This is a genomic window from Arthrobacter sp. JSM 101049, assembly GCF_041679245.1.
Classification (GTDB): Bacteria; Actinomycetota; Actinomycetes; order Actinomycetales; family Micrococcaceae; genus Arthrobacter_H.
In genome coordinates this window covers 55,790-112,481 of sequence record NZ_JBGFFC010000003.1, presented here as the reverse complement: position 1 = coordinate 112,481, position 56,692 = coordinate 55,790, and the positions used below count along the sequence as shown (strand labels likewise).

At 68.9% G+C, this 56,692-nt stretch carries 51 protein-coding genes (2 of these 51 cut by a window edge); 36 read left to right on the top strand and 15 right to left on the bottom strand.

Translation table 11 applies throughout. The features are described 5' to 3' along the window. Nucleotides 1-15: the 5' portion of a RidA family protein gene (locus AB8M85_RS09960; protein WP_372698658.1), read on the bottom strand. The gene continues 402 nt to the left of window position 1, outside the view; only the first 15 of its 417 coding nucleotides appear in the window; its start codon is at nt 13-15; its stop codon lies beyond the left edge, outside the window. Between the two features lie 131 nt (nt 16-146). Between AB8M85_RS09960 and AB8M85_RS09955 the strand changes: the two genes are divergently transcribed. From AB8M85_RS09955 to AB8M85_RS09930, 6 genes are all read left to right on the top strand, one after another. Continuing rightward, nucleotides 147-1,010, top strand: coding sequence for a fumarylacetoacetate hydrolase family protein (locus AB8M85_RS09955; RefSeq protein WP_372698657.1), 864 nt, complete (start codon nt 147-149; stop codon nt 1,008-1,010). A gap of 25 nt (nt 1,011-1,035) precedes the next feature. Next, complete coding sequence (locus tag AB8M85_RS09950; protein ID WP_372698656.1) at nt 1,036-1,515, top strand: cupin domain-containing protein; 480 nt, start codon at nt 1,036-1,038, stop codon at nt 1,513-1,515. A gap of 2 nt (nt 1,516-1,517) precedes the next feature. Continuing rightward, nucleotides 1,518-2,435, top strand: coding sequence for an acyl-CoA thioesterase (locus AB8M85_RS09945; RefSeq protein WP_372698655.1), 918 nt, complete (start codon nt 1,518-1,520; stop codon nt 2,433-2,435). A gap of 40 nt (nt 2,436-2,475) precedes the next feature. After that, entirely contained in the window at nt 2,476-4,134 is a 1,659-nt protein-coding gene (locus tag AB8M85_RS09940; protein WP_372698654.1) for an AMP-binding protein, read from the top strand. A gap of 13 nt (nt 4,135-4,147) precedes the next feature. Then, entirely contained in the window at nt 4,148-6,526 is a 2,379-nt protein-coding gene (locus AB8M85_RS09935; RefSeq protein WP_372698653.1) for a bifunctional salicylyl-CoA 5-hydroxylase/oxidoreductase, read from the top strand. Nucleotides 6,527-6,660: 134 nt separating this feature from the next. Next, nucleotides 6,661-7,494 (top strand): PaaX family transcriptional regulator C-terminal domain-containing protein, encoded by an 834-nt coding sequence (locus AB8M85_RS09930; RefSeq protein ID WP_372698652.1) that lies wholly within the window; start codon nt 6,661-6,663, stop codon nt 7,492-7,494. Here the strand turns inward: AB8M85_RS09930 and AB8M85_RS09925 are convergent. Beyond that, nucleotides 7,461-8,204: an alpha/beta hydrolase family protein gene (locus AB8M85_RS09925; protein WP_372698651.1), complete on the bottom strand. Its 744-nt coding sequence runs from the start codon at nt 8,202-8,204 to the stop codon at nt 7,461-7,463. The genes AB8M85_RS09930 and AB8M85_RS09925 overlap by 34 nt on opposite strands. A 10-nt stretch (nt 8,205-8,214) precedes the next feature. Beyond that, on the bottom strand, nt 8,215-8,697 hold the full coding sequence (locus AB8M85_RS09920) for a cupin domain-containing protein (protein ID WP_372698650.1): 483 nt from the start codon (nt 8,695-8,697) through the stop codon (nt 8,215-8,217). Between the two features lie 210 nt (nt 8,698-8,907). Between AB8M85_RS09920 and AB8M85_RS09915 the strand changes: the two genes are divergently transcribed. The 8 genes from AB8M85_RS09915 to AB8M85_RS09880 all read left to right on the top strand — a co-directional run bounded on the left by AB8M85_RS09915 (nt 8,908) and on the right by AB8M85_RS09880 (nt 17,614). After that, the gene (locus tag AB8M85_RS09915) at nt 8,908-9,966 is read left to right on the top strand and encodes an MBL fold metallo-hydrolase (protein ID WP_372698649.1); all 1,059 of its coding nucleotides are present in this window, start codon (nt 8,908-8,910) and stop codon (nt 9,964-9,966) included. Then, a complete protein-coding gene (locus AB8M85_RS09910; RefSeq protein WP_372698648.1) occupies nt 9,963-11,501 on the top strand; it encodes an MFS transporter in 1,539 nt (512 codons plus the stop codon). The genes AB8M85_RS09915 and AB8M85_RS09910 overlap by 4 nt, the downstream gene beginning before the upstream one ends. Before the next feature lie 249 nt (nt 11,502-11,750). Further along, nucleotides 11,751-11,912 (top strand): hypothetical protein, encoded by a 162-nt coding sequence (locus AB8M85_RS09905; protein WP_372698647.1) that lies wholly within the window; start codon nt 11,751-11,753, stop codon nt 11,910-11,912. An 18-nt stretch (nt 11,913-11,930) separates the two neighbouring features. Next, nucleotides 11,931-12,572, top strand: a complete 642-nt coding sequence (locus AB8M85_RS09900; protein ID WP_372698646.1) for a LysE family translocator — start codon at nt 11,931-11,933, stop codon at nt 12,570-12,572. Nucleotides 12,573-13,131: 559 nt separating this feature from the next. Next, a complete protein-coding gene (locus AB8M85_RS09895) occupies nt 13,132-14,157 on the top strand; it encodes a S1C family serine protease (RefSeq protein ID WP_372698645.1) in 1,026 nt (341 codons plus the stop codon). A 31-nt stretch (nt 14,158-14,188) separates the two neighbouring features. Beyond that, on the top strand, nt 14,189-14,554 hold the full coding sequence (locus AB8M85_RS09890) for a TfoX/Sxy family protein (RefSeq protein ID WP_372699079.1): 366 nt from the start codon (nt 14,189-14,191) through the stop codon (nt 14,552-14,554). 115 nt (nt 14,555-14,669) lie between these two features. Then, entirely contained in the window at nt 14,670-15,821 is a 1,152-nt protein-coding gene (locus AB8M85_RS09885; protein ID WP_372698644.1) for a hypothetical protein, read from the top strand. A 140-nt stretch (nt 15,822-15,961) separates the two neighbouring features. After that, a complete protein-coding gene (locus tag AB8M85_RS09880; protein ID WP_372698643.1) occupies nt 15,962-17,614 on the top strand; it encodes a Na+/H+ antiporter in 1,653 nt (550 codons plus the stop codon). On the opposite strand, the gene AB8M85_RS09875 is transcribed toward AB8M85_RS09880, so the two are convergent. After that, nucleotides 17,611-18,861, bottom strand: a complete 1,251-nt coding sequence (locus AB8M85_RS09875; protein ID WP_372698642.1) for a CynX/NimT family MFS transporter — start codon at nt 18,859-18,861, stop codon at nt 17,611-17,613. The two genes, AB8M85_RS09880 and AB8M85_RS09875, sit on opposite strands and share 4 nt — an antisense overlap. After that, nucleotides 18,858-20,096: a multidrug effflux MFS transporter gene (locus AB8M85_RS09870; RefSeq protein ID WP_372698641.1), complete on the bottom strand. Its 1,239-nt coding sequence runs from the start codon at nt 20,094-20,096 to the stop codon at nt 18,858-18,860. Before AB8M85_RS09870 ends, AB8M85_RS09875 begins: the two co-directional genes overlap by 4 nt. 216 nt (nt 20,097-20,312) lie before the next feature. On the opposite strand from AB8M85_RS09870, the gene AB8M85_RS09865 reads away from it, so the two are divergent. The 8 genes from AB8M85_RS09865 to AB8M85_RS09830 all read left to right on the top strand — a co-directional run bounded on the left by AB8M85_RS09865 (nt 20,313) and on the right by AB8M85_RS09830 (nt 28,549). Next, nucleotides 20,313-21,449, top strand: coding sequence for a Rieske 2Fe-2S domain-containing protein (locus AB8M85_RS09865; RefSeq protein ID WP_372698640.1), 1,137 nt, complete (start codon nt 20,313-20,315; stop codon nt 21,447-21,449). A 17-nt stretch (nt 21,450-21,466) separates the two neighbouring features. After that, nucleotides 21,467-22,492, top strand: a complete 1,026-nt coding sequence (locus AB8M85_RS09860) for a 2Fe-2S iron-sulfur cluster-binding protein (RefSeq protein WP_372698639.1) — start codon at nt 21,467-21,469, stop codon at nt 22,490-22,492. Between the two features lie 27 nt (nt 22,493-22,519). Beyond that, on the top strand, nt 22,520-23,905 hold the full coding sequence (locus tag AB8M85_RS09855) for an MFS transporter (protein WP_372698638.1): 1,386 nt from the start codon (nt 22,520-22,522) through the stop codon (nt 23,903-23,905). A 107-nt stretch (nt 23,906-24,012) separates the two neighbouring features. Beyond that, entirely contained in the window at nt 24,013-24,495 is a 483-nt protein-coding gene (locus AB8M85_RS09850) for a pyridoxamine 5'-phosphate oxidase family protein (protein WP_372698637.1), read from the top strand. A gap of 238 nt (nt 24,496-24,733) precedes the next feature. Then, on the top strand, nt 24,734-25,249 hold the full coding sequence (locus AB8M85_RS09845) for a MarR family winged helix-turn-helix transcriptional regulator (RefSeq protein WP_372698636.1): 516 nt from the start codon (nt 24,734-24,736) through the stop codon (nt 25,247-25,249). Then, nucleotides 25,246-26,031, top strand: coding sequence for an SDR family oxidoreductase (locus tag AB8M85_RS09840; RefSeq protein WP_372698635.1), 786 nt, complete (start codon nt 25,246-25,248; stop codon nt 26,029-26,031). The genes AB8M85_RS09845 and AB8M85_RS09840 overlap by 4 nt, the downstream gene beginning before the upstream one ends. Nucleotides 26,032-26,114: 83 nt before the next feature. Further along, on the top strand, nt 26,115-26,657 hold the full coding sequence (locus tag AB8M85_RS09835) for a GNAT family N-acetyltransferase (RefSeq protein WP_372698634.1): 543 nt from the start codon (nt 26,115-26,117) through the stop codon (nt 26,655-26,657). A gap of 518 nt (nt 26,658-27,175) precedes the next feature. Continuing rightward, entirely contained in the window at nt 27,176-28,549 is a 1,374-nt protein-coding gene (locus tag AB8M85_RS09830) for an FAD-binding oxidoreductase (RefSeq protein WP_372698633.1), read from the top strand. A gap of 3 nt (nt 28,550-28,552) precedes the next feature. On the opposite strand, the gene AB8M85_RS09825 is transcribed toward AB8M85_RS09830, so the two are convergent. Then, nucleotides 28,553-29,302 carry an SDR family oxidoreductase gene (locus AB8M85_RS09825; RefSeq protein WP_372698632.1) on the bottom strand — a complete coding sequence of 250 codons (750 nt, stop codon included), beginning with the start codon at nt 29,300-29,302 and terminating at the stop codon, nt 28,553-28,555. A gap of 154 nt (nt 29,303-29,456) precedes the next feature. Between AB8M85_RS09825 and AB8M85_RS09820 the strand changes: the two genes are divergently transcribed. Next, complete coding sequence (locus AB8M85_RS09820; protein ID WP_372698631.1) at nt 29,457-29,795, top strand: YnfA family protein; 339 nt, start codon at nt 29,457-29,459, stop codon at nt 29,793-29,795. Nucleotides 29,796-29,813: 18 nt separating this feature from the next. On the opposite strand, the gene AB8M85_RS09815 is transcribed toward AB8M85_RS09820, so the two are convergent. Then, complete coding sequence (locus AB8M85_RS09815) at nt 29,814-31,052, bottom strand: acyl-CoA dehydrogenase family protein (RefSeq protein ID WP_372698630.1); 1,239 nt, start codon at nt 31,050-31,052, stop codon at nt 29,814-29,816. Nucleotides 31,053-31,340: 288 nt separating this feature from the next. Here AB8M85_RS09815 and AB8M85_RS09810 point away from each other — a divergent pair, with 288 nt between their 5' ends. From AB8M85_RS09810 to AB8M85_RS09780, 7 genes are all read left to right on the top strand, one after another. Then, nucleotides 31,341-32,633, top strand: a complete 1,293-nt coding sequence (locus tag AB8M85_RS09810; protein WP_372698629.1) for an acyl-CoA dehydrogenase family protein — start codon at nt 31,341-31,343, stop codon at nt 32,631-32,633. Nucleotides 32,634-32,658: 25 nt separating this feature from the next. Then, complete coding sequence (locus AB8M85_RS09805) at nt 32,659-33,033, top strand: VOC family protein (RefSeq protein ID WP_372698628.1); 375 nt, start codon at nt 32,659-32,661, stop codon at nt 33,031-33,033. A gap of 225 nt (nt 33,034-33,258) precedes the next feature. After that, a complete protein-coding gene (locus AB8M85_RS09800; protein WP_372698627.1) occupies nt 33,259-37,134 on the top strand; it encodes a nitrate reductase subunit alpha in 3,876 nt (1,291 codons plus the stop codon). After that, the gene (gene narH, locus AB8M85_RS09795) at nt 37,134-38,843 is read left to right on the top strand and encodes a nitrate reductase subunit beta (RefSeq protein WP_372698626.1); all 1,710 of its coding nucleotides are present in this window, start codon (nt 37,134-37,136) and stop codon (nt 38,841-38,843) included. The genes AB8M85_RS09800 and narH overlap by 1 nt, the downstream gene beginning before the upstream one ends. Next, complete coding sequence (gene narJ / locus AB8M85_RS09790; RefSeq protein WP_372698625.1) at nt 38,840-39,595, top strand: nitrate reductase molybdenum cofactor assembly chaperone; 756 nt, start codon at nt 38,840-38,842, stop codon at nt 39,593-39,595. The genes narH and narJ overlap by 4 nt, the downstream gene beginning before the upstream one ends. Nucleotide 39,596: 1 nt before the next feature. Beyond that, the gene (gene narI / locus AB8M85_RS09785) at nt 39,597-40,367 is read left to right on the top strand and encodes a respiratory nitrate reductase subunit gamma (RefSeq protein WP_372698624.1); all 771 of its coding nucleotides are present in this window, start codon (nt 39,597-39,599) and stop codon (nt 40,365-40,367) included. Nucleotides 40,368-40,510: 143 nt separating this feature from the next. Further along, on the top strand, nt 40,511-42,049 hold the full coding sequence (locus AB8M85_RS09780; protein WP_372698623.1) for a long-chain fatty acid--CoA ligase: 1,539 nt from the start codon (nt 40,511-40,513) through the stop codon (nt 42,047-42,049). 16 nt (nt 42,050-42,065) lie between these two features. On the opposite strand, the gene AB8M85_RS09775 is transcribed toward AB8M85_RS09780, so the two are convergent. From AB8M85_RS09775 to AB8M85_RS09765, 3 genes are read right to left on the bottom strand one after another with little or no spacing between them, the layout of a single operon-like run. Continuing rightward, complete coding sequence (locus tag AB8M85_RS09775) at nt 42,066-42,851, bottom strand: carbon-nitrogen hydrolase family protein (protein WP_372698622.1); 786 nt, start codon at nt 42,849-42,851, stop codon at nt 42,066-42,068. Between the two features lie 7 nt (nt 42,852-42,858). Continuing rightward, nucleotides 42,859-43,977 carry an APC family permease gene (locus AB8M85_RS09770; protein WP_372698621.1) on the bottom strand — a complete coding sequence of 373 codons (1,119 nt, stop codon included), beginning with the start codon at nt 43,975-43,977 and terminating at the stop codon, nt 42,859-42,861. Further along, the gene (locus AB8M85_RS09765; RefSeq protein ID WP_372698620.1) at nt 43,974-44,861 is read right to left on the bottom strand and encodes a carbon-nitrogen hydrolase family protein; all 888 of its coding nucleotides are present in this window, start codon (nt 44,859-44,861) and stop codon (nt 43,974-43,976) included. The genes AB8M85_RS09770 and AB8M85_RS09765 overlap by 4 nt, the downstream gene beginning before the upstream one ends. A 91-nt stretch (nt 44,862-44,952) precedes the next feature. On the opposite strand from AB8M85_RS09765, the gene AB8M85_RS09760 reads away from it, so the two are divergent. Continuing rightward, nucleotides 44,953-45,729 (top strand): FadR/GntR family transcriptional regulator, encoded by a 777-nt coding sequence (locus AB8M85_RS09760; protein WP_372698619.1) that lies wholly within the window; start codon nt 44,953-44,955, stop codon nt 45,727-45,729. A gap of 46 nt (nt 45,730-45,775) precedes the next feature. Here AB8M85_RS09760 and AB8M85_RS09755 read toward each other — a convergent pair whose 3' ends face one another. Beyond that, nucleotides 45,776-46,450 carry a GntR family transcriptional regulator gene (locus AB8M85_RS09755; RefSeq protein ID WP_372698618.1) on the bottom strand — a complete coding sequence of 225 codons (675 nt, stop codon included), beginning with the start codon at nt 46,448-46,450 and terminating at the stop codon, nt 45,776-45,778. Between the two features lie 170 nt (nt 46,451-46,620). Between AB8M85_RS09755 and AB8M85_RS09750 the strand changes: the two genes are divergently transcribed. The 4 genes from AB8M85_RS09750 (at nt 46,621) to AB8M85_RS09735 (ending at nt 50,389) form a co-directional block, all read left to right on the top strand. After that, complete coding sequence (locus tag AB8M85_RS09750; RefSeq protein ID WP_372698617.1) at nt 46,621-48,027, top strand: cytosine permease; 1,407 nt, start codon at nt 46,621-46,623, stop codon at nt 48,025-48,027. A gap of 28 nt (nt 48,028-48,055) precedes the next feature. After that, nucleotides 48,056-48,712 (top strand): flavin reductase family protein, encoded by a 657-nt coding sequence (locus AB8M85_RS09745; protein ID WP_372698616.1) that lies wholly within the window; start codon nt 48,056-48,058, stop codon nt 48,710-48,712. An 88-nt stretch (nt 48,713-48,800) separates the two neighbouring features. After that, nucleotides 48,801-49,394 carry a dihydrofolate reductase family protein gene (locus tag AB8M85_RS09740; protein WP_372698615.1) on the top strand — a complete coding sequence of 198 codons (594 nt, stop codon included), beginning with the start codon at nt 48,801-48,803 and terminating at the stop codon, nt 49,392-49,394. Then, a complete protein-coding gene (locus AB8M85_RS09735; RefSeq protein ID WP_372698614.1) occupies nt 49,391-50,389 on the top strand; it encodes an NAD(P)-dependent alcohol dehydrogenase in 999 nt (332 codons plus the stop codon). Before AB8M85_RS09740 ends, AB8M85_RS09735 begins: the two co-directional genes overlap by 4 nt. A gap of 83 nt (nt 50,390-50,472) precedes the next feature. Here the strand turns inward: AB8M85_RS09735 and AB8M85_RS09730 are convergent, their stop codons facing one another. After that, a complete protein-coding gene (locus AB8M85_RS09730; protein ID WP_372698613.1) occupies nt 50,473-51,018 on the bottom strand; it encodes a YceI family protein in 546 nt (181 codons plus the stop codon). A 191-nt stretch (nt 51,019-51,209) separates the two neighbouring features. Between AB8M85_RS09730 and AB8M85_RS09725 the strand changes: the two genes are divergently transcribed. Then, nucleotides 51,210-51,710 (top strand): SRPBCC domain-containing protein, encoded by a 501-nt coding sequence (locus AB8M85_RS09725; protein WP_372698612.1) that lies wholly within the window; start codon nt 51,210-51,212, stop codon nt 51,708-51,710. Here the strand turns inward: AB8M85_RS09725 and AB8M85_RS09720 are convergent, their stop codons facing one another. The 3 genes from AB8M85_RS09720 to benC all read right to left on the bottom strand — a co-directional run. Beyond that, entirely contained in the window at nt 51,711-54,485 is a 2,775-nt protein-coding gene (locus AB8M85_RS09720; protein ID WP_372698611.1) for a LuxR C-terminal-related transcriptional regulator, read from the bottom strand. Between the two features lie 69 nt (nt 54,486-54,554). Beyond that, complete coding sequence (gene benD / locus AB8M85_RS09715) at nt 54,555-55,349, bottom strand: benzoate diol dehydrogenase BenD (protein ID WP_372698610.1); 795 nt, start codon at nt 55,347-55,349, stop codon at nt 54,555-54,557. Then, nucleotides 55,346-56,692, bottom strand: the 3' portion of a protein-coding gene (gene benC, locus AB8M85_RS09710) for a benzoate 1,2-dioxygenase electron transfer component BenC (RefSeq protein ID WP_372698609.1). It continues 249 nt past the right edge of the window; only the last 1,347 of its 1,596 coding nucleotides appear in the window; its start codon lies beyond the right edge, outside the window; its stop codon occupies nt 55,346-55,348. The genes benD and benC overlap by 4 nt, the downstream gene beginning before the upstream one ends.

Genomic DNA, 56,692 nt, shown 5'->3' with positions numbered 1-56,692 from the left:
GCTCTGGGTGGTCATGTCCCCTCCTGGGTGATGGGTGGAAAAAATTCGAATGTGGCCTATTGCACATTCCTTCATGCGTGCTAAATTGATCATATGTTGCGACCGTAAAAAAGTCGACATATCGATTTCGAGCAAAGGAACACCCGATGAAGCTGGCCACCGTGCGCACCGCAACGGGAACCACAGCAGCCGTCGAGACAGCCGGCGGCTACCTCCCCCTGGACGCGCCCGACGTCGGCGCCCTGCTCGCAGGAACCGGTTGGCGGGCGACCGTGGACGCGGCGCTCGCCGGCGGCCCGGCCGGTGCCATCCCCGCCGGGGCGGCCGAATTGGCCGCCGTGGTGCCACGACCCGCCAAGGTCGTCTGCTGCGGCCTGAACTATGCGGACCACATCCTGGAAATGGGCCGCGAACTGCCCGAGTACCCCACGCTCTTCGCCAAGTTCGCCGACTCGCTCACCGGTCCGGCGGACGCGATCACCGTCCACGGCAGCGACCAGGTCGACTGGGAAGCGGAGCTCGCCGTCGTTGTCGGCAGCGAGCTCTCGCATGCCGATGAGGCCGAAGCCGCCGCGGCCATTGCCGGATACACCGTGGCCAACGACGTCTCGATGCGCGACTGGCAGCACCGGACCCTGCAGTGGTTGCAGGGCAAGGCCTTCGACGCCAGCACGCCCCTGGGCCCGGCGCTGGTCACCGCCGACGAATTCGACGAGGACCCCTCCTTCACCCTGCGCGGCTACGTCAACGGCGAACTGGTCCAAACGGGGGATACCGCCACGCTGGTCTTCGGCCCGGCCCGGCTGCTGTCCTACATCTCGGGATTCACGACCCTGCGCCCCGGCGACGTCGTCCTGACCGGCACCCCCGGCGGTGTCGGGTCCGGCATGAAACCACCGCGCTTCCTCGCCGACGGCGACGTCCTGGCCACCGAAATCGACGGACTGGGCCGACTGGAGAACACCGTCAGCCTGGTCCCCGCGAACGCCACAGCAACCACCCACGCCTGACCCCGAACCAGCAAGGAGAACCACGATGAGCACCAGCACCGACTACATCCTCGAAGGCGACAACAGCCAGTACGCCTCCGCCAACGGGCAGGTCGTCCCGGTCGTCACCCGCAGCGGCGAGGAGGACACCAACACCGCCCAGTCCGGGGACTGCGTCCGCGTTTCGGGCGTATCCATCCAGCACACCCCGGCCACCAAGATCTGGTTCGGACAGGTCTCCAACGTCCCCGGCTACCGCTCGCTGCCGCACCACCATGCCGAGGCCGAAACCGGAGGCTATGTGCTGCGCGGCCACGGCCGCATCTACTTCGGCGAGGGCTACTCCGAGTACCTGGACATGAAGGCCGGCGACTGGGTCTTCGTCCCGCCCTTCATGCCGCACGTCGAGGCCAACATGTCGGTGACCGAGGAACTCGTCTGGCTCACCGCACGCACCCCCGAGAACCTGGTGGTCAACCTCGAGGACGTCCCCGACGAGACCCTCGCCGACTACCGGAGGGCCTAGGCATGGACGCCACCACCGAGACCCCGATCCTGGCCCCCGACACGGCCGCGACCTTCCTGCGGGCCATCGAGCTGACCCCGGTCGACGGCCCGGCGGACGCCTCCTTCGAGGCGACCACCCAGTACGTGCCGTGGCCCAAGGCCTACGGCGGGGACATGACCGCCCAGGCCACGGCCGCGATGCAGGCGACCGTGGGCGCCGACCGGGCCCTGCACTCGCTGCACAGCTACTTCATGCGCCCCGTCGACATCGGCGCCCCGGTCCGCTACGACGTCGAGACCCTGCGCGACGGCCGCGGCTACTCGACCCGCAGCGTCCGCGCCGTGCAGAACGGCAAGACCGCCTTCACCGCCATGGGATCGTTCCACGTCCCCGAAGAGGGACCGGAGTTCCAGCAACAGGCACCGGCGGTCGTCGAGCCGGAAACCCTGCTCACCGCCGCCGAGGCCCTGGAAGGGGCCGCCGCCGACGTTGCCTACGGGCCGGCCGCCGAGTACTGGGCACATGGGCGCAGTTTCGACATGCGCCACGTCCCCGGGCCGGTCTACGTCTCCTCCGATGGAACCCGGTCGTCCAGCCAGGCCGTCTGGGTGCGGGCCTTCAGCGCGCTGCCCGATGCCGGCGACGCCAAGGCCACCGCCGACCTGCACCGCACCGCGCTGGCCTACGTGTGCGACTACACGATCCTCGAGACCCTGCTGCGCGTGCGCGGGCTGAACTGGTCCAGCCAGGGCCTGGCCACCGCGAGCCTGGACCATGCCATGTGGTTCCACCGCGCGGCGCGCGCCGACGGCTGGATCCTCTACGCCCAGGACGCCGTGTCCGTGCAGGACAACCGGGGATTGGCCCTCGGGCGCTTCTTCGACCGCGACGGACGCCTGCTGGCCACCGTCGCCCAGGAAGGCATGATCCGCGGCTGAGCGCCGCACCCATCCATCCCACCCCGCGAAAGGAACGGCCATGCAGCTCACGCCATCGGCCCACGTGGACACCTTCACCCGAGACCACCTCCCACCCGCCGACCAGTGGCCGACGCTCGAATTCACCCTCCCCGAACTGCAGTACCCCGAGCAGCTCAACGCCGCCACCGCGCTCATCGACCAGCCCACGGCGCGCTTCGGCGCCGACCGCCCCGCACTGCGCACCCCGGACGGCGTCATCTGGAGCTACGGGCAGCTGCTCGAACACGCCAACCAGGTGGCCCGCGTGCTCACCGAGGACCACGGCATCGTCCCGGGCAACCGGGTGCTGCTGCGCGGACCGAACAACCCCTGGATCGTCGCCGCCTGGCTCGGCGTGCTCAAGGCCGGCGCCGTCGTCGTGACCACCATGCCGCTGCTGCGCGCCCCGGAGATCGCCAAGCTCATCGGGCTGACGAAGCCCTCGCTGGCGATCACCGACCACCGCTTCGCCGACGAGATGGACACCGCTGCCACCGCCGCCGAACTGCCGGTCCTCTCCTACGGCTCCGACGCCGCCACGGACCTGGTGGCGCTCGCCGCCGCCAAGCCCGGCACCTTCGAGAACGTCGCCACCGCCGCCGACGACGTCGCGCTGCTCGGGCCCACTTCCGGGACCACCGGGACCCCGAAGGTCACCATGCACTTCCACCGCGACGTGCTGGCCAACGCCGACACGTTCGCTCGCCACCTCCTGGAACCCACGCCGGACGACGTCTTCGCCGGGTCCCCACCACTGGCCTTCACCTTCGGGCTCGGCGGACTGGTGGTCTTCCCGCTCTACTTCGGGGCCTCCGCCCTGCTGACCGAGCGGGCCGCGCCGGTGGAACTGGCCGAACGCGCCGCCGAGGCCGGGGCCACCGTCCTGTTCACCGCACCCACCGCCTACCGGGCGATCATCAAGGCCGACCGGGCCGACCTGCTCTCCCGCCTGCGCCTGGGCGTCTCGGCCGGCGAACACCTCTCCCAGCAGACCTGGGAAGCCGTCGAGGAGGCCTCGGGACTGCGCCTGGTCGACGGCATCGGCGCCACCGAGATGCTCCACGTGTTCATCTCCGCCGCCGGGGACGCCATCCACCCCGGCGCCGTCGGGGTTCCCGTGCCCGGTTACCGCGCCACCATCCTGGACGTCGACGGCAACGAGGCCGCCGACGGCGAGCCCGGACGGCTCGCGGTCATTGGCCCCACCGGGTGCCGCTACCTCGACGATCCGCGCCAGGCGAACTACGTCTGCAATGGCTGGAACGTCACCGGCGACACCTTCCTGCGCGACGCCGAGGGCTACTTCGTCTACCAGGCCCGCTCGGACAACATGATCGTCTCCTCGGGCTACAACATCGGCGCCCCCGAGGTGGAAGCGGCCATCGACCAGCACGAGGACGTGCTGGAGAACGCCGTCGTCGCCCGCCCCGACGAGGAGCGCGGTTCCGTGGTCTGCGCCTTCATCGTCCTGCGCGAGGGCGTCACCGGCGACGCGGCCAAGCGCAAGGAGATCCAGGACTTCGTCAAGGCCACCATCGCCCCCTACAAGTACCCCCGCGACGTGCGCTTCGTCGACGAACTACCCCGCAACCCCAGCGGGAAACTCCAGCACTTCCGGCTGCGCGAGAGCTTGCAGACCGGCCAGCACAGCGAACTTGCCGGCGCAGGCCAGGCCTAGAAAGGACACGACCATGAAGATCGCCATCGTCGGCGGAGGCCCCGGAGGCCTCTACTTCGCCGCACTCATGAAGCAGTTGGACCCGTCCCACGACATCACCCTCTTCGAACGCAACGCCGCGTCGGATACCTTTGGCTTCGGCGTCGTCTTCTCGGACGAGACCCTCGGGGGCATCGGCAACGCCGACCCGGTCGTGGCCGACTACATGTCCCGGCGCTTCGCCCGCTGGGCCGACATCGACATCCACTACCGGGGCGAACAGCTCACGGTCGGCGGACAGGGCTTCGCGGCGATGAGCCGCAAGGAACTGCTGCAGCTGCTCCAGCACCGCGCCGTCGAGCTCGGTGTCGACGTGCGCTTCTCCACGCTGGCCCCGGACGTCGCCGAACTCGAGGCCACCCACGACCTGGTCCTGGCCGCCGACGGGGTCAACTCCCAGATCCGCGCCCGCTACGCGGAAGACTTCGGCCCAACCCTGGACGTGCGGCGCAACAAGTACATGTGGCTGGGCACCGACCAGGTCTTCGAAGCGTTCAAGTTCTTCATCAAGGACACCGAGCACGGGACCATGCAGATCCACGGCTACCCGTTCTCCGAATCCGGGTCCACGTTCATCGTCGAGATGCACGAGGACGTCTGGCACGCCGCCGGCTTCGACGCCACCGCGAACACGCCGATGGGCCCGGGCGTCTCCGACGAATACGCCGTGGAGAAGGTCCGTGAGATCTTCGCCGAGGAGCTCGGCGGCCATGAGGTGCTCGCCAACAACTCCAAGTGGCTGAACTTCACCACCGTGCGCAACCGCAACTGGCACCGCGGCAACGTCGTCCTCCTCGGCGACGCCGCCCACACCGCGCACTTCTCCATCGGCTCGGGCACCAAGCTGGCCATGGAGGACGCACTCGCCCTGGCCGCCTGCCTGCACGAGCACGCCGGCATCCCCGCGGCACTCGAGGCCTACGAGGCCGAGCGGCGCCCCGTCGTCGAATCCACCCAGCGCGCGGCCCAGGCCTCGCTGGAATGGTTCGAGTCCATCGGGCAGTACCGTGGCCAGGACCCCGTCCAGTTCGCGTTCAACCTGCTCACCCGCTCCCGCAGGATCACCCAGGAGAACCTGCGGATGCGCGACCCAGAGTTCGCCCACCGCGTCGAGGAGCACTTCGCCGCCAGCCAGGGCCTGGAGCAGGTGGCCCCGGCCATGTTCCAGCCGCATTCGATCGGGTCGCTGGAACTGAAGAACCGCATCGTCGTCTCCCCGATGGACATGTACTCCGCCGTCGACGGGGTGCCCACCGACTTCCACCTGGTCCACCTGGGCTCCAAGGCACTCGGCGGCGCCGGGCTGGTCATGACCGAGATGGTCTGCGTCTCGCCCGAAGGCCGGATCACCCCCGGCTGCTCCGGCCTCTACACCGACGAGCAGGCCACCGCCTGGTCGCGGGTGGCCGACTTCGTGCACGGCCGCTCCGGCGCCAAGCTCGGCGTGCAGCTGGGCCACTCCGGCCGCAAGGGCTCCACGCGGCTGATGTGGGAGGGCATCGACCAGCCGCTGCCCGAAGGCAACTGGGAGACCCTCGCCCCCAGCGCCCTGCCCTACAGCCCGGAGAACACCGCGCCGCGGGAGATCGACCGCGCCGGCATGGACCAGGTCGTCGCCGACTTCGTGGCCTCCACCCGCCGGGCCGCCGACGCCGGCTTCGACCTGCTCGAGGTCCACGCCGCCCACGGCTACCTGCTCTCGTCCTTCCTGTCCCCGGTGTCCAACCGGCGCACCGACGAGTACGGCGGCAGCCTGGAGAACCGGCTGCGCTTCCCGCTGGAGGTCTTCGACGCCGTCCGCGCCGTGTGGCCGTCCGGCAAGCCGATGACGGTGCGCATCTCGGCCACGGACTGGATCGACGGCGGCAACACCGCCGACGACGCCGTGGAGATCGCCCGGGCCTTCATCGCCCACGGCGCGGACGGGATCGACGTCTCCACCGGGCAGATCGACTCCGGGGAGAAGCCGGCCTTCGGGCGCAGCTACCAGACGCCCTTCGCGGACCGCATCCGCCAGGAGGCCGCGGCGCCGGCGGGTGCCACCGTCATCGCCGTGGGGGCCATCTCCTCCTACGACGACGCCAACTCCATCCTGCTGGCCGGCCGCGCCGACCTGATCGCCCTGGGCCGCACGCACCTGTACGACCCGCAGTGGACCCTGCATGCCGCGGCCGAGCAGGAGTACCGCGGCGACGGGGCCGAATGGGTGGACCAGTTCCGCGCCGGCCGGCGCAAGCCGCCGAGCGCCCGCACCGATGCGGTCCGCCCGCGCCTGTCGCTGCTGCGCGAACCCGAACCGGTCGACGACCCGCACCTGCGCTGGCGCCCGAAGGTCGCCGCCGCGGCCCGGTAGACCGGGACGACGCACGACGGCGGGGCACACGGCCGCCGTCCGTGGCCCGCACTCCCGTCCGGGGTGCGGGCCACACGGCTGTGCGGCGATAGGATGAGGGCGTTTGACCGGACCGACGCCGAAGGGGGACCCGGGTGCCCAAGCCGCTCCTCCAGGAGCTCATCGTCACGCTCTACGGGCTCTATGGGCGATCCGGCCTCCTGCCCGTGGCGCACCTGGTGGCCCTGCTGGCGGACCTGGGCGTCGAGGAGGGGGCCGCCCGGTCGACGGTCTCGCGGCTGAAGTCCAAGGGCGTACTCGAGCGCACCGACGGCACCACGCCGGTGGCCTACCGGCTCTCGCCGGCCGTGCTGGACGGATTCCATGCCGGGGACGAACGCATCTTCACCCCCCGCCGCTCCGAGCCGGGGGACCCTTGGGCGCTGGTCGTCTTCTCCGTCCCCGAGACCGAGCGCAAGCGGCGCTACGAATTGCGCACCGAGCTGACCAGCCTGGGGTTCGGCTTCGTGGCCGCCGGGGTGGCCATCGCACCGGCCACGGTGCTCGACCAGGCGCTGGACCGCCTGGCTGCCCGTGGGCTCACGCGGTACCTGGAGCACTTCACCGGGCAGTACGGCGAGGGGGAAGTCCTGCGCGAGCGCATCGGGCAGTGGTGGGACCTCGGTGAACTGGATGCAGCATACGGCGAATTCGTCGCCGACTACGACCCGGTGGTTCAGCAGTGGTCCGCGCGCACGGAAGCGGCGCCCGACCTCGATGAAGACGGGCGCCGCGAGGCATTTGCTCAGTACATCCCGCTGCTGACCAGGTGGCGGCGCTTCCCGTACCGCGACCCGAACATCGCGCTGGAGCTGCTACCGGTCGGGTGGAAGGCCCCCCGCGCCAAGCTGGTCTTCCTCCAGCTGCACGGCATGCTCTCCGGCCCGGCGCAGGATCACGCCCGGTCGGTGCTCGGGGCCTCCGTCTGACCGGCCGCGGCAGTGTGCTCGGCCAGCCACTGCAGCACCGCCGGCCAGTGCGGCAGGGCAGGGTCGATGACCTCCAGATGCCCGAGCCGATCGGGCAGCAGGGCCGTCACCGGGGCCCCGGCGTCCCACGCGGCCACCAGGTAGTCCAGGGTGTGGCGCACGGGCACGCGGGAATCGTCGGCGCCATGGACCACCAGCGCCGGCCGGGCCGCGTCCACGCGGACAACGGGGGAGGCTGAGGCATAGCGAGCGGGGTCCTGCGCCGGCGAGGTGCCGAAGTACTCTCGTGCTGCGCCGTCGCCCAGCGACTCGGCGTGGGTGCGGGCGGCATCGGTGACCGGGGCCAGTGCCACGACGGCGTCCAGCGGGGCACCGGCCAGCAGGGCCAGTTCGCCGCCGACGGAGTGCCCCACCGCCACCAGCGGGCCCTCGAGGTGCCGGTCGGCCACGACGGCGCAGGCCGCCCGGACATCGTCCAACGGGAGCGGCCACGGGGCCCCGGGACCACGGCGGTACTCGACGTTCGCCACGTTCCAGCCCGCGGCGGCCAGCGGCCCGATCAGGGGCTCCATCAGCTCCAGGGTGTGGGCCTGGCGCCAGTAGCCGCCGTGCACCAGCACCGCGGTGCCCCGGGGCGGGGTGGCGGCCCGGTCCAGCACCACGTGCTGGTCCGGGTGGGCGCCGTAGGACAGGATCTCGGGCCGCGGCATGACCGCTTCCCTACGCCCCGGGAACGCTGCCGGCGGGCAGGAAGTCCACGCCGAGCAGGGCCGAACGGCGCACGACCTCTTCGGGATCGGTGAGGTTGTGCAGCTGGTCGAACAGCTCGCTCAGCTGGCCGGCCGGGCTGACCCAGAACAGTGCCTTGGCGGCGTCGTCGGCCTTGTTGTAGTACGCGTGCGGCAGGCCCATCGGCATGCGCACGGTGTCGCCGGGCCCGGCGGTGGTCCATTCGCCGTCCAGGTACAGCGTGTAGGTGCCCTCGAGCACCAGGATGTGTTCATGCTGGGTGGGGTGGATATGCGGGGGGACGCCCGTACCGCTGGGGTCGAGTGAGAGCCACGCGAAGCTCGAGGCGCTCTCGACCTTCGCCAGGTAGGTGTGGCCCAGCACGTTCCACGTCTTGTTGCCGTAGGCCTCCCCGGCCAGCGTGATGCCCTTGGGCAGGTCGCCGACGATGATCTCTTCCTGCTGTACATCCATGGTCCGTTCCCTTCGTCGTGCGGCGCGTGGCCGCGGTGGTTGCCAGACAGCATGGCAGGAATCAGAAAAACATGCAATGGGTCTTGCGATCGTCAGAAACGGTCCATATGATGGGCGTCACATCCGGTGTCGTGCTCCGTCCCGCCGGTGCGGCCGCCGCTATCGGGTCGCCGAAAGAGAATCCCATCCATTCAGCTGAAGGGCCATTCCATGAGCAGCAACCAGCACGAGGGCATGACGGTTCATGCTCTGGGGACCGGAGGGGGCCCCATCGTCTCGGGCACCCGCGCCGGGACCAGCACGGCCATCCGGGTCGACGGCGCCACCTACGTCGTCGACTGCGGCATGGGAAGCATCCGCAACTACCGCTCCTCCTGTGCCTGGGGCGAACTGCGCGGCATTTTCCTGACGCACCACCACTCGGACCACGTGTACGACCTGGGATCCTTCCTCGTCACCGGCTGGCAGGTCCCGGGGGAGAGCTTCTCCCGCCCCGTCCAGGTCTGGGGACCGGGCCGACCCGAGCGGATCCCGGCCGAAAACGACCAGCACGCCCGCCAGGTCGACGCCCGCACCGCAGGACGCACCATGGCCGGGACGCAGGAGATGGTCGACGCGCTGCTGGACCGGGTCTTCGCCTCCGACATCGCCATCCGGATGTCCGACGAGGGCCGTGACGACCCGCACCAGTGGGTGTCCGGCCACGACATCGCCGTTCCCGCGCGGGCCGGTGCCGACCCGGTCACCGCCCGCCACCCCCGGATGGACCCGTTCGAGGTCTACCGGGACGAGCTGGTCACCATCAAGGCCATCCTCGTGGACCACCGGCTGTGCTACCCCGCCTTCGCCTTCCGCATCGAGAGTGCCCACGGCTCGGTCGTCGTGTCCGGCGACACGGCCCCCTCCGAGAACCTCATCCGGCTGGCCCGCGGCGCCGACCTGCTCCTGCACGAGGTCATGGACCTCGAGGCCATCCTGGCCACGCTGCCCGACGGCCCGACGCGCTCGGGCATCGAGGTGCACCTGCGCGAATCCCACACCCCCTACGACCAGGTGGGCCACATCGCCCGGAAGGCCGGCGTCGGCCGGCTCGTCCTGCACCACATCGTGCCCAACACCCCCGGTGCCGCCGACACGACGCGCATGGCGGAAGTCGCCGGCGCGGACTTCGGCGCCCCGGTGCAGGTGGCCGAGGACAACGACGTGTTCGGCATCGGCACTCCCGTCGCCTCCACCCAATGCGACCTGGCCGGGGTGGTGGGAGCATGAGCGCCCCGTCGACCCAGCAGGCCACGCCCGAGCCGCTGCCCCCGTACACGCTGCGCGCGGCCGTCGCGAACCGGCGCATGAACCGGCGCGCCTGGATCATCACCTCGCTGCTGGTCGTCTTCCAGATCATCAACTTCGCCGACAAGGCGGTCCTGGGCCTCGTGGCCGAACCGGCCATGCGCGAACTGCACCTCACGGCGGGCCAGTTCGGCTTCATCGGCAGCGCCTTCTTCTTCCTCTTCGCCATCGCCGCCATCGGCGTAGGCTTCCTCGCCGGCAAGGTGCCGACCCGCTGGATCCTGCTGGTGGCCGGCATCAGCTGGGCGATTCTGCAGTTCCCGATGCTCTTCGGCGGCGGCGCGGCGATCCTGCTGGTGACCCGCATCCTGCTCGGCGGCGCCGAGGGGCCGGCCACCCCCATCACCCTGCAGCACGTCCATGGCTGGTTCCCGGCCAAGGAACGCGGCCTGCCCAGCAGCATGGTGGCCATCGGCTCCACGCTCGGGCCCATCATCGCGGCCCCGATCCTGGCCTGGGTCATCGCCCACCCCGACCTCGGCTGGCGCTGGGCGTTCGGGGTGCTGGGCATCGTCGGGCTTCTCTGGTCCGCCGCCTGGTTCCTGATCGGCCGGGACGGCCCCTACAGCCATTCGGCCACGAAGCCCGGCGGTGAGTTCGCCGTCGACACCGAACCGGATGCCGGACCGGCCACCGCGCCGGCGGCCGCCTCCCCGGCGGGGTCCACGACCCCAGCGGAGCCAGCGGCTCCGGCTGCAGAGCCTGCCCCGGCGCCGGAGAACCTTCGCGGCAGCGTCGCCGACATCTCCGACCTGCTCGGCATCGTGCCGATCCTTCGCATCATCGGCAGCCGCATGTTCATCGTCGCCGTCCTCGCCGGAGCCGGCTGCTTCTGGGCCCAGGGGTTCCTGACCACCTGGTCGCCGAAGTACCTCTCCGCCGTCGTCGAGCTCTCCCCGGAGGCGATCGGCCTGGTCTCGACGTTCCCCTGGGTCATCGGCGCCCTGGCCCTGCTGGTCCTGGGGTATGCCTCCCGCTTCCTGATGCGCCGCGGCGTCACCGTCCGGTGGGCGCTGGGAGCCCTCTTCGGTGCCACCCTGCTGGTCTCCGGGCTCTGCTTCCTCGTGCTTCCCCGTGTCGAGGGCCCGGCCGCCGTCGCCGTCCTGACCGTCGGCGCCGGCCTGGCCATGATCTACCCGCTGGCACCGACCGCGGTCGCCTTCAGTGTCTGCTCGCGCCAGCGGGCCGCGGTGATGGCCACGCTGACCGCGTTCGCCTCGATCGGCGGGGTCATCGCCCCGTTGATGGTCGGGCTGCTCATGGACGGGGCCGGCTACCTGCCCACCCCGAAGGGCCAGCCCATCCCCGCGGCCATGATCGAGGCGCTGACCAGCGGCATGAACAGCGCGTTCTGGATGATCGGGATCTACCTGCTCGTCGTCGGAGCGGCCAGTGTGCTGCTGCTGAACCCCGACCGCACGGCGCGCCGGCTGCAAGGCTTCACCTACCACGGCTGAGCTCCCCGGCAGGACAGGCGGCCATGGCCTTCCGGGGCGGGCACCGAGACGATCGGTGACCGCCCCGGTTGCGTGTTCCCACGGGGTTCCCGAATCCGGGGCCGCCGGCTGTGCCCAACGGCACGCATGACGCGGCGGGTCATGTACCGGCCGGTACGCAGGGGCGGGACTACCGTTGGAGCACGGGGCCGTTCCGCAACGGGAGCGGCCACCGCACCGACAAGCCGACCACTGGGGAGGGTGCCTGCCATGCTGTTCACGATCATCGGAAACGTTGTCGCCCTGGGAGCGGTCGCCGCCCTGGTGTCCGCCGTCGTCAAGAAGGACCGGGCCAGCCGCGACACCGCGACGCCCGCTGGAGGCCCGGAGGGCCCCGACCACCAGAAGACGACGGCGGGGCGCAGCGCCTGACCCGCTAGACTCGCCGGTGTGAGCATCGACCAGGCCCTGCTGTCCTTTGCCGTCGTCGCCGCCCTGCTGACGATCATCCCGGGACTCGACACCGTCCTGGTGCTGCGCTCCTCGATCAGCCAGGGCCACCTGCACGGATACGCCACCGCGCTGGGCATCAACGCCGGCGCCGTGGCCTGGGGCATCGCCGCCGCCGTCGGCGCCTCGGCCCTGCTGGCCGCCTCCGAAACCGCGTTCACCGTGCTCAAGCTTGCCGGCGCCCTGTACATGGCCTGGCTGGGGGCGACCATGCTCTGGCGCTCCTTCAGCCGCACGCCCGCCGCGGTGGTCCGCGACCAGCCGGCATCCAGACGTCGCGGCGGCTTGCTGGTCTCCTGGGCCAAGGACGCGGGGACGAACCTGCTCAACCCCAAGGTCGGGGTCTTCTACATCGCGATGATCCCGCAGTTCATCCCCGAGGGGACCTCCACGCTGCTGATGGGCGTCGCGCTCGCCGGCGTGCACAACCTGCTCGGCCTGGCCTGGTTCTCGCTGATCATCAACGGCACCCACCTGGTGCGCGGGACGTTCCAGCGCCATGGTTTCATCCGCTGGACCGACCGCGTGACCGGTACCGCCCTCATCGGATTCGGTGCCTCGCTGGTGATCAAGAGCCGGTAGGGGGCGCCGGCCGCAGGGGTGGTCCGATGCGCCGCCGAGACCTTTTCCCGTCCAGCACGACGTCGGGATCCTACGTAGGGGAATCGGCTCTGGGACGCTGCCGAAACAAGTACCTGGACTCGGACAGGCGGGGAGCTGTGCAGTGAATTTGGGGTAGTCCAATCGTGCCCGTTTCACGGTGGGCGTGCGTATGCTGGCCAAAATTCACGACCGGCTGCGGTAGGCGCGGCCTGGGCCCTGAGATGGAGGCACCATGGCAGCCACGCAATGCCGCCAACGCATAGTCCACGGCATCGCGCTCGGTATGGTGGTCGGAATGACCGCCACTGGCTGCGTCGTCCTGAATCCGGAACCGAAGGGTGCCGAGGTCACACCTCCGCAGTCCTCCACAAGCGCGCTTCCCTCGTCCGCGTCTCCTGCACCGGTCTCCCAGGTCGCGGCGCCCACCACTCCGTCGACTCCTCCGTTGACGCCGGCCCCGAAAACGACCACGCCTGCCCCCTCGCCCTCTGCGCCTGCTCCAACCTGGCCGGAGACCGCCAAGGACGTGCAAAACGGTGTGGCCCGCCTCCAGACGACCAGTTGCGACGCCGACGGGCAGTGGTCCGGCAGCGGCACGGGATTCCTGGTGGCCGACGACCTCCTGGTCACCGCCGCACATGTGGTCAAGGACGCCTCCACCATCACCGCCGTCGTTGACGGCCACTTGACCGGGGTGGAGGTCCTCGGCAGCAACAACGTCGCCGATGTCGCCCTGTTGCGGATGACCCGCGCCTCCAAGGGCCACATCTTCAGCTTTGCAGCGGAAGACCCCCCGGTCGGCACGGCAGTGGCGGCACTGGGCTTTCCTCACCAGCAGGAACTGTCCTTCAGCCAGGGGACCGTGAGCGGTCTCAATCGGGAATTCGTCCGCGCGGGCGCACGCCAGAGCCATCTGATCCAAACGGATACACCGACTAACCCCGGCAACAGCGGGGGCCCCATGATCACCATCGACGGCTCCGTTGCCGGGATCATCGTGAGCAAGTTCGATGACACGGAAACCAGGTCCATTGAAGGGCTCGGCTTCGCCGTCTCTGCCACACGGGCCGCGGCAGCAGTCAAAGAGTGGGAAGAACGGGCCGTTCCCATTGACCTGAAACCGTGCACCGGTGATGAGTCCGAATCGGTGGAATTCGCAACTAGAATCACCTCCGAGCACGACCAGGCCGAGAATATCGCGCAGACCCTGCAGGCCCACGGCCAAGGCATCAACGATGGCGCTTACGCGGCCGCCTTCAACTTGTTCACCCCGCAATTCCAGCAACGCGCCGGAGGCCTGGAGACATGGTCCAGTGGACTGGCCACGACCGTCTGGCTCGACCTCGACGTCAAGGACGTCGCGGGGCATGGCAACGATGTGAAGGCCACGGTCCAGATGGTGTCGCAGCAGGCGGCCGACGATGCCCCCGAGGCACCCGGCGCACCGCAAACCTGCTCGGTGTGGAACATCGAGTACTCCATGCACTGGGACGGCATCCAGTGGCTCATCGGCGGCAACCGTCGGATCGGCGGGCCGCCAGTCGCCTGCGAGTTCGGCGATTGAGGGCCGAAGCGGGGCGGGGACGGTGAGCGCCATGTCCCCGGGGCAGGCCGTGCTCGTCGGCCGCCTTCGCGGCCTGCTCTCCGGGGAACCGACCGTGCGGGAGGTCCCGATGTTCGGAGGTCGGGCGTTCATGGTCAACGACCGGCTGGTCGTCAGCGCCCAGCAGGACGGGTCCCTGCTGGTGCGCGCGGATCCCGCCCGCCACGACGAGTTGCTGGCCCGCGCGGGGGCAACCCAGGCGGTTATGGGGGCGGCCCGGACCATGGGCCCCGGGTGGATCACCGTCGCCCCGGATACGGTAGTGGATGACGGCATCCTGGCCTCGTGGGTCGACGTGGCGAGGCAGCACCACCGGACCCCACGTCCCCCCGAAGGCGGCGGTGCCAAAATGTTATGAACCCCGTTCCGCGGAAGCCGCGTCCGGTGCCATATGCTACTGCCAGCCGGTCGCCGAAACGCCCCGGCGTCGTGCATATTGGGGGAGCCCCGGCTCCATGGGAGAAGGGGCCGCCATGCGCAGGTCACCCGTCGTCGTTGCCCTGCTGGCCGTGCTGTCGGCAAGCCTCGTCGTGGCGCTGGGCACCGGGCCCGCGGTCGCCACCGCGCCCACCGGATTGCCGGCCGGCACCGTCCAGGCGGCCGCCACTCCCGCCCCCGCCCTGGCGATCTCCTCGGTCTCGCCGCGGCACCAGATCACCAAGTACTTCACCATCCGCGGCGCCACCCGAACCGGTGACCGCGTCCTGCTCCAGCTCCGCTCCGGGACGACATGGACGACCGTTTCCACCCGCATCCTGAGAAGCCCGGCCACCAGCACCCGGGCCAGCTACCGGTTCAAGCGCGAGGGCTCGGCCAGCTTCCGTGCCGTCCTCGTCCGCGCGGGCCAGACCGTCGCCGCCACCACCGCCCGGGCGGCCACTTACCGGCGCGTGGCCACCGAGGCCTGGACCAACGCCGCCGACAACCGCCTGTTCACCCGGATCGGCGGCCGGATTGCCGCGGGCGAGCGCACCACGGACACCGTCGTCGTCTTCGGCCAGTTCGGCCGCCGCACCATCTCGCTGCAGGTCCTGCGTGGCACGAAGTGGACCACGATTGCCCGCCACACCACCTCGGCTCCCGGCTACGGAACTGCGCGCTTCTCGACCCCCGCCACGACCGCGACGGTGACCCGCAAGTACCGCTACCAGGTTTCGGGCACGACGGCGGAGCGCGGCGTCACCTCGCGGGTCACCACGGTGCGCCACATGAACCCGCGGGACTACCGCGGCGCGGTCCGCACCGCCTACAACTACATGAAGGGCTACTGCCCGCGCCAGGTCATCACCCTGTCCTCCAACCCGCGGCAGGACACCAGCTACTCCACCTACCCGAACATGCAGATCGAGCTCGCCCGCACGCTGGTCCCCGGCAGGACGATGCAGTACATCGCCCTGCACGAATGCGCGCACATCCGCACGTTCAAGGTCTACGGGGATTCGATCGGTTCAGGGGAGAAGCGGCTGGACAAGATCTACGGCAAGGGCAAGGGCGTCGAGATGCTCGCCGATTGCATGGCCTACCGGATGGGTGCCGACAAGCGCTTCGGCGGCTCCTACACCACGCGGTGCACGGGGAGCCGTGGCACCGCGGCGGCGAGGGTGCTGGCGGGCAAGAAGGCGTAGGGGTTGTCGGCCGCAAGGGGCGGAAACCTTCGCCAAGGGGCTTTCCGCGTCGATGACGCGCTGGGTTGTCGCCCTGGGCCGGTTCGGACATACTCGGATGGCGCCGCATATGGTGCCGCCGCTTGTTTGAAGGGAGCCTCGTGGAAGGACTGGAAACCACCGTCCTGTTGGGACTCTCCGTCCTCCTCGGCGCCGTGCTGGCGCCGCGGCTGCGGGTAGCCGGCCCGCTGTTGCTGCTGGCCTGTGGCCTGCTGCTGGGGTTCGTGCCGGCGCTGCGGGACATCGAACTGCCGCCGGAGACCGTGCTGCTGCTCTTCCTGCCCGTCATGCTGTTCTGGGAGAGCCTGACCAGCTCGTTGCGTTCGATCCGGCGCGACATCAGGGGGATCGTGCTGCTGAGCACGCTGTTGGTGGCGGTCACCGCGTGGGCGGTCGCCGTCGTCGCGCACTGGATGGGCCTGCCCTGGGAGGCTGCGCTGATCCTCGGGGCCGCCGTCGCCCCACCTGATGCCACCGCCGTTGCCGCGCTGGGGCGCATGATGCCGCAACGGAACTTCATGCTGCTCAAGGCCGAAAGCCTGACCAATGACGGTACTGCACTGGTCGTGTATTCGCTGGCGGTCGGCATGGCCGTGGGCGGCCACTATTCGCCCTGGGACGTCACCGGTCTGGTCCTGTTGTCCTATGTGGGGGGCATAGTCGCCGGAGCCGCCGTGGCGGGACTGGCCTACCTGGCGATGCGCCGGATGCGCGAGTCGCTGACGATCAACATCGCCCTGTTGCTCATCCCCTTCGCTGCCTTCCTGGTGGCCGAGGCGGTCGGCGCCTCCGGCGTGCTCGCCGTCGTGGTGGCGGGTCTCATCGTCTCCTTTGCCTCCCCGCACATCAGCACCGCGGCTTCGCGCCAGCAGACCGAATCGGTGTGGCCGCTGGGTTCCTACCTGCTCAACGGGTCGCTGTTCGTCCTCGTGGGACTGCAAGTCCAGGCGGTGGCGCGGGGCATCGCCGTCGCGGAGGTCGGATGGTTGGTCGTGGTCATCGTCGCCGTCTGGGTGACACTGCTGCTGGTGCGCTTCATCTTCCAAACCGCTTCCATCATGCTGGCGCGCCTCGTGGCCCGTGGTGCATCCCGCCACCAGCCCCGCATGACCTACCGGGCCAGGATCGTCAGCACCGCCGCCGGCTTCCGCGGTGCGATTTCCCTGGCGATCGCCCTGTCGGTGCCGCTGGTGGACGAGTCCGGGGCCCCACTGGCCGGCCGGCCGGAGATCGTGTTCGTCGCCGCCGGCGTCGTGGTCCTCACCCTGGTCGTCCAGGGCCCGCTGCTTCCCGTGGTGATCCGCTGGGCCCGCCTGCCCGCCGACACCGCGGGGGAGGAGGAACTGCGGCTCGCCCAACGGGAAATCACCCACGCCGCGCTCGGCTCCCTCGACGAGCTGGCCGCGGAACACCGCGTCAGCGATGGCGTCCGCGACCGGATCCGCAGGGACAACGACGAGCACCTCGAACACACCCAGGCCCTGGGGGAAGCCGAGGCGGCCGTCCGCCAGGACGGGTCCCTCGACGGGGCGGAAACCGCCGACCTGATCACCGAGGACGCCGCCTCGCGATCCGCCGCCACGGCCCGGCACCTGGAGTTCACGGACCTGCAGCTTGCGCTGATCGAGCGCAAGCGGGAGGTACTTCTCAGGCTCTGCCGCGAGGGGGAAGTCGATGACCTGGTGGCCCGGGAGCTTCAAACCCGGTTGGACGTGGAGGAACTGCGGCTGACCGGAACCGATCCTATTGGCTAGCGGTGCTCGGAGAGCCGGGTGGCCAGCAGGGTGCCGACCGCAAACGCCAGCGTGGAGGCCAGCACGAGCAGCAGCGGCACGGTCCACCCCCCGGTGAGGGTGTTCAGCAAGCCGGCCAGCGGCGGGGCCGCGGTGGCAGCGAGGTAACCGCCACCCTGGATGCGGGCCGAGGCAAAGGCCGCCTCGGCGTCGTTGTGGGAGATGCGGGGGATGACCGAGAAGATCGCCGTGAACCCGCCGCCCTGGGCGATCCCGCCGATGATCGACCAGGCCACGAACGCCTGCGGTGCGGCCAGCAGGCCCACCGGCAGGATGATCCACAGTGCGGCGATGACCGCGGCGGCCACCCAGAGCCGCGTCCGCGCCGCCAGCAGGGGCACGCCGAAGGCCCCGATGATGGCCGCGACCTGGAACAACGACGCCGAGGCACCGGAGGACGAGGGGGCCAGCCCGCGCGTCTCGGTCAGCAGCAGCGGCAGCCAGGCGGTGGTGGCGTAGTAGGCGGCCGACTGGCCGCAGAAGGCGAAGACCAGCAGTGCCGTGATCCGCCGGGTGTGCGACGAGCGGTTTGCGGTAGCGGACACAGCCGACGCGGCGGTGGCCGCCTGTACCGACGCGGCCTCACCGCTGGTGCCGGCGCCAGCCGGCGTCCGCTCCGGTTCCGGCGGGACCGCGACGGGTGCGCTGCGCCGTCGGAACAGCCAATAGGCCAGCCCCAGGGTGGTGACCAGCGACCAGGCGGCGATCGCCCACCTCCAGCCTGCGGCGCCGGCCAGCGGCGCGGTGCCCAGCAGGACCGCCATCGAGCCGACGTTCATCGTCGCTGAATAGGCGCCCGTGACCGCTCCGACCTTGTTCCACGGCACGTCGCGGCGGATCAGCACGGGCACGGCGATGTTGCCCAGCGTCATCGCGGCCCCGATCAGCGCGGTGCCGGCCAGCACCACCGCCGCCGGGCCGAGCGAGCGCAGGATGGTGCCGGCCAGGATCCCGGCCAGGCAGAGCACCACGGTCGTCTCGGGACCGCGGCGGCGGATGGTCCGGGTGGCCAGTGGGGTGGCGATCGCGAAGAGCAGCACCGGCAGCCCGGTCAGCAGCCCGGCGCCGGCGGCCGAGAGCCCGGTGCCCTCGCGGATCTGGGCGATCACCGCGGTGGGGGCGATGATCGGCGCGCGCAGGCTCAACGCCACCATGACGATCCCGGCGATGACCCAGGGCAGCGCCGAACGCCCGCCCGCGCGGGTCATGCCGCGCTCCCGTCCGGTACCGGGTGCCCCGGGTGGAAGCGGTCGCGGGTGGCGAACAGGGCACCGGCCGCTAAAAGCGAGGACCCGAGCAGGACTAGCCCCAGCGGCACGGCGCTGGTGCCCCCGCCGAGTCCGCCCAGCGGGGAGACGATGGCGCCCAGCGTGAACTGGGCGCCGCCGAGCCAGGCGGAGCCGCTGCCGGAGACGTGCCGGACCTCGGCCAGGGCCAGCGACGTCGTGTTGCCCATGACGAAGCCGATGCAGCAGGTCGTCAGGAACAGCAGCGCCGCCAGGGTCCAGCCCGGCGCACCGAGCACGGCGCAGAGCGTGAACGCCGTTCCGGTGGCGAGAAGCGTGGTCACCGCCACGGTGACGGTACGGCGCAGCGGGATGCGGGTGGCCAGCCGGGCGGAGACGAGCCCGCAGGCCATCATGCCGAGCGCGTTGGCCCCGAAGAGCAGCGCGAAGACGGTGGGGGAGAGCCCGATGATGCCCTGGTAGATGAACGGCGAGGCCGAGATATAACCCATGAGGATTCCGAACGAGGCACCGAACAGGATGATGTAGCCGACGAAGCGGCGGTGCCGGATCGCCTCGGCCAGCCCGCCGAAGAGGTGCCCGGTGCGCCGTCGTTCGACGGGCAGCGACTCCCGGACCTGCCACAGTGCGCCGAGGAGCATCAGCGCCGCCATCACGGTGATCGCCCACAGCACCGCCCGCCAGCCGGCCAGGGTGAAGACCAGGCTGCCCACGTTCGGGGCCAGCGCCGGGGCCACGCCGGAAATGGTCATCATGATGGAGAACAGCCGCGCGGCCTGCCCGCCGACGGCGCGGTCGGACACCACGGCACGGGAGAGCACGACGCCGGCTGCCGCACTCACGCCCTGCAGGAACCTGGCTCCGATCAACAGTTCGATGGTGGGGGCCAGCGCGACCGCCACCGAGGAGAGCACGAACACCGAGGAACCGATCAGCAGCGGACGGATCCGCCCGAACCGGTCCGAGAGCGGGCCGAAGAACAGCTGCCCTGCACCCATGCCCAGCAGGAACCCGGTCAGGGTCAGCTGGATGGTGGAGGCGCCGACGTCGAATTCGCGGGCCATCTCGGGGAAGGCGGGCAGGTAGAGGTCGGTGGCCACCGGGCCGGCCATTGTCAGCAGGCCGAGGGTGACCAGCAGCATCGGCGGGAAGAGGGTGGGCGCGCCCGGAGCTGGGGTCATTCGGCGCTCGGGCATGGAGACGATGCTATCGCCGACCGTGGACCGGCGGCATCATCGGCGTGCCCGTGTGACGGGGTGCCCAGCGTTCCGTAGCCGGACCGTGCCCGGATGCCGAGCCTTGCCAACTAACTATGAACATAGTTATTCTGTGGTTCACGCCACAAATAGCTATCTGCATAGGTAGTCTGCGGCGCGCCGCCCGTTCCGCCCGAGCCCCGAAGGGAACATCCCATGACCGCCGTCGTCGCCCCGCGCACCCCTCATGCCCCCACGCCCGACGAATCCGCCGGCTCCACCACCGCCAAGGTCTTCAACTACCCGCTCAACGCCTGGTACGTCGCGGCCTGGGACCACGAGGTGACACGCAAGCCGATGGCACGGCGCATCGCCAACCAGCCGCTGGCGCTTTTCCGGACCGAGGACGGGCGGGCCGCCGCGCTCGCCGACGCCTGCTGGCACCGGCTGGCCCCGCTCTCGATGGGCAAGACGGTCGGGGCGGACGGCATCCAGTGCCCCTACCACGGCATCGTCTACAACTCCGCGGGCCGCTGCGTCTCCATGCCCGCCCAGGAGACCATCAACCCCAGTGCGACCGTGCCGTCCTATCCCGTCGTCGAGCGCTACCGCTACGTGTGGGTGTGGCTCGGCGACCCGACCCAGGCGGACCCCGACCTGGTGCCGGACATGTCGCAGATGAGTTCGGATGAGTGGGCCGGTGACGGCGAGACCATCCACGCCGCCTGCAACTACCAGCTGATCCTGGACAACCTGATGGACCTCACCCACGAGGAATTCGTCCACGCCTCCTCGATCGGCCAGGAGGAACTCAGTGATTCCGAATTCGAGACCACCCACGACGGCAACACGGTCACCGTCTCGCGCTGGATGTTCGACATCGACGCTCCGCCGTTCTGGCTGAAGAACATGCGCGACAAGTTCCCCGGCTTCACCGGCAAGGTCGACCGCTGGCAGATCATCCACTTCGAGGCGCCGGGGACCATCAGGATCGACGTCGGCGTGGCCAAGGCCGGCACAGGAGCGCACGACGGTGACCGGAGCCAGGGCGTCAACGGGTACGTCATGAACACCATCACCCCGGAAACCGACAGGACCTCGCACTACTTCTGGGCGTTCATGCGCAATTACCGGCTGGAGAGCCAGCTGATCACCACCCAGCTGCGCGATGGCGTCCACGGGGTCTTCGGCGAGGACGAGGTCATGCTCAAGGCCCAGCAGGACGCCATCGACGCGAACCCGGACCACCAGTTCTACAGCCTGAACATCGACGCCGGAGGCATGTGGGTGCGCCGGATCCTGGAAAAGATGCTCGCCGCCGAGGGCCGCCCGGCCGCGATCACGCAGAAGTAGCGGGGGGACGAACCACCATGGCAGTGAACAACACCGAGGTTTGGCAGGACGCCGTCGTCGTCGAAACCCGCGACGTCGCGGCGGGCATCTGCCGCATCGTCCTGGAACCCGAGCACCCGGTCGCCGCGGAGCCCGGTTCCCACCTCGATGTCACGGTCCAGATCGACGGGGAGCCGGCCGCCCGCTCATACTCCATCGTCGAATCCCGTGACGGCGGACGTCGACTGGCCATCAGCGTCTTCCAGGCACCGGCTTCACGCGGCGGGTCCATCTACATGCACACCCTGCAGGCGGGTGACCGGCTGCGGATCACCCAGCCGATGCAGAACTTCCCGCTGCGCGTCGGGGCGCCACGCTACGTCCTGCTCGCCGGTGGCATCGGGATCACGGCGATCCTCGACATGGCCCGGATCCTCAAGTCGATCAAGGCCGAGTACCGCCTGGTCTACGCCGGCCGCAGCCGGAACGCCATGGCCTATCTCGCCGACCTCGAGGCCGAGCACGGTGACCGCCTCGCCGTCCACGTCGACGACGAGGGCACGGCCCTGGAGGTGCCCGACCTCATCGCCTCCGTGGATGCGGCCACCGAGCTGTACATGTGCGGGCCCATCCGGCTCATGGATGCAGTCCGCCGCGGCTGGACGGATGCCGGTCTGGATGCGCCCAACCTGCGCTACGAGACGTTCGGCAACTCGGGCTGGTACGACCCGGAGGAGTTCACCGTGCGCATCCCGCGGCTCGACATCGAGGCGACCGTCGGCAAGGGCCGCTCCATGCTCGAGGCGCTCGAGGACGCCGGCGTCGAGATGATGTTCGACTGCCGCAAGGGCGAATGCGGGCTCTGCCAGGTCAAGATCCTCGAGCTCGACGGCGCCGTCGACCACCGCGACGTCTTCTACAGCAAGCGGCAGCAGGACGCCGGGTCGCAGATGTGCGTCTGCGTTTCCCGGGTCGCCCGACCTGCCACAGCCGACGGCTCCGAGACCGGCGATGTGCCGGCCTGTGCCCACCGCCCCGCCGTCGTCACCCTCGACGTCGGCTAGACACCCACCAGATACCAAGGAACCCCCATGACCCTGCGGCAACGCCTCGATGCGTCCCCCATGTCCCCTTACCAGTGGTTGATCATCGGCGTCTGCACCTTCCTCAACGCCCTGGACGGATTCGACGTCCTGGCGATGGCCTTCACCGCCAACCAGGTCTCCGGCGAATTTGCCCTCAGCGGCTCCGAGTTGGGCATGCTCCTGAGTTCCGGGCTGGTCGGAATGGCCATCGGCTCCCTGGTGCTGGCACCATTCGCCGATGTCATCGGGCGCAGGAACATGCTCATTGCGACGACGGCGCTCGCCGCCTTCGGCATGTTCATGTCCTCCACCGCCGATGACGCGCTGCAACTCGGCGGCTGGCGCGTGGTCACTGGTCTCGGGGTTGGCGGGATCCTCGCCTGCACGAATGTACTTGCCAGCGAATACGCCAGCGCGCGGTGGCGCGGCATGGCCGTCAGCATCTACACCGCCGGGTACGGCGTCGGTGCGACACTCGGCGGAATGGCGGCCGTCGTCCTGCAAGCCGATCACGGATGGCGATCAGTCTTCGTCTTCGGCGGCATCTGCACCACCGTAGCGCTGGTCCTCGTGCTGGCCTTCGTTCCCGAATCGGTCGACTTCCTGGTCACCCGGCGCCCGCACCGGGCCACGGCGCAGATCGCCGCCGTCGGTGCCAAGATCCGCCAGCCCGACCTGGTTCGGCTCGCCGCTGCTTCATGGGGCGGACCCGCCGACTCCTCGACCGGATCCGGGCAAGGGGATCCCCGAACCGGCAGGGGCCGAACGGTCCATGCATTGTTCTCCCCTTCGAACCGTCGCACGACGCTGCTGATCTGGGTCGCCTTCTTCGCCACCATGTTCGGGTTCTACTTCGTCAATAGCTGGACGCCGAAACTACTGGTCACCGCCGGGATGACGGAAAGCCAGGGGGTAGTCGGCGGGCTGATGCTCACCTTGGGAGGCACCTTCGGGTCGCTGTTCTTCGGTGCACTCACCACGAAGTGGAGCTCCCGCAAGGTCCTGCTGGTGTTCACAGTGCTCTCCTCGATCACCATGGTCCTGTTCATCTCAGCAGTGGGCATCCTTGCCTTGGCCTTCGCTGCGGGGATCATCGTGGGCATGTTGATCAACGGTTGCATCGCCGGCCTCTACACCATCACGCCCACCTCGTACGGGGTCTCCATGCGAAGCACGGGCGTCGGTTGGGCAATCGGCATCGGCCGCATCGGCGCGATCTTCGCACCTCTGGCCGCTGGGGCACTGCTGGACGCCGCATGGACGGCCGGCCAGCTGTACCTCGGGGTGGGAGCAGTCGTCCTCGTTGCCGCAGTTGCCGTGGGGATGCTGCGGCCACCGGCGGGCGCGTCGCAGTCTGAGGGCGATCGCGTCGAGGTCCCCGCCCGCAGGTAGCCGGGCGAGGGGGTTGCGCGTTCCCGTGACGGTGCCACCGCGGAACCGTAGCGTGGAGTGTGTGCCCCCGGGGGCTCCACGAACACCACAGAGGAAGGTTGAATCCGATGACCCAGAACGAACAGACCGGACATTTGGCCGAGCTGCTGAAGGACGCCTCCATCGCCATGCTGACCACCGTCTCCCCCGAGGACAAGCTCATCAGCCGGCCGATGGCCATCCAGAAAACCGAGTTCGACGGCGATCTCTGGTTTATCTTCTCCGAGGACTCGCCGAAGGCCGAACAGATCAGGGACGAAGCGGAAGTGAACGTCAACTTCGAGTCGAAGCACACCTGGGTGTCCCTCTCGGGGCGCGGCCGCATCGTCCATGACCGGGCCAAGCTGGAGGAAAATTGGAGCACCGCCGTCGACGCGTGGTTCCCGGACGGCATCGACACGCCTGGCGTCGCACTGCTGAAGGTCGAGGCGGAATCCGCGCAGTACTGGGAGGCCAAGGGCGGACCGGTCAAAATGGCCATGGAACTGCTCAAGGCCCGCGGTTCGGACCACCAGCCCGACATCGGCCGGTCCAAGAAGGTCGAGCTGTAACGGGGCAACGCCTCGTCCCCCGGGCGGAGGGGTGGTCCACGGCTAGTGCCGTGGGCCGCTTTTTTGGTTGGGTCCGGCGGTATCCCGCTTCCAAAATTTAGTGTCCTGAAGACACCAGATAGTCGTATACTGTCTTCAAGACATCAAATCGATCTGAAGGCGTGAGGACCACGTGGCCATGCAGTCTCCTCCACTGGGGAAAGAAAAAGCACCGGAAGGCGAGCCGGCGGGACATGCTGTGGGGGAGTATCGGTCGCTGCTGATTTCATCGCTCACCCGGGTGCTGGGTGAGTGGACAGCCCCCGAATTCCTTTCCAGTGTCGTCGCCCGCGAAGGCATCCACCTGGACCCGCCGGCCATCGTCGTCGTCACGATCCTGGCCCAGGACGGCCCGCAACGCCCGTCCAGCCTGGCAGCGCGTCTGGTGACCGGGGCGTCGAACATCAGCAAGATCATCAAGCGGCTCGGGGAAACCGGGCTCGCCGTCCGGGGAGCGGACCCCCAGGACGCCCGCGCGCACCTGGTCCGGCTCACCCCCGCGGGCCACCAGATTGCCTCGGCCTTCGTCAGGGCCGGTGACGGACTTGTCGACGAACTCCTCGCCGGCTGGAACGAAGCCGACCGGCTGGCCTTCGTCTCGCTGCTGCAACGCTTCGAAGCCGCCACCGTCCGGCTGTCCGCCCAGCTTTCCGCCGACGCGGCGTCTGCGTCCACCGGGGAAGAACCCCACCAACCGCAAGGAGAACAACCATGAGCCGCACCTACGTCATCACCGGAGCCGGGTCCGGCATCGGGGCCGCCACCGCACGGCTGCTGCACGACCGAGGCGAAACTGTCATCGGCGTCGATCTCAAGGGCTCGGACATCAACGCGGACCTCAGTACACCCGAGGGCCGCGACTCGGCGGCCGAACGTGCCATCCAACTGGCCGACGGATCCGTGGATGCGGTCATCGCGTGCGCAGGCATCTCGATGCCACGGCCCCTCACCGTCAAGGTCAACTACTTCGGGGTCACCGAGTTCCTGAACCAGCTGGCACCTGTGCTGGCCCAGAGCACCGCGCCGCGCGCCGTGGTCGTGAGCTCCATGGCGTCGTTGCAGCCGAACTCTCCCGAACTCGTGGACGCGCTGCTGGCCGGCGATGAAGCGAAGGCCGTCGCGATCGGCACCGCGCTCGCCGAGGCCGGTCCGGCACAGGGGTACCTCAACTACCCCTCCAGCAAGCGTGCGCTGTCCCGGTGGGTGCGCCGCGAATCCATCACCGCGCGCTGGGCCGGGGCCGGCATCCCGCTCAACGCCATCGCACCGGGGACCGTCATTTCCCCCATGACCACCGAGTTGCTCTCCACCCCGGAAGGTCGCGAACTCACGGACAAACACGTGCCCATGCCGCTGAACTACCACTCCGAACCCATCGTCCTGGCCCGCCTGCTGGCCTGGCTGACCAGCGAGGAGAACACGCACGTCACCGGTCAGACGATCTACGCGGATGGCGGCGCGGACGCCTCACTCCGCGGCGACAACATCTGGGATTAGGAACAAGACGACGCCGGTGCCTCCTTTCGACGGTGGCACCGGCGTCGTCCTGCCGGGAGCGGGCTCGCGGTAGCATCGAGCACGTGATCCCCGCCATCGAGTTGTCCGCCGGCATCCAGCTGCGAACGCTGGAGCAGCAGGATGCCGAGAGGCTTGCCGCGGCGCACCGGCTCAATCGCGAGTACCTCTCGCCGTGGGAACCCCATCGTGCGCCGGCCTTCTACACGGCTGACGGCCAAGTCGAGGCGATCAAGCGCCAGGTCCGCGACCGGGAGATCGGTAGGTCGCTGCCGCTGGTGCTGGCGACGACCGATGAGATCATCGGCCAGACGACTCTCTCGGGGATCACGCACGGGGCCTTCGACAGTGCCGCGCTGGGATACTGGATCGACGAACGCTACCAGGGGCGCGGGCTGATGACATCGGCGCTCTCCGCGCTCGTCGAGCTGTCCCGGTCCGTCCTCGGCCTGCACCGGCTGGAAGCGCAGACGCTGCCCGGCAACGCCGCCTCGCGCCACCTGCTCGGCAAGCTCGGCTTCGAGAGGATCGGCTACGCCCCGCGCTATCTGCGCATCGCCGGCGACTGGCAGGACCACGTGCTGTACCAGCTGATCCTGCGGGACTGACTGCAATCGGCTCTCCCGCCCGTCGTCGGGCATCCCTCGAGTCGTTGCCCGTGCGTTCGAAGCAGTTGTCCTATGGCCCGCGCCCGCGAAAACCGAAAGCGCGTGCCTCATCCATAGTGCTCGCGAACGCACTCGTCTTGACTTGCCACACAGCCGGCTCGTTAATGAGGCATGCGCCACATTGCCCTTGGCCCCAGTGGGCCGGACCTGTGCGCCCAGCCTGCGGACGCAGGCCGCTCACCGGCGGCACTGTCGCGTCCATGACACCCGAGCCGGCGATCCTCCAGTGAGACCGCCTGGCCGGGCATCGATCCGTTCTGGGCCTCCGGTGATTGCCGCAAGTGACAACGTCGCATCCACCCGTGCATGAATTCCCGCGACCGCACGAGCCTTCACCCCAGCGCGAAACGACGGGCAGCGGGACGACCTGCTTCCGACCCGCCCGCAAACGCGACGTCCCACCCCGGGAGCACGTCGTACTCAAAGCGCAAAAGATCAGCACCATCGAGGAACCTGCCATGACCACCACCCTGGAATCAAACGCCGACGACTTGCGCTCCCACGTCCGCGGAGCCGTGCGTCTTGCCAGCGAAGGCGGGTTCGATGCCGCCTGCCGCGGCTTCAACCTCGCGCGCCAGCACCGACCGGAGATGGTCGTCGTCGCCGCTTCGGACGACGACATCGTCGTCGCCGTCCGGCATGCTGCCCGGCATGACCTGCGGGTCCACGTGCACGCGACCGCACACGGCATCGGCGTTCCGGCCGACGGCGGCCTTCTGATCAACACCTCGATGCTGCAGGACCTGTCCGTGGACGCGGAACGCCGCACCGCGCGGGTCTCTGCCGGTGTCCGCTGGCACCAGGTCATCGAGGCCGCCGCCGGGCACGGCCTGGCCCCGTTGAACGGGTCCTCGCCGACCGTCGGGGTGGTGGGGTACACGCTGGGCTGCGGCCTGGGCCCGATGGGGCGTACCTTCGGTTTCGCCGCCGACCACGTCCGCGGCGCACAACTGGTCACGGCCGCGGGCGAACTCCTGGAGGTCGACGCAGACAGCAACCCGGAACTCTTCTGGGCGCTGCGCGGTGGAAAGTGCGAAGTCGGCATCGTCACCGGCCTCGAATTCGACCTCATGCCCGTCCGGGACGTCCTGGGCGGTGCGGTCTTCTTCCCCGGCGATGCCGCACCCGTGCTGCTCCATGCCTACGCCGGGTGGGCGGCCACGCTGCCCGAGAACACCACCACATCGATCGCCCTGCTGCGGATGCCCGACGCCGAGGCCATCCCCGCGTCGCTGCGCGGACGCCTTTCGGTCCATCTCCGTTTTGTGCACGTCGGCTCCGATACGGAGGGGCAGGCTCTGCTGGCCCCGATGCTCGGCCTCTGCGACCCGCTGGGGGACATGGTCGGGCGGATGCCGTATGCCGCGATCGGCTCGGTGCACCAGGACCCGCTGGACCCGTCGCCGGTGTGGGACGCGTCGACCCTAGTGGACGGGCTGCCGGCCGAGGCCATCGACGCCTTGCTGGCCACCGCCGGGCCAGATGTCGAGGTCCCACTGCTCCTCGCCGAGATCAGGCAGTTGGGCGGAGCATTGTCTCGCCAACCCGAACAGGCGAATGCCATCGGCGGGCGGGACGCGGCATTCTCGGTCTACGTGGTGGGGCCCGATCTGCCGGAGCTGCATGATGTCGTGGAATCCGCGGGGAAAGCGGTCCTGGCAGCCATGGAGCCGTGGAGCACCGGGCACACCCAGATCAACTTCGCCGGCTCGGATACCACGCCGGAGTCGGTCCGGCGGGCCTGGTCCGCCGAGAGCACCCAGCGGTTGCGGACCGTCAAACGGGCCATGGATCCGGATGGGAGGTTCCGTTTCGCCTTCAGCATCGACTGACGTTCAGCTGCCCGGCGCGTACTTCTCCTGCACGTAGTGCGCGAAGGTCTGGCGGCCGAAGGGTTCCCCGGGCACCAGATTCGCACCGGCGTCGAGCCCCCGGAAGGCCTCCAGAAACGGCAGACGGACTTGGAGGCAGGGCCGTTTGCCGCCGCGTGCATCCCGCCACTGCCGGTAGAGCTGCCCGATGCCCACCTGTTCCGGCCCGCCGATGTCGTCGACGCGGCCTCGGGGGCCGCCGGCCGCGAGTTCGGCGAGCCGGCCGGCAACCTCGGGTACGGCGATGGTCTGGAAACGGGCCGCGGGGGCGATGACGACCGGCATGCGGCGTTGCGCGTTGAAGAGCTGGTCGATGAGGGTATGGAACTGCGTGGCGCGTTGGATGGTCAGCGGCACTCCGGAGGCCCGCGCGATCTTCTCGATCTCCACACGTTGGTCGTAGTAGGGCATGGGGATGTCCTCGATGCCGACGATCGAGATGAGCACCATGTGCCCGACCCCGGCGCGTTGGGCGGCGGCGGTCAGGTTCCTCGCCAACCGCAGGTCCTTCGCCCCGCCGGTCTGGGCGCAGTGCACGATCGTCTCGACCCTGTCCAGCGCTTGGTCCAGGCCCTGGGCGGTGAACAGGTCGGCGTGCACCAGGCCGTTGCGGCCCGTGCTGGAGCTGCCCCGGGCCGCGTGGCCGGCGGCTTGGAGGGCAGCGAGCGTCGGGGCGCCGAGCTGGCCGGTGGCCCCCGTGACGAGGATGGCCATGGTGGTCCTTTCACCGTGTGCCGCGGGCGTGCGCCGCGGGATGGATGCCACCAGTCTGCCGCCGCGAACCGGTTCGCGGTAACGCCCGCCCTGCGACGGGGCCGTTCCGGGAGCAACAGCACCGTCGCAGGGCGGGGTGGGGAAGACTGGGACCATGAACATCACCAAATCGGTTGTCCTCTTCGCACTGGCGGCCATCGCCGAGATCGGCGGTGCCTGGCTGATCTGGCAGACCGTGCGCGAGGACAGGGCCTGGTGGCTGGCCGGGCTCGGCGTCATGGCCCTGGGAGCCTATGGCTTCGTGGCGACCCTGCAGCCGGAGGCGAACTTCGGGCGCATCCTCGCCGCCTACGGGGGAGTGTTCGTGGCCGGGTCGCTGGCGTGGGGCATGGCGCTGGACGGGTTCCGTCCCGACCGCTGGGACGTCATCGGGGCGATGATCTGCCTGGCCGGCGTCGCGGTCATCATGTTCATGCCCCGCGACGCCACCTGAGACCGCCGGCGGCCAAGCTCAGGTGTACCAGGACGGTTCGGGCAGGCGGCCGATGAGCTCGTACTCGCCGACCTCCCGGCGCTTGTGCGCCACCGGATCGTGCAGCGAGTGCGTCCGGATGTTGCGCCAGTAGAGGTCCAGGCCGACCGTGTTGGAGCTGGCGCGGGCCCCGGTGAGCTCGAAGATCCGGTTCGTGGTCTCCAGGGCCACGTCGTTGGCGACCTGCTTGGCCGCGGCGATCCGCACCGCCACCCGACCGCGCTGTTCGGTGGTCAGGTCCTCGCGCGGGGCGTGCAGCAGGGCCGACAGTTCGGCATCCACCGCCTCGGCCAGGGCCTGCCCCGCCCAGAGTCGGGAGCGCAGTTCACCGTAGCTGGCCAGGATGTAGGGGTCCTGGGTGGCCGACTCCTTCGGATCCGACCCGTACGGCCAGGCCCGGGTGGTCTCGCGCGTGTAGGTTCCGGCCGACGCCAGGGCGCCCTCGGCGATGCCCAGGTAGATCGCGGTGAAGATCTGCTGGATCAGCGGGACGTTCAACGTATTGTAGACCAGCGGCTGGAATTCCTTGTCGACGTAACCGGCTGCCTCGGCCCAGGTGACTTCGACGCCGGCGATGTCGACTCCACCCGATTCGGAGAGCCGTTGGCCCAGGTTGTCCCAATCGCCACGGAAGGTGATCGCCTCCTGCGCCACCGGAACGATCGCGAAGACGTGCTCCCCGGCCGGCAGCGTGCCCTCCAGGACCACCAGGTCGGCGACCCGGGCCCCAGTGCTGAAGGACTTGCCGCCGGTGAACACCAGCGTCTCGCCGCGTTCCTCGATCGCCAGGTCGTTGTCGCGGGGGTTCACCGCCCCGCCGAAGAACAGGTTGGCGGTGGTGTAGAGCTCCTCGACGGCCGCGATCTGCCCCTCGGTGCCGACCAACCGCACGGCCCAGGCCCACAGCAGGTGGTAGCCCAGCAGCTGCCCGATCGACGCGTCCCCTGCGGAGACGGCCCGGATGGCGCGCAATGCAGTCGTCCACTCCTGCCCGCCGCCGCCATGTTCGGCAGGGCCGACGAGGGTCGTGAGTCCGGAGTCCTTGAGCAGTTGGACCTCGGCGGACGGCTTGGCCCCGGCACGGTCGCGTTCGAGCGCGTCGAGGGCCAGGATGGCGGAGACCTCTTCGGCGCGGGCGATCCACCCGGCGGCGGTGGACGGCTCCTCCCGCCCGGACCAGGGCGAGGTGGCCAGTGCTTCGGCGAGCGTGGCAGTCATGGGGTGTTCCCTTCGTCTGGGGCGTCGGGCGCCCGTCGTCATCGGTGCACCCCACGCTAGGAATCCCCGGGGGCGCGGGACAGCAGATGACCGGGGTGGACGTCCCGTGTCCGAATGTGACCGGGCTTGACGCGGAAAAGACACAGGACGACGGCGGCACCCGCGGATTGAGGCCATTCGCCCGTCACATCGCGTCACCGGCCGTCATCCGCCGTCAAGGTGCCCGCGCACCCGCGGAACGCGACTAGTTTCGGCAGCAGCAGCCACGAACCATCGCCAGGAGGACCCATGACCCAGCAGACCGCCGAACGCACCAACGTGCCCTACCAGGAGCTGGCCGCCCGCTTCCGCCCGATTTTCGGACGCATCGCCGCGGGGGCCTCCCGGCGGGAAAAGGACCACGAGCTGCCCGCCGCCCAGATCCGCGAGCTGGCCGACGCCGGTTTCGGCGCCCTGCGCGTGCCCGTCGAGCACGGTGGCCTCGGGGCTTCGCTGCCGCAGCTCTTCGCGCTGCTGACCGAGCTGGCCGCCGCCGATTCGAACATTCCGCAGGCCCTGCGCGCCCATTTCGCCTTCGCCGAGGACCGCATCCTCGCCGAGCCCGGGCCGGGGCGTGACGTCTGGCTGGAACGATTCGTGCGCGGGGAGCTCGTCGGCAACTCCTGGACGGAGGTCGGCGCCGTGGAGGTGGGACAGGTGCAGACGAAAGTCGTTCCCGCCCCGGATCTGGGCCCGGGCCAGTTCCGCGTCAACGGGACCAAGTACTACTCCACCGGCAGCATCTTCGCCGACTGGATCGACGTCTACTCCGAGCGCACCGACACCTCCACCCGCATCATCGCCGCGGTGAATGCCCACCAGCCCGGCGTCACACACGGCGACGACTGGGACGGCTTCGGCCAGCAGACCACCGGCTCCGGGACCTCCACCTTCGCAGACGCCGTGGTGCCGGAAGAGAACCTCATCGACTTCGACACCCGGTTCAAATACCAGACGGCGTTCTACCAGGCGGTGTTGCTCGTCGTGCAGGCCGGCAGCATCCGGGCGGCCCAGCGCGAGTTCTCGGACGAGGTCCGCGCGCGGACCCGAACTTTCAGCCACGCCGCCGCACCGGTGTGGCGCGAGGACCCGCAGATCCTGCAGGTCATCGGCGAACTGGCCGCCGCCGGGTTCGCCGGGGAGGCCATTGTCGACAAGGTCGCCGCCGCCCTGCAGGACGCCCACGATGCCGCACTCGGGCTGCGGGCCGGACACCTCACGCTTGAGCAGGAGGAACAGGTGAACGACGCCGCGGAACTCGCTTCGGCGGAGGCCCAGGTGGCGCTGACACCGCTGTCCGTCAACGCGATCTCGCACGCCTTCGACGCGTTGGCCGCCTCGGCGACGTCCACGGCGAAGAACCTGGACCGCCACTGGCGCAATGCCCGCACCGTGGGCAACCACAACCCCTACGTCTTCAAGGCGCGCCTGGTCGGGGACCTGTCGGTCAACGGAACGGCCTTGCCCCGCGTCTGGGCGATCGGGGCGTCCGCGGCGGCGCCCCCGCGCACGCCCCTGGCGGGCCCGAACCCGGCGCGTTGACGACAACTCAACGACGGGAGAAACCATGACAGCCACGTTCAACCACACCATCATCGCCGCGCTCGACCGCACCGCCTCCGCCCGCCTCTACCTGGACCTGCTGGAGGCCACCGAGACCGTCTTCTGGGGACCGTTCACCAACATCATGCTGGAGGCAGGGGTGATGCTGCAGCTCGCCGAGCCGCCGATGGACATCCAGATGCAGCACTACGCGTTCCTGGTCGACGACGACCACTTCGACCGGGCCCTGGCCCTTCGGGGCGAACGCGGGATCGAGTACTGGGCCGATCCGCAGTTGCAACTGAACGGTCGGACCAACACCGAGAACGGCGGACGGGGCTTCTACGTCCAGGACCCCGCCGGCCACGGAATCGAACTGATCACCCGCCCGTACCTCTGAGTGGCCGGACTCGCGGGCCGTCCGCGGCAACAGGGGCATGGCGTCCGGGAAAACGTCGGAATGAGCGGCTCTTTCGGTCACTTTCCCGGACATCGACCCCGCACGGCCCGGCGCTACCTTCCATCTGCCGGGACCGGCAACCACACCCAGGGGGTTAAGCGCACGCTTTCGGTGCGTAAGTGAAAAGCCCTAGTAAACCCCGGGATTGTTTCCTACGCTGTGGCCATGATGAGGGATACGCGCACTGCGGGCCCCGACGGTCCGGCTTCCGATGCACTGCTCAAACTCGGCCGCTTCTTCACCCGGTGGGACGAGACCGATGACGGCCGGGCGGTCTTCCGCGAGGGGGGCCGCAAAGGCGACTCCTTCTACCGCGACCGCTGGAGCCACGACAAGGTGGTCCGCTCCACCCACGGGGTCAACTGCACCGGATCGTGCTCGTGGAAGATCTACGTCAAGGACGGGATCATCACGTGGGAGTCGCAGCAGACCGACTACCCCTCAGTCGGCCCGGACCGCCCCGAGTACGAGCCTCGCGGCTGTCCCCGTGGCGCCGCGTTCTCCTGGTACACCTACTCGCCGACCCGCGTGCGCTACCCCTACGTGCGCGGCGTGCTGCTCGAGCTCTACCGCGAAGCCAAGGAGCGCCTGGGTGACCCGGTGCTCGCCTTCGCCGAGGTCGCCGCCGACCCCGTGAAGCGCAAAACCTACCAGCAGGCCCGCGGCAAGGGCGGGCTGGTGCGCACCAGCTGGGCCGAGGCGATCGAGATCGCCGCCGCAGCCCACGTGAACACCATCAAGACGTACGGGCCCGACCGCGTCGCCGGGTTCTCCCCGATCCCGGCGATGTCGATGGTCAGCCATGCGGTGGGCAACCGGTTCATCCAGCTCATCGGCGGGGTCATGACCAGCTTCTACGACTGGTACGCCGACCTGCCCGTGGCCAGCCCGCAGGTCTTCGGGGACCAGACCGATGTCCCCGAATCCGGCGACTGGTGGGACTCGACCTACCTGATGATGTGGGGCTCGAACGTGCCGGTCACCCGGACCCCGGACGCCCACTGGATGACCGAGGTGCGGTACAAGGGCACCAAGATCGTCTCCGTCAGCCCCGACTACGCCGACAACACCAAGTTCGCCGACGAATGGCTGCCCGCCCAGGCCGGCACCGATGCCGCCCTGGCCATGGGCATGGGCCATGTGCTGCTCAAGGAGTTCTTCGTCGACCGCCAGGTCCCGTTCTTCACCGACTACGTCCGCCAATACACCGACCTGCCGTTCCTGGTCGCCCTGACCGAGCACGCTGACGGGCAGGGCCTGGTGCCCGGCAAGTTCCTCACCGCGGCCGATCTGGACGCCTCCGATAGCACCGCCGACAGCGCCTCCGCCGGAACCGATGGCACGGCGGACGCCTCCGGCCCGCAATGGCAGGGCGCCGCCGGGAACTCGCCATTCGCCGGCAAGCACGCCGCCCCCGCGCCCGGTGCGTCCGAACCCGGGGCACCCGGAGCGGGCGGCGAACGCGCCGATGCAGCGTTCAAGACCGTCGTCTGGGACGCGGCGACCGGCGCTCCCGCAGTGCCCAACGGTTCGCTGGGGTTCCGCTACAACGCCGAGGACGAGGGCAAGTGGAACCTCGACCTCGGGGACATCGACCCGGCCCTGAGCCTGCACGGCACCGAGGGCAGCACGACGGCGGGAATTCGGCTGGCGCTGTTCGACGACCCCGAGGGCGCGGGGACCGTGATCCACCGCGGGGTGCCGGTCCGCCGGGTCGCCGGACGGCTGGTCACCACGGTGTTCGACCTGATGCTCGCCCAGTACGGGGTCGGCCGGGAGGGCCTGCCCGGGGACTGGGCCGCCGGGTACGACGATGCGTCGGTCGCCTACACCCCGGCCTGGCAGGAGGCGATCACCTCGGTGCCCGCCGAGGCCTGCGCCCGCATCGGACGCGAGTTCGCCGCCAACGCGGAGGAATCCGGCGGCCGCTCGATGATCATCATGGGCGCCGGCATCTGCCAGTGGTTCCACGGCGACGCCACCTACCGGGCGATCCTGTCTCTGCTGCTGCTCACCGGCTCCATGGGCCGCAACGGCGGCGGGTGGGCGCACTACGTCGGCCAGGAGAAGTGCCGGCCGATCACCGGGTGGATCTCGCTGGCCAACGCGCTGGACTGGTCGCGCCCGCCGCGCACGATGATCGGCACCGGCTACTGGTACATGCACACCGACCAGTGGCGCCAGGACGGGTATTCGGCCGATGCGCTGAAGTCCCCGCTCTCGGAGGGCTCGCTCGATGGCCTGCATACCGCCGACGCGCTGGCCAAGTCCGCCGCGTTGGGCTGGATGCCCTTCTACCCGCAGTTCGAAGCCAACCCGATGGACGTCGCGGACGCAGCCGAGGCGGCAGTGGCGGCGGGACGGGCGGAGGATCCGGCGTCGTACGTGGCCACCGAGCTGAAGGAAGGCCGGCTGAAACAGGCGATCGAGGATGTCGACGCCCCGGCCAACTGGCCGCGGACCCTGGTGCTGTGGCGCTCGAACCTCTTCGGCTCCTCGGCCAAGGGCAACGAGTACTTCCTGCGCAACCTGCTGGGCACCCACCACAACGTGATGGGCTCCGACAACGAGTCCGAGGCCCAGCGCCCGCAGGACGTGACATGGCACGAGGAGGCCCCCGAGGGGAAACTGGACCTGCTGGTCTCCGCCGACTTCCGGATGACCAGCACCACGCTGCTCTCCGACGTCGTCTTCCCTGCGGCGACCTGGTACGAGAAGCACGACCTCTCCTCGACCGACATGCACCCGTTCGTGCACGCCTTCACCCCGGCGATCGACCCGCCCTGGCAGGCCAAGACCGACTTCGAGCTGTTCACGCTGCTGGCCCGCGAACTGTCCAAGCAGGCAGCCAAGCACCTGGGGACGCGCAAGGACCTCGTCGCGCACCCCATGCAGCACGACACCCCCGGCCAGCTCGCGGCTCCCGGCGGGCACGCCAGCGACTGGCGCGGCACCGACATCGACGCGGTCCCGGGGTCCAACATGCCGCACTTCACGGTTGTCGAACGCGACTACACGGCGATCGCCGACCAGCTGCTCAGCGTCGGGCCGCTCGCCGACTCGAAGGGCTTCACCGTCAAGAACGTGACGTACCAGGTCCGCGGCGAGGTCGAACGGCTGGGCCGGCTGCACGGGGTGATGTCCCACGGCTCGGCCGCCGGGCGTCCGGCCATCGACACCGACGCGCGCCTGGCCGAGGCGATCCTGTCCTTCTCCGGCACCACCAACGGCGCATTGGCCGTGCAGGGGTTCCACGACCTGGAGAAGCGGGTGGGCAAGAAGCTCGCCGACCTGGCCGAGGGCTCCGAGGAGAAGCGGATCACGTTCGCGATGACCCAGGCCGGCCCGCAGCCGGTGATCACCTCCCCGGAGTGGTCCGGTTCGGAGACGGGCGGGCGGCGGTACGCCCCGTTCACGGTGAACATCGAGCGGCTCAAGCCCTTCCACACGCTCACCGGGCGCATGCACTTCTACCTGGACCACGACTGGATGCGCGACGTCGGCGAGCAGCTGCCCAACTACCGGCCGCCGCTGGACATGCACCGGCTCTTCGGCGAACCGAAGCTGGGCTCCACGGGGGAGCTGGAGATCACGGTGCGCTACCTGACCCCGCACTCCAAGTGGTCGATCCACTCCGAATACCAGGACAACCTGCTGATGCTCTCGCTCTCGCGCGGCGGGCCGACGGTCTGGATGTCCCCAGCCGACGCCGCGGCGATCTCGGTGGCGGACAACGACTGGGTCGAGTGCGTGAACGCCAACGGCGTGCTGGTGGCCCGGGCGATCGTCAGCCACCGGATGCCCGACGGCGTTGCGTACGTCTACCACGCGCAGGAACGCACCATCGATGTCCCGAAATCGGAGGCCACCGGCCGGCGCGGCGGCATCCACAACTCGGTCACCCGCCTGCTGGTCAAACCCACACATCTGATCGGCGGGTACGCCCAGCTGTCCTACGCATTCAACTACTTCGGTCCCACGGGAAACCAGCGGGACATGGTGTCCACGATCCGCCGTCGTTCCCAGGAGGTGACGTACTGATGCGAGTCATGGCCCAGATGGGCATGGTGATGAACCTGGACAAGTGCATCGGCTGCCATACGTGTTCGGTGACCTGCAAGCAGGCCTGGACCAACCGCGCCGGCATGGAATATGTCTGGTTCAACAACGTCGAGACCCGCCCCGGGCAGGGGTATCCGCGCCGCTACGAGGACCAGGAGCGGTGGAAGGGCGGCTGGACGCTGAACAAGGCCGGCCGGATCAAGCTCAAGGCTGGCGGCAAGGCGGCCAAGCTGCTGGGCCTGTTCGCCAGCCCGGTGCAGCCGGAGCTGAAGGACTACTACGAACCGTGGACCTACGACTACAAGATGCTCGTCGAGGCGCCGCTGGGCGATGACTTCCCGGTCGCCCGGCCCAAGTCGCTGATCACCGGCGAGGACACCAAGATCACCTGGAGCGCCAACTGGGACGACAACCTGGGCGGAACCACCGAGCTGGGGCACCTGGACCCGATCGTGGAGAAGGTCCGGCGCGAGTCCAACGAGAAGATCAAGTTCGACTACGAGCAGACCTTCATGTTCTACCTGCCGCGCATCTGCGAGCACTGCCTGAACCCCTCCTGCATGGCCTCCTGCCCGTCCGGGGCGATCTACAAGCGGGTCGAGGACGGGATCGTCCTGGTCGACCAGGACCGCTGCCGCGGCTGGCGCCAATGCGTGACCGGCTGCCCCTACAAGAAGATCTACTTCAACCACAAGACCGGCAAGGCCGAGAAGTGCACGTTCTGCTACCCGCGCATCGAGGTCGGCCAGCCCACCGTGTGCTCGGAGACCTGCGTGGGGCGGCTGCGGTACCTGGGGTTGTTCCTGTACGACGCCGATGCCGTCACCGAGGCTGCCTCCACCGAGGACGTGCAGGACCTCTACGAGGCGCAGATGGACGTCATCCTGGACCCGCACGACCCGCAGGTCCAGGCCGAGGCCCGCAAGCAGGGCATCGCAGAGGACTGGCTGGAGGCCGCCCGCCGCTCGCCGGTCTACAAGCTGGCCAAGGAGTACCGGGTCGCGTTGCCGCTGCACCCCGAATACCGCACCATGCCGATGGTCTGGTACGTCCCGCCGCTGTCCCCGGTCACCGACCTGCTCCAGGAGCAGGGCCATGACGCCGAGGACGCCGGCAACCTCTTCGGGGCGATCGACTCGCTGCGCATCCCGGTGGAATACCTGGCCGAGCTGTTCACCGCCGGGGACACCTCCAAGATCGACGAGGTGCTCAAGAAGCTGGCGGCCATGCGCTCGTACATGCGCGGCATCTCGATGGGCAACGACCCCGACGACTCGATCCCCGAACGGGTCGGCATGTCGGGGGAGGAGCTCTACGAGATGTACCGGCTGATGGCGATCGCGAAGTACGAGGAGCGCTACGTCATCCCCACCGCCCACGTCGAGCAGGCCCACGACCTGGAGGAGATGGGCTGCTCGCTGGACTTCGAGGACGGACCCGGGATGTACGAGGACTCCCCGTTCGGGGAAGCCAGCGGCACCCCGACGCCGGTGGCCATCGAGAACTTCTACGCCCTGCAGGCCCGGCAGACCTCCGAGGAGCCGCCCGGGGCGCAGAGCCTGCGCGGGCGGGTGAACCTGCTGAACTGGGACGGCACCGGCCGGCCGTCGGGCCTCTTCCCGGACCCGCACCACCCGGCGAAGACGACGCCGGCGCAGGAGGAAGACAAGGAGGAGATCGCCGAATGAGCGCCCCCACCTCGTCCGCCAGCGTGCGTTCCGCCGGCGCCCCGTCCGCCGGCTCCCCGTCCTCCGGGCCGGCCGCCCCGGGCAGCACCGTGCTGTACCAGGTGGTCTCCCACTTGCTGTCCTACCCCGACACCGCGCTGATCGAACGCCTGCCGCTGCTGCGCGCCGCACTGGACGAATGCCCCACCGCCACCCCACCCACGCGCGGGTGGGGCAGACGCCGTCGTGCCCCGTCCCTAGACCCGGAGGCGCTCGCCGGCGTGGCCACCCTGGTCGACCATCTCGAGGCCACCGGGCTGCGCGAGCTGGAGCGGTCCTACGTGGAGACGTTCGACCTGAGCCGCAAGCATGCGCTGTACCTGTCCTACTGGACCGACGGGGACACCCGGCGGCGGGGGGAGGTGCTCGGCCGGTTCAAGCAGGCCTACCGCGACACGGGGCTGATGGTCACCCCGGGTGGCGAATTGCCCGACTACCTGCCGCTGGTGCTCGAGTACGCAGCCGTCGCGGACCCGGTGGCCGGCCGCGAACTGCTCGTCGAGTTCCGGCCCAGCCTGGAGATGCTGCGCTTGGCCCTCGAGGAGGCCGCATCCCCCTACGCCGCTGCGGTCACCGCAGTGTGCTCCACCCTGCCCGGTGCCTCGCCGGCAGACCGGCAGGCCGTCATGGCGATGGCCGGGGTCGGGCCGCCGGCCGAGGCCGTGGGACTGGAACCGTACGATGCCCGGCTTCTTCCGGTGAGAGGGAAATGACATGCCAGCCAACGTGGACGTGCTCGACATCGTGCTGTGGGGCGTGCTGCCTTACGTGATGGCCGCCGTGCTGGTCGGCGGTCTGATCTGGAGGTACCGCTACGACCAGTTCGGGTGGACCACGCGCTCCAGCCAGCTCTACGAATCGCGGCTGCTGCGCATCGCCTCGCCGCTGTTCCACTTCGGGATCCTCGCGGTGCTCGCCGGGCACCTGTTCGGCCTGGTCATCCCGATGTCCTGGACCGAGGCGGTGGGCATGAGCCAGGAGTTCTACCACTTCAACGCGCTGTTCGTCGGCGGGGTCGCCGGCGTCGGGACGTTGGGCGGGATCATCCTGCTGATCATCCGGCGGCGGACCACCGGGCCGGTGTTCATGGCCACGACGAAGAACGACAAGATGATGTACATCGTGCTCGTCGCAGCGATCATCTTCGGGCTGTGGACGACGCTGGCCAGCGTGTTCCTGGGCGGACACGGGCACAACTACCGCGAGACGGTTTCGCCCTGGTTCCGCTCGCTGTACATCCTGCAGCCGGACATCTCCTCGATGGCCGCCGCGCCGTTTTCCTTCCACCTGCACACCCTGGTGGGGATGGTGCTGTTCGTGATCTGGCCGTTCACCCGGTTGGTCCACGCTTTCACCGCGCCGCTGCACTACATCTTCCGCCCCTACATCGTCTACCGCTCCCGGGACCGCCAGCACGGCAGCACCCCGGTGCGCCGCGGCTGGTCCACGGTGGGGTTGGCGGACCGCGAGCGCGACCGGCGGTAGGGACGCGTGGCGCTCCCGGGCGCCCCGCGGGGCAACACCCTTCGGACGAGCCGGATGGAATCGGGTTCCTTGACGTGGGACGCAGTTCCACTTCACACTGGTGTGACACAGCCCACGTTCCAGCCCCGATCCGAGGAGCGGCGATGTTCGCCACCATGTCAGTCGCCGCCATCCTGGCGGAGTCCGCCCACCGTTTCGCCGACCGCCCCGCGGTCACCCTCGGCGGGGAATCCGTCAGCTATGCGCAGCTGTGGGACCAGGCCCGCGCGTATGCAGGTGCCTTGCGCGAGGCCGGGGTGGGGCCCGGATCGCGGGTGGCGGTGCTCATCCCCAACGTCACCGACTTCGCCCGCACTTACTACGCCGTGCTTGCGCTCGGCGGGACGGTCGTGCCGATCCACGCGCTGCTCAAGCGGCACGAGATCGAATACATCCTGCGCGATGCCGAGGCGGGCCTGCTGGTCTGCGCTGCTCCGTTGCTGGAGCAGGGCGCCGCAGCGGCCGAGGCCGCCGGCGCCAGCGTCATGACCGTGCTCGCCACCGAGGCCGGGGGAGCTGACCGTCTCGAGGACCTGGCCGGGCAGGCAGAACCGATCGATACCTACCGGCCCATGCAACCCGGCGACATCGCGACGATCCTCTACACCTCCGGTACCACGGGCAAGCCCAAGGGGGCACTGGGCAGCCACGTCGCCCTGCTCGAACAGGTCAACGTCCTGCTCACCAGCACCTTCGACTTCCGCGAGGGCGACCGCGTCTTCGGCGGGCTGCCGCTGTTCCACACCTTCGGCCAGACCGTCGTGCTGAACACCGGGTTGCGGGCCGGCGCCGAGATCATGCTGCTGCCCAAGTTCACCCCCGCCGCGGCCCTGGACATGGTGCTCGACGACGGCATCGACATCTTCTGCGGGGTGCCCACCATGTATCTCGGGCTACTCCAGGCCTTCCGCGACCGGCCCGAAAAGCCCACCGCACTGCGGTACGCCGTCTCCGGCGGAGCCTCGCTACCACTCGCCGCCCTGGAAGCCTTCGAGGAGCACTTTGGGGCCACGGTCTACGAGGGGTACGGGCTCACGGAGACCTCCCCGGTCGCCACCTTCAATCATGTCGGGCGCGAGCCGGTGCCGGGCTCGGTCGGCACGCCGATCTGGGGCGTGAATGTGGAGATCGCCCGCCCCGAGGTCCCCGATGCCATCGAGCTGCTGCCGCGCGGTGAACTTGGCGAGCTCGTGGTTCGCGGCCACAACCTCTTCTCCGGCTACCTCAACCGGCCCGAGGCGACCGCCGAGGCCGTCGTCGACGGCTGGTTCCGCACGGGGGACCTGGGCACCAAGGACGACGACGGCTACCTGCGCATCATGGACCGCAAGAAGGACATGATCCTGCGCAACGGCTACAACGTCTACCCGCGGGAGGTCGAGGAGTACCTGATGGGTCATCCCGGCATCGCCAACGTCGCCGTCTTCGGCGTCGAGGACGAGGCCCACGGCCAGGAGATTGTCGCGGCCGTTTCGCTGGAACCCGACAGCGACCTGACTGAGGAGGCCATCCGGGACTACGCCGCCGGCGGGCTGGCGGCCTACAAATACCCGCGGATCGTGCGGCTGGTCAGCGAATTCCCGGTCGGCCCCAGCGGAAAAATCCTCAAGCGCGAGCTGGTCGCCCAATATCAGGGCAGCTGAGCCCTGAATCCGTCGGTCAGGCCGGGAAGCGCCGCTGGCGAGCCACCGGAAAGCGCTCCCTCGCCGCACCGGCATGGGACGGGTCGATGTCCACGACCAGGAGATCTGCTGCGGGGCCGAGCTCGCCCAGCACATCTCCCAGCGGGCCGATCGCCGCGCTGTACCCCACCGAGATCGGTGCCGCCTGACAGGCTGCGACGACGAAGCACCCGTTCTCGATCGCCCGGGCCGCCGCGAGGACCTGCCACTGCCGGGTCTTGCCCGCCCCCGGTACCCAGGAGGCGCACACCAGCAGCACGTCAGCACCGGCGTCGACGAGGGAGCGGGACTGCTCGGGGAAGCGCAGGTCGTAGCAGGCCTGCAGCCCGAAGCGCACGCCGTCGAGTTCGAACGTCACCGGGATGGCGTCCGGTGCCGGCTGGATGTAGTCCGATTCGGCATACCCCTGGGCGTCGAAGAGATGGACCTTCCGGTAGGCGGCCAGCCGTCGTCCGCTGGGATCGACGGCCACCAGCGTATTGAACGCCTGGCCCGGCGCGTCGCCGGCCTCCACCATGCCGGCGACCAAGGCGATGGAGTGTTTCGCGGCGATGTGTGCCAATGTCGAGCAGATCGGACCGTCGAGGGGTTCGGCGACGTCCAGGAAGGTGGCGTCCACCGCCTTCTTCTCGTATGTCGCATACTCCGGCAGGACCAGCAGGCGCGCGCCGTCGCCCGAGGCGCGCGCGGCGAGGGCATCGATCGAGCGCAGGTTGGCGTCGACGTCGTGCCCGGAAGCCATTTGGCCCACGGCGATGCGCATGCGCTGCCTAGTGGAAGACCACGGAGACGTTGACCAGGGTGAAGGCGGTGAAGGCGCCGAAGTTGATGAACGACGTCGAGGTGGCCACGTCCATGAAGATGGCGATCAGGCCCACCGCCCCGGCAATGAGCAGGTTCAGCACGGGGGTATGGAAGCGGGCGTTGAGCCGGCCGAACACGGCCTTCGGCAGGACCGAGTCGCGGCCCATGGCATAGAGCAGGCGCGAGGCGCTGGCCTGGGCGGCGAGCCCCGAGGCGAACTGCGCGACCACCAGGCCGGCGAGGAAGATGGCGCCGAAGACGGTGCCGCCGATTTGCAGGGCGATCGAGCTCGCCGCCGAGGCGGAATCCTCGAAGACCCCGCCGGGGTGGACTAGCTGGGTCGTGTAGGAGACCAGCACGAAGATGCCGCCGCCGATCAGCGCGATGAGCATGATCGCCCGCGGCATGTTCTTGCGCGGCTCGATCGTCTCCTCCGTCAGGGTGGTGACCGCGTCGAACCCCAGGAACGAGTAGGCGGCGATCGCGGCGCCGGCGGTGATGGTGCCGAAGCTGGAGGCCGGGTTGGCGATCGGGCCGGCGCTGAACAGCCCGCTGGCCCCGTCGGCGGAGAAGACGTGGCCGATGGACAGGGCGACGAAGAAGACGATGACCAGCAGTTGGAACGCCATGAGCACGTAGTTGGCCTTGTCGGCGACCTTGATGCCCAGGATGTTCAGCACCGTGGTGATGGCGATGAAGCCGATGATCCACACGGCCATCGGGATGCCGGGGAACTGGGCGCTGAGGTAGGAGCCGCCGATCAGCCAGATGACCATCGGCAGGAAGAGGTAGTCCAGCAGGATCGCCCACCCGACGAGGAAACCGGCCCGGGGGTCGATGGACCGGCGCACGTAGGTGTAGGCGGAACCGGCGACGGGGTAGGTGATGGCCATGCGGCCGTAGCTGTGGGCGGTGAACAGCATGGCGATCATCGCCACCAGGTAGGCCGACGACGAGGCCCCGCCGGTCTCCTCGGCGATGACGCCGAAGATCCCAAGCACGATCAGCGGCGTCAGGTAGGCCAGTCCGAACAGCACCAGCGAAGGGAGCTTGAGGGTCCGGGTCAGCGTGGGTTGGGTGGTCATGGGGTGCTCCTGGGGGATCGGTGCTGCGGGGTCCAGGTGGCGGGGTCGATGCGCCCGTCGTAGACCGGGAGGTGGATGGGGGCTTCGCCGGGCCGGAATTGGGACCACATGCGGTTCACCCCTGCGGTGCCGTGTTCGCGGACGCGGGCGACGGCGGAGAGGTCGAGTTCGGCGGTGAGCAGCTCGGGTTCGGCGCCGGCGGCCTCGGCGATGACCTCGCCCTCGGGGCCGACGATGATGCTGCGGCCCCGGCCGACGGGGCCGGCGCAGTTCACCGAGACCATGAACACCTGGTTCACGATGGCGTTCGCCCGCGCCAGGACCAGCTCCTGCTCGCGGTCCGGGGTCGTGGTCTTGACGACGTTGAGGATGACCTCGGCGCCCATCCAGGCCAGCTGGCGCGTGGTTTCGGGGTACCAGGCGTCGTAGCAGATGTTCAGCCCCACCCGGGTCTGCTCGAGGTCAGCGGTGGCGAACGCCGAGCCGGGGTCGTAGGGCTCATGGGGGCGCCACGGGAAGATCTTGCGGTAGCTTCCGGCGATCCCGCCGGTGGGGGAGAGGACCAGCTCGGTGTTGAACAGTTCCCCGGCGGGGCCGCGCTCGCAGATGCTGCCCGGCACCAGCCAGATGCCCAGGTCGCGGGCGATGGCCCGCAGGCCCGCCACGAACGCCCCGTCGAGCGGTTCGGCGGCGGCCTGCAGGGCCTCGGTGCGCTGGCGGTCGGGCGAATCGTCCCCGAACAGGTGCAGTTCGGGGAACACCACCAACCGGGCGTCGGGACGCGCTTCCAGGGCATCGGCCACCTCGGCCGCGAAGGCGGCCAGCGGTTCGCCGATCTGGCGTGGAGCCGCCTGGGCGGCGACGAGCGGGAGGGTCGAGGTCATGCGGGGCTCCGAACGTTGTTGTGACTCAGCACATAATAGATCACAATGAACGAATAGAAAACAAGTGCGACGACGGACCTAGAGTAGGGGGATGAGCGTGCCTGACGAGGACCCCGCCGGCGGGGAGGATACCGCCGTGCGCATCGTGGGGGATTCCCCGATCGGCGCTGCGGCGCTGGCCGGCATCGACCGGATGAGTGCGATCGACGCAGTGCGCACGCGGATCGCGATGGCCATTTCGCTGCGGCTGTTGCAGCCCGGGGAGCGCCTGCCGGACCAGCACGAGGTCGCCCTCGGCCTCTCGGTCAGCGCCATCACCGCCCGCAGGGCGTTGACCAGCCTGGCCGACGAGGGCATCGTCATCCGTCGTCGGGGGCGCAACGGCGGGACCTTCGTCGCCGACGAGCCGCCGGCGGAGGCGTTGCGGGAACTCGCTGTCGGTCCCACCGATTTCGCGGCCGTGCACCAGCTCGTCGACCGGAGGATGCTCTTCGAATGCTCGGTCACGCATTTCGCGGCCTTGACCGCCACGGAGGCGCAGCTGGACGAGCTCGAGCGGCTGACCGCCTCGATGGCCGCCGCCACGACGTGGGCGGCCTACCACCAGGCCGACGAGCACTTCCATCGACTGGTGGGCTCGGCCTCCGGGCTGGAAAGCGCAACCGAGCAGTACCACCGCACCCTGGCGGATCTCTATGCGTACTTCATCCCGTATCCGATCCGGGAGCTGCACGCGGCAAACGCCGACCACGTCGAACTGGTGGCCGCGCTACGCGACCGGGATGTCGTGCGGTCCGTGGCGATTTCGCGGCGCCATGTGGATGTCCTGCACCGCACTATGTTCATGGGGTTGATCGGTTCCACTTAGGCCGGCGGCGGGCAAGGGCCCGGCCGATTGCCGGGACTCGGCCTTGTTATGGGCGCGCTGTCGTGCCGTCGGCGGTGCCGCGGGGTTGCCGGAGGCTGTCGTAGGCGAAGTCGACCAAATAGTCGTTCAGTGCGGTGGATGCGGCGCCCGCCGCCGTCTCGTCAGAGGCCAGGATGGCGTTCAGGATGCGACAGTGCAGACGTGCACCTTCGTGGATGTGGTGTTCCTGGTGGCGCATATGGGCGATCCAGAACCGCCGCGACAGCGCCTGGGCCGGTGCCAGCGCCTCGGAAAGGTATTCGTTGTCGGCGGCGGCGGTGATCAGATGGTGGGTGGTCCTCACGGTATCGAGATAGGTCACCAGGGTGAACGTCTCCTCCTTCAGGCGCCGCACCATCGTCGACATCTCGTCGCGGTCCGCGCTCCGGGCCCGCTGGCAAGCCAGCGTGACGGCCAGGACCTCCAGTGCGCGACGCATTTCGAGGAGCCGCAGTTGCGACTCCATCGATGCCGCGGGGATGAGGACGCCCTTGTTGGGGTGGATCTGCACCATCCGCTCGCGGGCCAGGCGCTGCAGTGCCTCGCGGATCGGCGTGCGGCCGAACCCCGTCATCTCGGTCAGGCGGGATTCGGAGACCAGTGAACCGGCGGCGATCTCCTGGAAGACGATCATCCGTTCCAACTCCGCGTAGGCGCCCTCGGCCTTGCCCTTGACTGCCATCTCCCGCCTTCCCCTCGATGTGCCCGCCCGTGGCGGCGGGTGCTCCCCACAGCCCAACGTATGCGACAAACCATTGACTTCTTGTGATCTTACCCATATGTTACCGATATATCGGTTGCACATCGCAGGGGGCGAGAGGGCAATCCACCACCTTTCTATGGAGGCTCCCAGTGAATTCCTCACCACGGATCGAGAAACGCACCATCGACTTCATCCCCGATGCGGAACGGCACGGGTCCCCTCGCAGTCTGTTCTTCGTCTGGTTCGCCGCAAACACCTCGATCACCGCCGTGGTCACCGGTTCATTGTTCGTGGTGTTGGGGAACTCCGCCTTGTGGGCGATCCCGGCAGCCATCATTGGCAACATCCTCGGGGGATTCGTCACCTCGCTCCACTCTGCTCAAGGACCCATTCTCGGGGTCCCCCAAATGATCCAGAGCCGAGCCCAATTCGGCTACTACGGGGCGATCCTCCCACTTGTCCTGTCCCTGATCATCTACCTGGGCTTCTACGCCACGGGCCTGGTCCTGGGCGGACAGGCCATCGGAGACCTGCTCCATATCCCCACCCAGGGGGGAGCCGTCATCTTCGCGGCCATGTCCACGGTGTTGGCCATCATCGGGTACCGGTACATCCACAAGTTCTCCAAGGTGGCGACCGCCTTGAGTGCGGCGGTGTTCGTGGTCCTGTTCATCCGCATCCTCGCCGGCCCCGGCGCCGGAGCGCTGGCCGATGACGCCGGATTCGCGGCGGCCCCCTTCGTCTTGGGGATTTCGCTGGCCGCCTCGTGGCAACTGACCTTCGGGCCCTACATCGCCGACTACTCCCGCTATCTGCCCCGCAAGACCTCCAAGACCGCCACCATGGGGTGGACCTTCGCCGGAAGCGTCATCGGCGGTTCCCTGGCCATGACCCTGGGTGCCCTCGGGGCCGCGCTGGGTGGAAGCAGCTTCAACGAGAACCAGGTCGGGTACCTAGCCGACCTGGGAGGGAAGTTCGCCTGGCTGGTCCTGCTGGCCGTGATCTGTGGCAAGCTCACCGGAAACACGCTGAGCACCTACGGCGGCTTCATGTCGCTCGCGACGATTATCACGGCCATCACCCGGAAGGACATTGTCGGGCGCTCGGGCCGCACCGTGTACATCCTGCTCATCTCGGCGGTGGCCCTCGGCCTGGCTCTGGCGGCGACCAACAACTTCGTGGCCACCTTCACGAACTTCCTGTTGTTCTTGCTGTACTTCATGACCCCGTGGTCGGCCATCAACCTCGTGGACTTCTACTGGGTCCGCAAGGAGCGGTACAACGTCGAGGCCCTCTTCCAGCCCGACGGCGAATACGGCCGGACGAACTTCGTGGCCATCGCCGCATACACTGCCGGCGTCCTCGTCCAGATCCCCTTCATGAACAGCCCGCTCTATGTCGGCCCGATCGCCGATTGGCTCGGCGGGGCTGAAATCGCCTGGCTGATTGGGCTGGCCGTGTCCGGCGCCGGCTACTACTTCTTCGCGCCGGCACGCAAGGCGCTGCGGAAGCAGCGGGCCGCCGACACCTCCGACCTGATAAACCCCTCCCGCTAACCATCCCCGGAACAGGACTAGGAACCCCATGAAATACGACCCCCGCACCGAAAAGAGCCCGCTTCCGTTCGCTCCGTTCAAGGCGCTCACCGTCCCGCGACCCATCGGTTGGCTGTCCAGCACCAGCGCCGACGGCATCGACAACATCGCTCCCTACAGCCAATGGCAGAACCTGACGTTCGACCCGCCCATGGTGATGTTCGCCGCCAATCAATACCCCGATGGCCGCCGCAAGGACACCGTCATCAATGCCGAGGAGACCGGCTGGTTCGTATGGAACATGGCGACCTGGGACCTCCGCGACGCCGTCAACACCAGTGCCATGGCCCTGCCCCGGGGCGACAGCGAGTTCGACCGGCTCCACATCACCCGCCGGAGCGCCGAGTTGTCGGCGGCCCCGATGGTGGCCGAGAGCCCCTTCCACTACGAGTGCAAGTACCTCTCGACCCACCGGCTTCCCGGCAATTCCAAGGTCGGGAGCATCGACGTGGTCTACGCAGCCGTCGAGCGTATCCACCTCGAGGAGTGGGCACTGACGCCCGACGGGCGGATCGACATCCCTAAGGTCAAGCCCATTGCCCGCATGGGCTACTACGACTACACCGTCGTCACGGATACCTTCGAGATGCGGGTCCCGGAATCCGACGCCGACGAGATGGCCGGACTGGCCGGGCAACCCGGCTGATACCCGACGGGGACCACCGGTTATGGAAACCGCAAGTGCAGGGGTTCCGTAACCGGTAGTCTCGGGGGAACCGAGCGGAAGGCTTTTCATGCGCGAGCTGGTCTACTACATCGCCGTGTCCATCGACGGCTACATCGCGGGTCCGGGCGACGAGGTCGATTTCTATCCGAGTTCCGACGAGTACATGGCCCACATGCTCGCCGAGTACCCCGATACGATCCCGTCCCACGTCCGCTCCCAAGTGGGGTTGGCGGATGAACCGCTGAAGACCTTTGACACGGTGCTGATGGGGCGGCGCACCTATGAACCGGCACTCGCCGAAGGCATCAGCAGCCCCTACTCTCATCTGCGGCAGGTTGTCTTCTCGCGCAGCCTCGAACAGCAGGACCCCTCGGTCCGGGTGGTATCCGGTGACCCGCTCGCGGTGGCCCGCTCGTTGAAGTCCGAGGACTCGGCGTTCGACATCTACCTGGCCGGCGGCGGCGAGCTCGCGTCCGTCCTTTTGCCGGAGATCGACCGGATCATCGTCAAGCAGTACCCGGTCGTCGCCGGTGCTGGTCGGCCAGCATTCTCCGGGGCGTTTACCCCCACGGTCTTCGACCTCGAGGACGTCTCGAGGTTCGACGGCGGCAATGCGATCATGACCTACGCGCGCCGCGCGGGCGAGGAGGAGCCGGCATGAAGAACCCCAGTGCCGTCTTGCGCGGCGTCCGTGACGTGGCCATCGAGGACCGGCCCGTCCCCCTGCCCGCAGCCCATGAGGTCATCGTCGCCGTGAGGGCCACCGGCATCTGCGGCTCGGACGTCCACTACTACGAGCACGGCCGGATCGGCGACTTCGTGCTCGAGGCGCCGATGGTCATCGGCCACGAATCGGCCGGTGTCATCACGGCCGTCGGCGCCGACATCGATCCCGACCGGGTTGGCCAGGTGGTGGCATTGGAGCCCGGCGTTCCCTGCCGGCATTGCGGGCAATGTCTGGCCGGGCGCTACAACCTGTGTCCCGACGTCGTTTTCTTCGCCACTCCGCCGGTGGATGGTTCGATCGCCGGCCTCGTCGCCATCGATGCCGATTTCGCCCACCTTGCTCCGAAGGGGCTCTCGTTCGAACAGGCCGCGATGGCCGAACCGGTGTCCGTCGGCGTCTGGGCAGCGCGCAAGGCCGGTATCACCGCGGGGGACCGCGTGCTGGTGACGGGAGCCGGTCCGATCGGTCTCTTCGCCGCCCAGGTTGCGCGCGCCCAGGGAGCCCTAGCAGTCGCGGTTACCGACCTGAGTGAATACCGCCTGGGAGTGGCCCGCGAGCTGGGCTTCACTGCGGTGGCCGCCGGTGTGGAGCTGCCCGGCGGCTACACGGTCCTGCTGGAATGCTCGGGTGCGCAGCCAGCCGTCGAATCCGGGCTGCGGGCACTGGCTCCGGCGGGTCGGGCCGTATTGGTGGGCATGGGGGCCGACCAGGTCTCCATCAGCGTCCCGCTCATCCAGGGCAGGGAGCTCTCGATCACCGGCGTCTTCCGCTACGCCAACACCTATCCGACGGCCTTGGCGCTGATCGCCTCCGGCGCAGTGGACACCGCTCCATTGATCACCCACCGGTTCGAATTGGAGGACACCGAGGCGGCCCTGACACTGGCCCGCCGCGAACCCGAATCGCTCAAGGCAGTGGTGCTGAACTGACCGGCATCACCGGTCCATGAAAACGACGCCGGCCGCCACCCCTGAAAGGGGAGGCGGCCGGCGTCGTGCTGTTGCTGCTGGACCTAGTTGGCCGAGGGCAGGACGAACGCCGAGTCGACGTTGATGGTGACCTTGTCGCCGACCAGGACGCCGCCGGCTTCGAGGGCGGCGTTCCAGGTGATGCCGAACTGCTTGCGGGAGATCTGCGTGGTGGCGGAGAACCCGGCGCGGGTGGCGCCGAACGGATCGACGGCGACGCCGCCGAACTCGACCTTGAACTCGACCGGGAGGGTGGTCTCCTTGATGGTCAGGTTGCCCTTGAGGACGAAGTCTTCCTGGTCGCCTGCGGCGCCGGTGGAGACGAAGGTCATTTCGGGGAACTGCTCCACGTTGAAGAAGTCCTCGCCCTTGACGTGGCCGTCGCGGTTCTCGTCATTGGAATCGAAGGAGGCGGTCTTCACGACGGCCTCGACCTTGGAGGCCTCGAGGGACTCGCCGACCGTGAGGGTTGCGTCCGAGTCGGTGAACGCGCCGCGGACCTTGCTGATGCCTGCGTGGCGGACGCTGAATCCGACCTCGGTGTGGGCCTGGTCGAGCTTCCAGGTGCCGGGGGTGAGCGTAACTGACATGTTGGACTCCTTTGCTTTTCTCCGGCGGAACCGGGTTTTGTATGCTTATGCATATAACTATGACACTACATCATTGAAGTGTCAAGCATTATTTTTCAGGAGATTTCCGAAGCCCTCTCGACCGCGGGTCGCAGACGCGGAATCGTGGGCCCAGAGGCCACCGCGACATCGCAACGCCACAGGGAGCAACTATGGATGAGACCTTCGAGTTGGCAGTGCCGGACGGCCAGCCGGTCATCACCTACCACCGGGAGTTTGGTGCGCCGGTCACGCGCCTGTTCCGTGCGCACGCGGATCCCGGGCTGATGGCCCGGTGGGTCGGGCCGAAGGAGGCAGGGATCCGCCTATCCCATTTCGATTTCCGTCCCGGCGGCGGTTACGCCTACCGGCAAGTCGATGGCCAGGGGCGCGGCCACGTCTTCAATGGCGTCTTCCACACGGTCCTCGAGGACGAGTTGATCATCCAGACCAGGGAATTCGATGGAGTGCTGGAACTGATCGGACTGGAATCGGTGGCCTTCACCGATCTGGGCGACGGACGCAGTGGCCTGACAGGGCATCATGTCTACCGTTCCCAGGGAGCGCGTGATGCCATGGAGTCGGGTGGGATGGAAAAGGTCCTCGTCGACGGATTCGCCCGTCTGGATGCCGTGCTGGAAGAGATGCGCGACGGCGGAAACGGGCTTCCGTAATCAGTCCCGGGGATTTCCGGCTGCCGACGCGTCGACGCCGGCTTCGCGATAGCGTGCCGCGAGCTCGGACCGTGAGCTGACGCCCAGCTTCGCGTAGATCCGGGTCAGGTGGTACTGGACGGTCTTGATGCTGACGAAAAGTTCCTCGGAAGCCTGCTTGTTCGTGTTGCCCGCGGCCACCAGTTGGGCCACCGCCTGTTCCTGGGAGGTCAGCGAGGGGAGACCCTCATGGGCGGTGCGGGACATGGCCGATCCGCACGCCTGCACTTCACGTTCGCAACGCTTCACGTAGGTGTCCGAGCCCAGGGCGGCGAACTCCTCCCGCGCCCGGGAGAGGATCGAGGCGGCCTCGCGGCGTTTGCCGGCGCGACGCAGGGTCTGCCCGTAGGCGAAATAGACGCGGGCGCGTTCGTAGGGCATGTTCAGGGAAGACAGGCTGCCCAGCCCCCGTTCGAATGCCTCGGTGGCGGCGCCGATGCGTCCGCGCGCGCCGAGGATCCGGCCGCGTACGTAGGAAAGCCTGGCGATCTCCGACTTCCTGCCGCGCTGGGCGGCTGCCGCCTCGTAGGGCTTCAAGAAGGCGTCTGCCTCATCCACGCGGTCCTTCATGACCAGGGCGTTGGCGTAGACGTCCTGCCAGGGCCAGAATCCGGGCTCGTCGATCCCGCGACCGTGTTCCAGGTCCAGGAGTGGTTCCAGGGCGCGGAGCACGCCGTCGTAATCCGTGGTGGCCTCCGCGACATAGGCCAGGGCCGTGCGGTAGGGCAGGACCATGATGGGATAGTTCTCCGTGTTGGCCCGGCCAGCGTTCAGATGGCTCGCCGCGAGTTCCCAGTTGCCGCGCAAGACGTAAATGCGGGTGGCGATCCCGTGAAGCAGCGGCCTGATGGTCTCCATTCCGGTGCGCTCCTGCAGCAGCACGGCCTCATCCACGGTGCGCAACGCGGTATCCCAGTCCCCGGAATGAAAGTGGGTCTGCGCCAACCAGGCACGGGCCCAGAGCGAAATCCGGTAGGACCCGGAGCTGAAATCGGTGCACACTGCGGCCGCCAGTTCCGTCCGTGCCGCGCTGAGGCGGTCCGTGGCGACATCGAGCCATCCCATGGACATGGACACGCGCTGCCGTTGGGCCCCCAGGTCATCTCGACGCAGCAGTGCCGCGTAGCAGTCCGCTGCCTCGGACAGCCTGCCGGTGGCTCCCAGCCCGAGGCCGCGGATGGCCTGGGCCTCGATGTAGGCGGGGCTTCCGTCCTCGGCCAATGACGTGGCCCGTTCGGCCCACATGACGAGGTCGACCCCGTCGAGTCGGACCAGGGAATCCAACACCCGGCGCAGCGCGATGGTCCCGGCCAGCGCCGGTTCGTGGGCGGGGCTGACGCGGCGCCAGGCCCGATCCAACTGCGTTCCCGCGTCCGCCTGCCGCCCCTGCAGGATCGAGACATACCCGGCAACTGCATCCCGGGCGGGACCGGTGTCGTCGGTGCCGATCTCGTCGGCGTAGGTGAGGGCGCGGGGGAGTTCCCCGGCGGCAACCAGGGCGTCGATGGCCTCGAGTTGCAGGGCATGGCTGGCGGACTCGCTGGGGTGCAGATGGCCCGCCGAGAGCAGCGCATTGGCCGCTTTGGACCAGGCTCCGGCTTCGGCTTGGCTCTTCGCGTACGCTTCGAGTTCCCCGGCTAGTCCCGCCTCGGGCAGCAGGGCGGCCGCTGCACGGTGGGCCAGGGCCAGGCCGGGGTCCGTCTGGAGGCTGGCCGCCAACTGGTGGAGGCCAATCCGCCGGGACAGCGGCATGGAATAGTAGACCGCCGCTTGCTCCACGGTGCCGGCAAAGGAGACGGCCACGTCCCCGCCGTTGCCCACCACGCGGAGCAGGCCGTGGAGTTGGGCCACTTCCAGGGCAGGGAGGGGATCGTCGACCCCCGCCAACGCGGTGGCCTGGACCAGCGCACTGGTTTGCCCCAGGACTGCCGCCGCCTCGACGAGGGAACGCGCCGACGTCCCCACCGTGTCCAGCCTGGCCGCAACGGCGTCCACGAGGGCCTGGGGGGCGGGTAGCAGTCCGCGCCATCGGCCCCAGGCTGCGGCAGGAACCTCCCGGAGGAGGTCCAGGACGTGCCGGGCGTTTCCGGTAGTGTGCTCGGCCAGCTGGTGTGCCAGGGGAGCTGTCAATGCCACGCCCCCGCGGCGAAGGGCCACTTCGCGCACCGCTGTGCCATCGAGGGGTCCCAGCACCAGACGGGTGGAACCGAGGCTTTCGATCACGTCGCGGATGGCTGAGGGGAGTCGATGGTGTTGCCCGGAGCGCAGGGCGAGGATCACGAGCAGCTTCTCGGCGTGGAGGTTGCGCGTCACGCAGGTCAGGGCTTCGAGGCTGGCCCGATCCGCCCACTGGAGGGAGTCGACCCACAGGACGGCTGCGGCGCCTTCTGCCGGGACCCGGAGCTTGTCCAGGACCACTTGGGCGGCATCATGGGCGCGGCCTGTTGCCGCCAGCCGGCCGGCCTCGGCATCGAGTTGGGCCAGGAGTCCGCCCGGTTCCTCCACCTGCCCTACGGCACCGTGGGCGCTCAGTTGGCGGAGCCCCGGTGGTGAAGCGAGGAAGGCCTCGACCAGGGCCGTTGCGCCGCTGCCCTCGGGCCCGGAAACGACGGCCACGCGGGGCAGGCCGGCGGTCGCCTCGGCCAACAAGCCCGCCAACGCCGCAAGCTCCGGACCACGGGCAATGAGTCCGTGATCCGGAGCGTGGGCGACGCCGTCGTGTGCTTGATGGTTCATGACCTGCCAGCTTACTGTGTGATGCGTGTCCCACCCGGGGGTGTGACGGCGCCCCCAGCCCCTGAGGGGCTAGCCCAGATCGCCGCCGGCGACCGGCAGGACGCTACCGGTGATGTTCGATGCCTCGTCGGAAGCGAGGAACACAATCGGTGCGGCCTGTTCACCCAAGGTGCCGTAGCGCTTGAGCAGCGACGAATTGATGGTCTGGTCGATATGGGCCTGGTGCCAGGCCTGTTCGACGTCGTTCTGCGGTGTCGGCGTTCCCCGCGGGATCTTGCGCGGGGGCGCCTCCGTGCCCCCCGGGGCGGTGGCGACCACCCGGATGCCGTGTTCGGCGTACTCCATCGCCAGCGAGGCGGTGAGCGCATTCACCGCACCCTTTGCCGCACTGTAGGGAATGCGGTGGATGCCGCGGGTGGCCGCGCTGGAGACGTTCACGATCACGCCCGAGCCCTGCTGGACCAGCTGGGGCAGCACGGCACGGCAGGCGTACAGGGTCGTCATCAGCGAACGGTCGATCTCCGCCCGGATCTGGGTGTCGGTGAACTCCGTGAACGGCTTGAAGTTGATGGCACCACCCACGTTGTTGACCAGCACATCGACGCGGCCGAATTCCTCCACCGCAGCGGACACGGCGGCCTCGGCCCCGGAGAATGTCTCCAGGTCCGCGGTCACGCTGGTGACCCGGGCACCGGTGGAGCGCAGTTCCCCGGCCGTCTCGTGGACCAGCTCGGCCCGGTCAACGAGGACCACCGAGCCGCCTTCGGAGGCGACCCTGCCGGCAACGGCACTGCCGATCCCCTGGGCGGCACCGGTGACCACGACGACCTTGCCGTCGAAACGGCCCGGATGGAACGTGCTCATGCGCTCACGCCGTGGGCGGAGGAGCCCACCATCGCGGCGCGCATCGTGGCCTTGGCATGCTCGTTGTGCGCGATGATGCAGGTGCGGGCTGCTGCCTGGTCCCCGCGCTCGAAGGCATCAACCAGTTCCAGGTGGTCGTCCGCGACGGCGCCGTCGACCCAGTTGCCGTTCTTCAGGACGTCGTCCATCATTCCCTGCACGCCCAGCCGGGAGTAGGCCTCGCGCAGGAACCGGTTACCGGTGCTGGCGAACAGGAAGTCGTGGAAGGCGGCGTTGGATGCCGTGAACCCCTGCGCGTCGACGAAGCGCTCGTCGCCCAACGACGTGCCGGCCAGTTCGGCCAGGATCCGATATTCGGCGAGCTGGCCGTCGGTGAGCCGGTTCATCATCAGTTCCATCGCGCCGAGTTCCAGCGCCATGCGGGCGTCGAATTCGGCCTCGACGGTTGCGTGTTCCTCGCCGATCTCGTACTCGGCCGCCGGGGAGGCCGCGGTGTCGGTGACAGCGGCTTCCGGTGCCTCGGTCGCCGCGGCCGGAGCAGTCGTAGGTTCCGGCGTGGCTTCCGTCTCGGTGGCGGCAGCAGCGGGGACCGCCAGGGCGAACTTCTCGTAGTAGAAGTTCACGGGGTTGATGCCCTCCGCCGTGAGGTGCTTCCGGACGCCCTCGACCATGGGAGGCGGGCCGCACAGGTAGATGTCGACGTCGCCGTCGTTCAGGTGTGCCGGCTGGAAGTGGTTGGTGACGTAGCCCTTCTTCTCGGCTGCGCTCTCCGGATCACCGACGACCACGTCGAAGGTGAAGCCGTCGATCTTGGAGGCATAGTCCTCCAGGACGTCGACTTCCACGAGGTCGGTGTCGGTGGTGACGCCGTAGATGAGGTGGACGGGGTGGGCTGCCGTCTCGGCCGACATCTTCTCCAGCATCGACAACAAGGGAGCCAGCCCGGTTCCGCCGGCGAGCAGCAGTGCGGGACGCTTGATCTCGCGCATGAAGAAGCTGCCCATGGGGCCGGTCAGCGTGAGCTGGTCGCCTTCCTTCGCGGTGTCGCGCAGGTAGGAGGACATGACGCCCTGGTCGGTGATGCGGATCAGGAACGACAACGTGTCGGCGGTGGGGCCGGAGCTGAACGAGTAGGAACGTTCCTGGTCGGTGCCCGGGACGGAAACGTTGACGTACTGTCCGGGCAGGAAGGCGAGGGCCTCCCGGTTCTCGATGGAGACATCGAACCCGTAGGTGGTGTCGGAGAGCCGGCGGATCCGCTGCAGTGTCGCGTCGAAGACGCCGGCGGCGGTCTTGGCCACGTCGGAGGTCGTGGGGATCTGCAGGACGAGGTCGGACTCGGG

Excerpts from the sequence above, each read along its gene's own strand:
- AB8M85_RS09955 (WP_372698657.1), top strand. The coding sequence starts at position 147 with ATGAAGCTGGCCACCGTGCGCACCGCAACGGGAACCACAGCAGCCGTC.
- AB8M85_RS09950 (WP_372698656.1), top strand. The coding sequence starts at position 1,036 with ATGAGCACCAGCACCGACTACATCCTCGAAGGCGACAACAGCCAGTAC.
- AB8M85_RS09945 (WP_372698655.1), top strand. The coding sequence starts at position 1,518 with ATGGACGCCACCACCGAGACCCCGATCCTGGCCCCCGACACGGCCGCG.
- AB8M85_RS09940 (WP_372698654.1), top strand. The coding sequence starts at position 2,476 with ATGCAGCTCACGCCATCGGCCCACGTGGACACCTTCACCCGAGACCAC.
- AB8M85_RS09935 (WP_372698653.1), top strand. The coding sequence starts at position 4,148 with ATGAAGATCGCCATCGTCGGCGGAGGCCCCGGAGGCCTCTACTTCGCC.
- AB8M85_RS09925 (WP_372698651.1), bottom strand. The coding sequence starts at position 8,204 with ATGCCGCGGCCCGAGATCCTGTCCTACGGCGCCCACCCGGACCAGCAC.
- AB8M85_RS09920 (WP_372698650.1), bottom strand. The coding sequence starts at position 8,697 with ATGGATGTACAGCAGGAAGAGATCATCGTCGGCGACCTGCCCAAGGGC.
- AB8M85_RS09915 (WP_372698649.1), top strand. The coding sequence starts at position 8,908 with ATGAGCAGCAACCAGCACGAGGGCATGACGGTTCATGCTCTGGGGACC.
- AB8M85_RS09910 (WP_372698648.1), top strand. The coding sequence starts at position 9,963 with ATGAGCGCCCCGTCGACCCAGCAGGCCACGCCCGAGCCGCTGCCCCCG.
- AB8M85_RS09905 (WP_372698647.1), top strand. The coding sequence starts at position 11,751 with ATGCTGTTCACGATCATCGGAAACGTTGTCGCCCTGGGAGCGGTCGCC.
- AB8M85_RS09890 (WP_372699079.1), top strand. The coding sequence starts at position 14,189 with ATGTCCCCGGGGCAGGCCGTGCTCGTCGGCCGCCTTCGCGGCCTGCTC.
- AB8M85_RS09885 (WP_372698644.1), top strand. The coding sequence starts at position 14,670 with ATGCGCAGGTCACCCGTCGTCGTTGCCCTGCTGGCCGTGCTGTCGGCA.
- AB8M85_RS09875 (WP_372698642.1), bottom strand. The coding sequence starts at position 18,861 with ATGACCCGCGCGGGCGGGCGTTCGGCGCTGCCCTGGGTCATCGCCGGG.
- AB8M85_RS09870 (WP_372698641.1), bottom strand. The coding sequence starts at position 20,096 with ATGCCCGAGCGCCGAATGACCCCAGCTCCGGGCGCGCCCACCCTCTTC.
- AB8M85_RS09865 (WP_372698640.1), top strand. The coding sequence starts at position 20,313 with ATGACCGCCGTCGTCGCCCCGCGCACCCCTCATGCCCCCACGCCCGAC.
- AB8M85_RS09860 (WP_372698639.1), top strand. The coding sequence starts at position 21,467 with ATGGCAGTGAACAACACCGAGGTTTGGCAGGACGCCGTCGTCGTCGAA.
- AB8M85_RS09855 (WP_372698638.1), top strand. The coding sequence starts at position 22,520 with ATGACCCTGCGGCAACGCCTCGATGCGTCCCCCATGTCCCCTTACCAG.
- AB8M85_RS09850 (WP_372698637.1), top strand. The coding sequence starts at position 24,013 with ATGACCCAGAACGAACAGACCGGACATTTGGCCGAGCTGCTGAAGGAC.
- AB8M85_RS09840 (WP_372698635.1), top strand. The coding sequence starts at position 25,246 with ATGAGCCGCACCTACGTCATCACCGGAGCCGGGTCCGGCATCGGGGCC.
- AB8M85_RS09830 (WP_372698633.1), top strand. The coding sequence starts at position 27,176 with ATGACCACCACCCTGGAATCAAACGCCGACGACTTGCGCTCCCACGTC.
- AB8M85_RS09825 (WP_372698632.1), bottom strand. The coding sequence starts at position 29,302 with ATGGCCATCCTCGTCACGGGGGCCACCGGCCAGCTCGGCGCCCCGACG.
- AB8M85_RS09820 (WP_372698631.1), top strand. The coding sequence starts at position 29,457 with ATGAACATCACCAAATCGGTTGTCCTCTTCGCACTGGCGGCCATCGCC.
- AB8M85_RS09815 (WP_372698630.1), bottom strand. The coding sequence starts at position 31,052 with ATGACTGCCACGCTCGCCGAAGCACTGGCCACCTCGCCCTGGTCCGGG.
- AB8M85_RS09810 (WP_372698629.1), top strand. The coding sequence starts at position 31,341 with ATGACCCAGCAGACCGCCGAACGCACCAACGTGCCCTACCAGGAGCTG.
- AB8M85_RS09805 (WP_372698628.1), top strand. The coding sequence starts at position 32,659 with ATGACAGCCACGTTCAACCACACCATCATCGCCGCGCTCGACCGCACC.
- AB8M85_RS09800 (WP_372698627.1), top strand. The coding sequence starts at position 33,259 with ATGATGAGGGATACGCGCACTGCGGGCCCCGACGGTCCGGCTTCCGAT.
- narH (WP_372698626.1), top strand. The coding sequence starts at position 37,134 with ATGCGAGTCATGGCCCAGATGGGCATGGTGATGAACCTGGACAAGTGC.
- narJ (WP_372698625.1), top strand. The coding sequence starts at position 38,840 with ATGAGCGCCCCCACCTCGTCCGCCAGCGTGCGTTCCGCCGGCGCCCCG.
- narI (WP_372698624.1), top strand. The coding sequence starts at position 39,597 with ATGCCAGCCAACGTGGACGTGCTCGACATCGTGCTGTGGGGCGTGCTG.
- AB8M85_RS09780 (WP_372698623.1), top strand. The coding sequence starts at position 40,511 with ATGTTCGCCACCATGTCAGTCGCCGCCATCCTGGCGGAGTCCGCCCAC.
- AB8M85_RS09775 (WP_372698622.1), bottom strand. The coding sequence starts at position 42,851 with ATGCGCATCGCCGTGGGCCAAATGGCTTCCGGGCACGACGTCGACGCC.
- AB8M85_RS09770 (WP_372698621.1), bottom strand. The coding sequence starts at position 43,977 with ATGACCACCCAACCCACGCTGACCCGGACCCTCAAGCTCCCTTCGCTG.
- AB8M85_RS09765 (WP_372698620.1), bottom strand. The coding sequence starts at position 44,861 with ATGACCTCGACCCTCCCGCTCGTCGCCGCCCAGGCGGCTCCACGCCAG.
- AB8M85_RS09760 (WP_372698619.1), top strand. The coding sequence starts at position 44,953 with ATGAGCGTGCCTGACGAGGACCCCGCCGGCGGGGAGGATACCGCCGTG.
- AB8M85_RS09755 (WP_372698618.1), bottom strand. The coding sequence starts at position 46,450 with ATGGCAGTCAAGGGCAAGGCCGAGGGCGCCTACGCGGAGTTGGAACGG.
- AB8M85_RS09745 (WP_372698616.1), top strand. The coding sequence starts at position 48,056 with ATGAAATACGACCCCCGCACCGAAAAGAGCCCGCTTCCGTTCGCTCCG.
- AB8M85_RS09740 (WP_372698615.1), top strand. The coding sequence starts at position 48,801 with ATGCGCGAGCTGGTCTACTACATCGCCGTGTCCATCGACGGCTACATC.
- AB8M85_RS09735 (WP_372698614.1), top strand. The coding sequence starts at position 49,391 with ATGAAGAACCCCAGTGCCGTCTTGCGCGGCGTCCGTGACGTGGCCATC.
- AB8M85_RS09730 (WP_372698613.1), bottom strand. The coding sequence starts at position 51,018 with ATGTCAGTTACGCTCACCCCCGGCACCTGGAAGCTCGACCAGGCCCAC.
- AB8M85_RS09725 (WP_372698612.1), top strand. The coding sequence starts at position 51,210 with ATGGATGAGACCTTCGAGTTGGCAGTGCCGGACGGCCAGCCGGTCATC.
- AB8M85_RS09720 (WP_372698611.1), bottom strand. The coding sequence starts at position 54,485 with ATGAACCATCAAGCACACGACGGCGTCGCCCACGCTCCGGATCACGGA.
- benD (WP_372698610.1), bottom strand. The coding sequence starts at position 55,349 with ATGAGCACGTTCCATCCGGGCCGTTTCGACGGCAAGGTCGTCGTGGTC.